We start from the raw sequence: 56,592 nt of genomic DNA, 5'->3' as shown, positions 1-56,592 counted from the left end.
GCGCTCCAGCGCGAGGTGGCGGCGGGCATAGCGGGCGCCCGCACGGCGGACCTCGCGACGGGCCACCTGCCCTTCGCCGAGGACCCCGCGGAGTGGCGGCGGCTGATATCAGCCTTCCTCGGCACCCTCCCCGCTCCCCAGGGCGCGGGAAAGTAGACCCAGCTCACACTTGGGCGCTCAGGGGTTGCCTCTTATTACCGACGGGTAGCATCATTTAAACCCACAAGCTACTTACTGGTACGCCTACGAGGTCCCCGCCTCCCAAGCCACTACGGAGCCGTCGCCATGGGGCACTACAAGTCGAATCTCCGCGACATCGAGTTCAACCTCTTCGAGGTCCTCGGCCGCGACAAGCTGTACGGCACCGGCCCGTTCGCGGAGATGGACGTCGAGACCGCCAAGAGCATCCTCAGCGAGCTCGCCCGCCTCGCGGAGAACGAGCTGGCCGCTTCCTTCGAGGACGCCGACCGCAACCCTCCGGTCTTCGACCCGGAGACCAACACCGCCCCCGTCCCGGCGTCCTTCAAGAAGAGCTACCAGGCCTTCATGGACTCCGAGTACTGGCGGCTCGGCCTGCCCGAGGAGATCGGCGGCACCACCTCGCCCCGCTCCCTGATCTGGGCGTACGCGGAGCTGCTGCTCGGCTCGAACCCGGCGATCTGGATGTACTCCTCGGGCCCGGCGTTCGCCGGGATCCTCTTCGAGGAGGGCAATGACGTCCAGAAGAAGATCGCCCAGGTCGCCGTCGAGAAGCAGTGGGGCTCGACGATGGTCCTCACCGAGCCGGACGCCGGTTCGGACGTGGGCGCGGGCCGCACCAAGGCCGTGCGGCAGGAGGACGGCTCCTGGCACATCGAGGGCGTGAAGCGCTTCATCACGTCCGGCGAGCACGACATGTCGGAGAACATCCTCCACTACGTCCTCGCCCGCCCCGAGGGCGCGGGACCCGGCACCAAGGGCCTGTCCCTCTTCCTCGTCCCGAAGTACGAGTTCGACTTCGAGACCGGCGAGCTGGGCGCCCGCAACGGCGTGTACGCGACGAACGTCGAGCACAAGATGGGCCTCAAGGCCTCCAACACCTGCGAGATGACGTTCGGCGACCAGCACCCCGCCAAGGGCTGGCTGATCGGCGACAAGCACGACGGCATCCGCCAGATGTTCCGCATCATCGAGTTCGCCCGCATGATGGTCGGCACGAAGGCGATCTCCACCCTCTCCACCGGCTATCTGAACGCCCTGGAGTACGCCAAGGAGCGCGTCCAGGGCCCCGACCTCGCCCAGTTCATGGACAAGGCCGCGCCCAAGGTGACGATCACCCACCACCCGGACGTGCGCCGCTCGCTCATGACGCAGAAGGCGTACGCGGAGGGCATGCGCGCCCTGGTCCTCCACACCGCCGCCGTCCAGGACGAGATCGCGGTCAAGGAGGCGGCGGACGAGGACGCCACCGCCCTGCACGCGCTCAACGACCTGCTGCTCCCCATCGTCAAGGGCTACGGCTCCGAGAAGGCCTACGAGCAGCTGGCCCAGTCGCTCCAGACCTTCGGCGGCTCGGGTTATCTGCAGGAGTACCCGATCGAGCAGTACATCCGCGACGCCAAGATCGACACCCTCTACGAGGGCACGACCGCGATCCAGGGCCAGGACTTCTTCTTCCGGAAGATCGTCCGCAACCAGGGCGCCGCGCTGAACAGCCTCGCCGAGGACATCAAGAAGTTCCTCGCCGTCGGCACCGGGGGCGAGGCGCTCGCCGGGGCCCGCGAGGAGCTGGCCAAGGCCGCCGTCGAGCTGGAGGCCATGGTCGGCGTCATGCTGACCGACCTCGCCGCCACCGAGCAGGACGTCAAGTCCATCTACAAGGTCGGGCTCAACACCACCCGCCTGCTGCTCGCCTCCGGTGACGTGGTCGTGGGCTATCTGCTCCTGCGCGGTGCCGCCGTGGCCGCCGAGAAGCTGGAGACCGCCACCGCGAAGGACGTGCCCTTCTACCAGGGCAAGATCGCCGCGGCCCGGTTCTTCGCGGCGAACGTCCTGCCGGGCGTCGCCGCCCAGCGCGCCCTCTCCGAGGGCGTGGACCTCGACCTGATGGAGCTGGACGAGGCGGCGTTCTAGGACCCGCCGAGGCTCCGGTGGCCCGCTCCCTTCCGGGGGCGGGCCACCGGCGTCGGGCAAGGACCCGCCGACAGCGGGGCGCGGTCGGGAAGGACCAAGAGCACAACGGCGGCTGCGGGCCCCGCACAAGGCCCGGGGGCGTGGTTAGGCTGAGCGGCATGCGCACACGCTTTGATCGCGGTCACACCGACGACCTGATGTCCTTCCTGGCGGCGAGCCCATCGCCGTACCACGCCGTGGCGAGCGCCGCGGAGCGGCTGGAGAAAGCGGGCTTCCGGCAGGTCGAGGAGACCGACGCCTGGGACTCCGCGAGCGGCGGCAAGTACGTGCTGCGCGGCGGCGCGATCATCGCCTGGTTCGTGCCGGAGGGCGCCACCGCCCACACCCCGTTCCGCATCGTCGGCGCACACACCGACTCGCCGAACCTGCGGGTGAAGCCGCTGCCGGACGCCGGCGCCCACGGCTGGCGCCAGGTCGCCGTCGAGATCTACGGCGGGCCGCTGCTCAACTCCTGGCTGGACCGCGACCTCGGCCTCGCGGGCCGCCTTACCCTGCGGGACGGCTCCACCCGCCTGGTCAATGTGGACCGCCCGCTCCTGCGCGTGCCCCAACTGGCCATCCACATGGACCGTTCGGTGCCCACCGAGGGCCTCAAGCTCGACAAGCAGAAGCACATGCAGCCCATCTGGGGCCTGGGCACCGACGTCCGCGAGGGCGATCTGATCCGCTTCGTCGAGGAGGAGTGCGACCTCGCTCCCGGCGAGGTGACCGGCTGGGACCTGATGACCCACTCCGTCGAGCCGCCCGCGTATCTGGGCCGCGACCGCGAACTGCTCGCGGGCCCGCGCATGGACAACCTCCTTTCCGTGCACGCCGGTACGGCCGCGCTCGCCGCCGTGGCCACCGCGGCCGGGGCCGACGCGCTTCCGTACATCCCGGTCCTCGCCGCGTTCGACCACGAGGAGAACGGCTCGCAGTCCGACACCGGCGCCGACGGCCCGCTGCTCGGCGGCATCCTGGAGCGCTCGGTGTTCGCGCGCGGCGGCCGTTACGAGGACAAGGCCCGCGCCTTCGCGGGCACGGTCTGTCTGTCGTCCGACACCGGGCACGCCGTGCACCCCAACTACGCGGAGCGGCACGACCCGACGCACCACCCGCGCGCCAACGGGGGCCCGATCCTGAAGGTGAACGTCAACAACCGCTACGCCACCGACGGCGGCGGCCGCGCCGTGTTCGCCGCCGCGTGCGAGCGGGCGGGCGTGCCGTTCCAGTCGTTCGTCTCCAACAACGCGATGCCCTGCGGCACGACCATCGGCCCCATCACGGCGGCGCGGCACGGCATCAAGACGGTCGACATCGGCGTCGCGATCCTGTCCATGCACAGCGTGCGCGAACTGTGCGGCGTCGACGACCCGCCCATGCTGGCGGACGCGCTGCGGGCGTTCCTCGAAGGCTGACCCCTTTCGGGCCGACTCCCTTACGGAGAGGCGGAAACGCCCCGTTTGCGGGTACTCATGTCCGCATGAGGCTTCTCGTGCGCGACCGTCTGTTCGGCATCGGCGACGACTACTGGATCGAGGACGACCGGGGAGGCAAGGTCTTCCTCGTCGACGGCAAGGCCATGCGGCTGCGGGACACCTTCGAGCTGAAGGACCCGCAGGGGCGGGTGCTCATCGACATCCACGCCAAGATGCTCGCCCTGCGCGACACGATGGTGATCGAGCGCGAGGGCGAGCCACTGGCCAGGGTGAAGCGCAAACGGCTCTCGCTGCTGCGCAACCACTACCGCGTGGAGCTGGCCGACGGCAGCACCACGCTCGACGTCAGCGGCAAGATCCTCGACCGCGAGTTCGCGATCGAGTACGAGGGGGAGCTGCTCGCGGACATCTCCCGCCGCTGGTTCAGCGTCCGGGACACCTACGGCCTCCACATCGCCCGCGACGACGCGGACCCGGCCCTGTTGGTCGCGATCGCGGTCTGCGTGATCCGCTTGGCAGAAAAGGAGCGTGGCGCGGACTGAGCGCTTCGCCTGCGGGTCGTCCGTGGCTGGTCGCGCAGTTCCCCGCGCCCCTTCGGGGCGCCGCCCAGCCGTCAAAGGCGGGGCGCGGCCACGCCCATCCGTCGGTCCTTCAGTGCGGGGAACTGCTCCCGGGTCTCGGCGACCTTCGCCAGGTCGAGATCCACGGTGAGCACCTCGGCCGAAGAGGGCCCCGCCTCGGCGAGCACCTCGCCCCAGGGGTCGACCACGACACTGGCCCCCGCCTGCTCCACCCCCGCGTGCGCCCCCGCGGTCCCGCACGCGAGCACGAACACCTGGTCCTCCACGGCCCGCGCCCGCGCGAACAACGACCAGTGCGCGCGCCGCCGCGCGGGCCACCCCGCGGGCACCACGAAGACCTCGGCGCCCGCGTCCACGAGCCCCCGGAAGAGCTCGGGGAAGCGCAGGTCGTAGCAGGTGGCGAGGCCGAGCACGGCCTCGGGCGTCCGGACGGTGACCAGCTCGTCGCCCGCGCCCATCAGGACGGCCTCGCCCTTGTCGAAGCCGAAGCGGTGGATCTTCCGATAGGCGCCGGCCAGCTCACCGGCAGGCGAGAAGACGAGGGAGGTGTTGTAGAGGGGGCCATCTGGGTCACGCTCGGGGATGGAGCCCGCGTGCAGCCACACGCCCGCGTCCCGCGCGGCCGCGGCCATCGCCTCGTACGTCGGTCCCTCCAGCGGCTCCGCCTCCGCGGCGAACGCCTCGTACCCGAAGGCCCCGGTCGTCCACAGCTCCGGCAGCACGATCAGGCCGGAACCCTCCCGCTCGGCGACCTCGCGCACCAGCGAAGAGACCCGCTGCCGCCGGGACTTGACTGATTCGTCATCCTCTACGGCGATCTGGAGGAGAGAGGCGCGCACAGTACCACCGTCCTGGCATTCGAACCGTCAAGTAGGCCTACGATCGTCACACGAAAGCACTGCCGGGGTGCCCACGGGCAGCGTAACTTAAAGCCCAAGACACCCACCGCCCGCGTACGACCGCCGAGGGGTCCCGTGAGTCTCCATCCCAGCCTGCAAACCTACGCCGATGCCTGGGCGCACGCCGTGGAAGCGATATCCGAGCTGGTGACCCCGCTCGCCGAGGGCGAGTGGAACCAGCCAACCCCGTGCCCGGGCTGGTCCGTCCGGGACATCGTCTCGCACGTCATCGGCCTGGACTGCGAGATGCTGGGCGACCCGCGCCCGATCCACACGCTGCCGCGGGACCTGTACCACGTGAAGACCGAGGGCCAGCGGTACATGGAGATGCAGGTGGACGTCCGCCGCCACCACACGGCACCGGAGATGACCTCCGAGCTGGAGTACACGATCATCCGCCGCAACCGCCAGATCCGGAACGAGTCGCGGTCCCCGGAGACCCTGGTGCGCGGCCCCCTCAGCACCGAGCAGACCCTCGAACTCGCCATGCGGCTGCGGGCCTTCGACGTATGGGTGCACGAGCAGGACCTGCGGGTGACCCTGGGCCGGCCGGGGAACCTCGACTCGCCGGGCGCGTACGTCGCCCGCGACCTGATGCTGTACGGCCTTCCGAAGGTCGTCGCCAAGAAGGCGGGCGCCCCCGCGAACTCCGCCGTCGTCTTCGACGTGAGCGGCCCGGTGGAGTTCCTGCGTACGGTCCGCGTGGACGCGGAGGGCAGGGGCACCGTCGACAACACGCCCTCGCTCGGCCCGCTCGTCACCATCGCCACGGACTGGGAGACGTACTCCCGCCTCGCCTGCGGGCGCGTGCCGTACACGGCGGTCGGCGACCGGGTGAAGGTCGAGGGCGACCACGACCTCGGCGAAGCGATACTGGCGGAGTTCGCCGTCACCCCCTGACCCACGGTCCCGACGCGGCGCGGGAGGGGGCGAGCCCCCTCCCACCGCTTCACGCGGCGGGCACGTGCACCGTCTCCACCCGGCTGGCGACGAGCCGCTCCCGCTCCCGCCGCGCCGCGCGCCCCCGCAGCCGCAGGATCTGGCTCACGCCGAGCGCCTGGAGGACGAAGACGGAGGCGAACGCGATCCGGTAGTCGTCGCCCGTGGCGTCGAGCAGGACGCCGACCGCGAGCAGCGTGGTCATGGAGGCGACGAAGCCGCCCATGTTGGTGATGCCCGACGCCGTGCCCTGCCGCTCCGGCGGGTTCGCGGGGCGCGCGAAGTCGAAGCCGATCATCGACGCGGGGCCGCACGCCCCGAGCACCGCGCACAACACCACGAGCAGCCACATCGGCGCGTGCTCGCCGGGGTACGCGAGGACGCCCGCCCAGACGAGCGCGGTCGCGGCCACCGTGCCGAGCGCCAGCGGGAGCCGCGCCGCGTGGTGCCGGGCCACGACCTGGCCGTAGACCAGGCCGACCACCATGTTCGACAGGACGACGAGGGTCAGCAGGTCGCCCGCCGCGGCCCGGCTCAGGCCCTGGGCCTCGACCAGGAACGGCAGGCCCCACAGGAGCAGGAACACCATCGCCGGGAACTGCGTGGTGAAGTGCACCCACAGGCCGAGCCGGGTGCCGGGTTCCCGCCAGGAGCGCGCGATCTGCTCGCGCACGAAGCCGGGGCCCGCCGTGTCCCGGGCGGGCGGCGCGGGCGGCTCGTGGCCCTCCGGGTGGTCCTTCAGGAACAGCGTCATGAGGACGAGGACGACGACTCCGGCGAGCGCGCTGCCCGCGAACGCCGTGGTCCAGCCGACGTCGTGCAGGAGCCGGGCCAGGACGAGCGTCGAGACCAGGTTGCCCGCCATGCCCACCAGGCCCGCGAGCTGCGCCACCAGGGGCCCGCGCCGGGCCGGGAACCAGCGGGTGCCGAGCCGCAGCACGCTGATGAACGTCATCGCGTCGCCGCAGCCGAGCAGCGCGCGGGCCGCGAGCGCCGTCCCGTACGAGGGCGCGAGCGCGAAGCCGAGCTGGCCCGCGGTGAACAGGACCGCGCCGAGCGTGAGGACCTTCTTCGTGCCGAGCCGGTCGACCATCAGGCCGACGGGTATCTGCATGCCCGCGTACACGAGGAGCTGGAGGATCGAGAACGTCGACAGGGCCGACGCGTTGACGTGGAAGCGGTCGGCGGCGTCCAGGCCCGCGACGCCCAGCGACGTGCGGAAGGTGACGGCGACGAAGTAGACGGCGACACCGACGGACCACACGAACACGGCCCGCCGCCCGCCCGGCGGGTCCCCGGGCAGCCGCCCGGCCCCGGCCCCGGTGGCGCTCATCGCGTGGCCCCCCTGGCCAGGTTCTGGAACCAGCCGACGTGCCGGGTGACGACCGCCACCGCGGCCTCCGCGTCGTTCGCCGTCAGGGCGGCCAGGATCTCCTCGTGCTCGGCCAGGGTCTTCGCGATGCGGTCGGGGTGGGAGTGCATCACCGCGACGCCCATCCGCAGCTGGCGGTCGCGCAGCTGGTCGTACAGGCGCGCCAGGATCTCGTTGCCCCCGCTGCGGACGATCGTGGCGTGGAAGCAGCGGTCCGTGGTGGCCGCCCCCGCGAGGTCGCCCGCGGCGGCCTGCGCCCGCTGCTTCTCCAGGAGCTCGGCGAGCCGGTCGAGCAGGCCCGGCGGCGCGGGCACCGCCTTGCGCACCGAGTGGGTCTCCACCAGGAGCCGGGTCTCGACGACGTCCGCGATCTCCTGCGCGGAGACGGGCAGGACGAGCGCGCCCTTCTTCGGGTAGAGCCGGAGCAACCCCTCCACCTCCAGCTTCAGGAGCGCCTCGCGCACCGGGGTGCGGGACACCCCCACGGCCTCGGCCAGTTCGCCCTCGGTCAGGAGCGTGCCGCCCTCGTAGCGCCGCTCCAGGACGGCCCGCTTCACATGCGCGTAGACGCGCTCGGCGGCGGGGGGCTGTTTCCCCGAGGAAGTGGTGGTCGTGGCGGGGTCGGACGTCGCGAGGGCGGGGGGAGCGGCGGGCGCGGTCGGCATGCGCACAGCATAGATACAACACGTATGCGAGGGATCTTGCGTCCACGATCCGGACGGCGCTCTCGCACGTACGTGACCATGCGACAACTTTCGGGTCACTTTTTCCGTCGTCCGTGCATCCTTCGTGCCCCCTCGCGAGTCTTGTCCGTGGCGGCTCCCCCATGTCGTCTGTAATTCGGGGGGATTTGAGGCGCGGGCCGCCCAACACACATATCAGGGACAATGGAGCGTTTACCTTGAGAATCCGGACAACAGGCATGCGCCGGGCATCGGCCGCCGCCGTCGTCACGGCCGGAGCCGTCCTGACGACGACGGTCATCACGGCCCCCGCCGCGCAGGCCGCCGCGCCGCCCAAGCCGTCGATCTCGGCCAAGGGCGGCTTCCTCATGAACAGCGCGACGGGCAAGACGCTGTTCACGAAGGGCGCCGACTCCCGCCTCAAGACGGGGTCCACCACCAAGATCGCGACCGCCCTCACGGTCCTCAACCAGCCGAACCTGAACCTGAACCGCAAGGTCAAGTACCAGAAGGCGTACAGCGACTACATCGTCCGCAACGGCGCCTCCTCGGCCAAGGGCCTCATCGTCGGCGACACGGCCACGGTCCGCGAGCTGCTGTACGGCCTGATGCTGCCGTCCGGCTGCGACGCCGCCTACGCCCTCGCCGACACCTACGGCAAGGGCTCCTCGCGCGGAGCCCGCGTGAAGTCCTTCATCGGCAAGATGAACAAGACCGCGCGCGACCTCGGCCTGCGCAACACGCACTTCGACTCGTTCGACGGCATAAGCAATGGTGCGAACTACTCCTCGCCGCGCGACCTCACCAAGCTGACGGTCAAGGCGATGAAGAACTCGCTCTTCCGCACCGTCGTGAAGACCAAGGGCTACAAGGCCAAGCCCAAGATGCCCAACGGCGGCACCCGCGGGATGCCGGTCTGGGGCAACACCAACCAGCTGCTCGGCACCTACCGCGGCGCCATCGGCGTGAAGACGGGCTCCGGCGCCCAGGCCAAGTTCAACCTGGTCTTCGCCGCGACCCGCAACGGCAAGACGGTCGTCGGCACCGTCCTGACCGCGCCGACGAAGGAAGCGCGCTACAAGGACGCCAAGAAGATCATGGACTACGGCTTCCGCGTCGCGTAACTCCCTTGAGGTCTACGGAGAAGGGGCCCGCCGCACCCGCGGCGGGCCCCTTCTCGCGTACGCGTGCGACTACGCCCAGGTCATAAGGCGCTTCGGCTGCTCCAGGATCGCCGCCACGTCACCGAGCACCTTCGAGCCCAGCTCCCCGTCCACCAGGCGGTGGTCGAAGGAGAGGCCGAGGGTGGTCACCTGGCGCGGCTTGACCTTGCCCTTGTGGACCCACGGCTGGAGCTTGATCGCGCCGACCGCGAGGATCGCGGACTCTCCGGGGTTCAGGATGGGCGTGCCCGTGTCGATGCCGAAGACGCCGATGTTCGTGATCGTCACCGTGCCGCCCTGCATGGCGCCGGGCGACGTCCTGCCCTCGCGCGCCGTGGACACCAGGTCGCCGAGCGCACCGGCGAGCTCGGGCAGGGTCTTGGCGTGCGCGTCCTTGATGTTCGGCACGATCAGACCGCGCGGGGTCGCCGCGGCGATGCCCAGGTTCACATAGTGCTTCTGCACGATCTCCTGGTTCGCCTCGTCCCAGGCGGCGTTCACGCCCGGGTTGCGGCGGATGGCCACCAGGAGCGCCTTGGAGATCAGCAGGAGCGGATTCACCCGCAGGCCCTCGAAGGCCCGGTCCTGCTTCAGCTCCTCGACGAGCTTCATCGTGCGCGTCACGTCCACCGTCACGAACTCCGTGACGTGCGGCGCCGTGAACGCCGAGGCGACCATCGCCTGCGCGGTCGCCTTGCGGACCCCCTTGACCGGAACGCGGGTCTCGCGCGCGTCACCGGCCACGGCCGCCACCGGCTCCTGGACCGGCGCCGGCGCCGGGGCCGCGGGCGCGGGGGCGGGAGCCACCGCCGCGTGCACGTCCTCACGGGTGATGATGCCGTCCGGGCCCGTCGGCGTGACCGCGGCCAGGTCCACGCCCAGGTCCTTGGCGAGCTTGCGCACCGGCGGCTTGGCCAGCGGCCGGGCGCCGGTGGTCGCGGGGGCCGGGGGGGCCGGGGGGGCCTCCGGGACCGGCGGCGCGCTGTGGCCGTTCAGCTCGGCCTGCACCGCGGCCGCGGCGAGCGACGCCTCGGCCTGGCCCGGGACGGGCTTGCGCGCGCGCCGCTTGGTGGAGGACTCCGCCACGCCGTACCCGACGAGGACCGGCTGGCGTCCGGACGGGGCCGCGGGCTCCGCCGACGGCTCGGGCTCCGGCGCGGCGGCGGGCGCGGGCGGCGCCGCCTCGGGCGCGGGCGCCGCGCCCCCGGACACGTCCACGGTGATGATCACCTGGCCGACGTCCACGGTCGTGCCCTCCGCGAACCGGAGCTCACGGACCGTGCCGTCGAAGGGGATCGGCAGCTCGACGGCCGCCTTGGCCGTCTCCACCTCGCACACGACCTGGCCGTCGGTGACGGTGTCGCCCGCGGCCACGTACCACTTGAGGATCTCCGCCTCGGTGAGTCCCTCGCCCACGTCGGGCATCTTGAACTCGCGGACGGCCGCCGTGGTGTCAGTCATTGTCGTCACGACCTCTTCCCTCAGTACGCAAGCGAGCGGTCGACGGCGTCGAGCACCCGGTCGAGGCCCGGCAGATAGTCCTCTTCCACCCGCGCGGGCGGATACGGGGAGTGGAAACCGCCGACCCGCAGGACGGGCGCCTCCAGGTGGTAGAAGCTGCGCTCGGTGATGCGCGCGGCGATCTCCGCGCCCGCGCCGAAGAACACCGGCGCCTCGTGCACGACGATCAGCCGGCCGGTCTTCTCGGCCGAGGCCTGCACCGTGTCGAAGTCGATCGGCGAGATGGAGCGCAGGTCGACGACCTCCAGGGACTTGCCCTCCTCCGCGGCGGCCGCGGCGGCCTCCAGACAGGTGCGCACCATCGGGCCGTACGCCACGAGCGTCGCGTCCGTGCCCTCGCGGGCCACGCTCGCCTTGTGCAGCGGGTCCGGGATGGCGTCGGTGTTGACCTCGCCCTTCTCCCAGTAGCGCCGCTTGGGCTCGAAGAAGATGACGGGGTCGTCGCTCTGGATGGCCTGCTGGAGCATCCAGTACGCGTCCGACGAATTCGAGGGCGAGACCACCTTCAGGCCCGCGACGTGCGCGAACAGCGCCTCCGGGGACTCGCTGTGGTGCTCGACGGCGCCGATGCCGCCGCCGTACGGAATGCGGATGACGACCGGCACCTTGATCTTGCCGAGCGAGCGCGCGTACATCTTCGCGAGCTGCGTGACGATCTGGTCGTACGCGGGGAAGACGAAGCCGTCGAACTGGATCTCCGCCACCGGGCGGTAGCCGCGCAGGGCCAGGCCGATGGCCGTGCCGATGATGCCGGACTCGGCGAGCGGCGTGTCGATGACGCGGTCGTCGCCGAAGTCCTTCTGGAGTCCGTCGGTGACCCGGAAGACACCGCCGAGCTTGCCGACGTCCTCGCCCATCACGACGACCTTGGGGTCGGCCTCGAGGGCCGTGCGCAGGGATTCGTTGATCGCCTTGGCGACCGGCAACTTCTTCACGGCCATAACTACTTGACCTCCCCGCCGGTGGCGGCGTCCGCAGGAGCGTCCGCGAACGACGCTTGGTAGGCGGCGAACTCGGCCCGCTCCTCGTCCACGAGGGCGTGCCCGTCCGCATAGATGTTCTCGAAGATGGACATCGGCTCCGGGTCGGGCATCGACCGCACCACTTCCCGCACCCGCTTGCCCAACGTCTCGCTCTCCGCGTCGAGTTCCGCGAAGAACGCCTCGTCGGCGTGGCCCTCGGCCTCCAGATACGCGCGCAGGCGCTTGATCGGGTCCTTGGCCTCCCACGCCTCGCGCTCCTCGTCGCGGCGGTAGCGCGACGGGTCGTCGGAGGTGGTGTGGGCGCCCATGCGGTACGTGAACGCCTCGACGAGGGAGGGGCCCTCGCCCGTGCGGGCCCGCTCCAGGGCCCACTTGGAGACCGCGAGGCACGCGAGCACGTCGTTGCCGTCGACGCGCACGCCTGGGAAGCCGTAGCCCTGCGCGCGCTGGTACAGCGGTACGCGGCTCTGCTTCTCGGTCGGCTCGGAGATCGCCCACTGGTTGTTCTGGCAGAAGAACACCACGGGGGAGTTGTAGACCGCCGCGAACGTGAAGGCCTCCGCCACGTCGCCCTGGCTGGTGGCGCCGTCGCCGAGGTACGCGACGACCGCGCTGTCCGCGCCGTCCTTGGCGATGCCCATCGCATAGCCCGTCGCGTGCAGCGTCTGGGAACCGATCACGATCGTGTACAGGTGGAAGTTGTTGCTGTTGGGGTCCCAGCCGCCGTTGTTCACGCCGCGGAACATGCCGAGCAGCAGCGTCGGGTCGACGCCCCGGCACCAGGCGACGCCGTGCTCGCGGTAGGTGGGGAAGACGTAGTCGTCCTCGCGGGTCGCGCGGCCCGAGCCGACCTGCGCCGCCTCCTGGCCGAGCAGCGAGGGCCACAGGCCCAGCTCGCCCTGGCGCTGCAGGGTCACGGCCTCGGCGTCGAAGCGGCGGGTCATCACCATGTCCCGGTACAGAACGCGCAGGTCCTCGGGGGTCACGTCCGCGACGTACTTGTCGTACTCGGGACTCTCGACCCGCTCGCCCTCGGGCGTCAGCAGTTGTACGAGCTCGGGCTGAGCGCCGGCGCCCGCGTCCTTCGCGGGCTTCTTCGCGCTCGCGCTCTTCTTCGCACTGGCGCCGGCGCTCTTCGCGCTCGCACTGGTGCGCTTGCCGCCGCTGCTCGCGCGGCGCGGCGTACGCGCGGCGGTGCTTTCCACGGTCACGTGTGCTCCTCCGTCGGTCCGGCCCCCGGGGTCCACCGGCAGGCCAGTACGGCTCGCCCGATTCCAGCCCGTCGCACGGGGTGGGTGCGGCTCAGCGGGATTAGGCGTGACAGTCGTCCCGGCGAGCGCCCTTCTCCAAGCACGTTACCCAGTACGTACCAAAACTGTGAAACCCCGTCTGACCTGCAATTTTGCTTGGATTTCCAAGTAAAGGCCCACTAGGAAATCCAACTAAATCGAGAAGCCGGGAAACACACGCTGGTCACGCCACTGATCACAGCCTGGCAGGGGGCCGGAACACCGGCACGTTATCTCGGCCACCCCGGGCACGGGAAGACTTGATGTGTGACACTGACACCGTGCGCGAACAAGGAAAAATCACGGTATTCCTGCTCGATGATCACGAGGTCGTGCGACGCGGAGTCCATGAGCTGCTCTCGGTGGAGTCCGACATCGAGGTGGTCGGAGAGGCGGGCACGGCCGCCGACGCCTTGGTGCGCATTCCCGCCACGCGCCCGGATGTCGCGGTGCTCGACGTCCGCCTTCCCGACGGCAGCGGCGTCGAGGTCTGCCGTGAGATCCGCTCGCAGGACGACTCCATCAAATGCCTGATGCTCACCTCGTTCGCGGACGACGAAGCCCTCTTCGACGCCATCATGGCCGGTGCCTCCGGCTATGTCCTGAAGGCCATTCGCGGAAATGAACTCCTGACCGCCGTGCGGGACGTGGCCGCGGGAAAGTCCCTGCTCGACCCGGTCGCCACGGCCCGCGTCCTGGAGCGCCTGCGCGACGGCAACGGCGCCAAGGGCGACGACCGCCTGGCCAACCTCACCGAGCAGGAGCGCAAGATCCTCGACCTGATCGGCGAGGGCCTCACCAACCGCGCCATCGGCGAGCGCCTTCACCTCGCCGAGAAGACGATCAAGAACTACGTCTCCAGCCTGCTGTCCAAGCTCGGCATGGAGCGCCGCTCGCAGGCGGCGGCGTACGTGGCGCGGATGCAGGCGGAGCGCCTTCGCTGAGCGCTCGGCAGCCTGGCCCCTGTCGATACCGCCCCGCGCCCCTTCGGGTGCTCCCGTACCCCGGGCCCCCGGGACTTACGTCCCTTGTTTACGGGGCGGGCGGCTCTTCTCCCGCCCCGCGCGCGTGCCGCACCGTAGGGACATGCCCTCCGACTCCGACCAGCAGCTCGCCTTCGCCCTGCTCCGGCGCACCGCGTACGGCCGGGTCGCGACCAGCATGCGTGCCCTGCCCTTCCTCGCGGCGGCCCGCCACATCGTGAGCGACGGGCACGTCCTGCTGCGCATGCACCGGGGCTTCGGGTACCACGACGCGTGCGTCGGGAGCGTCGTCGCGTACGGAGCGGACAACCTGGGCACGGCGGGCACCGCCGAGGGCCAGTGGACGGTCCAGCTCGTCGGCCTCTGCGAGGCCGTGCGCCCCAGCACCGCGGAACTGGCCCGCTTCGGGCCGCCCCCCGGCTATGTGGACGGCGAGCCGTACGACGCGGTGTACCTCCGCATCGAGCCCCAGAAGGCCGTGGTCCACACGCTCAGCCCCGCGGTGGACAGCGCCGTCGCCGGCGCCTTCCCCGCGGTGGGCTGAGCCGAGGTCACTCCGAGTCGGAGCCCTCGCCACCCTCCGTGTCGCCGCCGTTCCCGCCGTCGTCCGGCGGCGAGACCGGGTCGGACGGCTCGGTCGGCGGATCCGAGGGATCGGTCGGCGGGTCCGTGGGGTCCGTGGGCGGATCCGTCGGCTCGGTCGGCGGATTCGTCGGCTCCGTCGGCTTCGTCGGCTGCTGGGTCGGCTGCTGCGTGGGCCGGGTCGGCTGCTGCGGATAGCCGCTCTGCCCGCCGGTGCCGTCGCCACCGGGCTGCGTAGCGCTGTCCGGCGTCTCGTCGTCGTCCGCGCTCTTGCTCGGCTTCTTCTCCTGCGACTGCTTCGTCGAGGGCGTCTTGGAGGGACCGCCGTCCTTCTTGCCGTCGCCGTCGCCACCGGACAGCGCGAACGCGACGCCCACCGCGATCGCGATCACCGCGAGCACGGCCAGGATCCACACCTTGCCCGCACGGCCACGGCCGCCGCCGTCCCGGTGGCCGCCGTCAAAGCCGCCGTCGTCGCCGCCCGGCGGCCGCAGCATCGGGCTCGGGATCTGCTGGGTGCCGCTGTCGCCGGGGTGCGGCATCGCGGTGGTGCCCGCCATGCCCATGGCCGGAGTGTGCGCGCCCTCGTGCCCGTGGACGGCCTCCACGGGCCCGGTGTTCCAGGTCCCCGTGTGGCTGCCCTGCTCGGCGAGCATCTGGAGCCCGTACTGGATCAGGCCGCGCATCTCTTCCGCGGTCTGGAAGCGGTCGTCGGGGTCCTTGGCGAGCGAGCGCATGACGAGCCCGTCGAGCTCCGGCGGCGCCGCGTCGGACACCTCGGACGGCGGCACGGGCGTGTCCTGGACGTGCTGGTAGACCACGGACAGCGGCGTCTCACCGGTGAACGGCGGCCGCAGCGCGAGCAGTTCGTACAGCAGACAGCCCGTCGCGTACAGGTCGGACCGGTGGTCGACGGCCTTGCCGAGCGCCTGCTCGGGCGACAGGTACTGGGGCGTGCCCATGACCATGCCGGTCTGCGTCATCGTCGTGGACGCGCCGTGCAGGGCGCGCGCGATGCCGAAGTCCATCACCTTCACCGCGCCGGTGTTGGTGATGGAGACGTTCGCGGGCTTGATGTCGCGGTGCACGATGCCGTGCTGGTGCGAGTAGGCGAGCGCCTCCAGGACGCCCGACACGATGATCAGCGCCTGCTCGGGCCCGGGGGCCTCCGCGTTGATCAGCAGATCGCGGATGGTGCGGCCCTCGACCAGCTCCATCACGATGTAGGGGACGGAGGCACCGCCGACGAAGTCCTCGCCGGAGTCGTAGACCCCGACGACCGCGTGGTGGTTCAGACCGGCGACCGACTGCGCCTCGCGCGTGAAGCGGGCCTTGGACACCGGGTCCTCTGCGAGGTCGGCGCGCAGCAGCTTGACCGCGACCGTGCGCCCGAGCCGGACGTCCTCGGCGGCGAACACCTCGGCCATGCCGCCCCGGCCGAGCCGGTGGGTCAGGCGGTACCTACCGTCTCCGACAAGGCCACCGTTCCCCCACATCTCGGGCACGTCTGACATACCGCCGCCAGTCGCCTCGGGGTCGGACGGGCCCTGAGCGCGCTGCGTCTGTGCCATCAGTCCTCGCCGTCGTTCTGATCGTGGTCCGCCCGTGGAGGGCGTGTACCGGATACGTGATGGGAGCGGTACGGGGTACTCCGCCGTGCCACGCTACAGCCTTCACGCGACATGCCGGTCCGAGGCGGACCGGCCATCAAACCCGCCGGGGGCCCCTCGGGGCAAACTTGTAACGCTTACGAGACTCTTCTTGCGCGTACGGTCACGGAACGGGCACCGAGCTTGACGTGGCATCGCCCTCGGGCAGACTTGGCCAGGAATAGTGGATCGATCACCGTCTCCGGGACGTCTTCGGTCGCAACCCACAGCCACAGTCACAGCCGCGGCGCCGTCTCGCGTCCGCGCCGATGGGGGACGCACGACATGAGCCAGGACGGCGCTCAGGGCCGGTACGCGGGCAGTTCACTGGCCGGCGGCCGCTATCAGCTGCGCGATCTGCTCGGCGAGGGCGGCATGGCCTCGGTGCACCTCGCGTACGACACGGTGCTCGACCGACAGGTCGCGATCAAGACACTTCACACCGAGCTCGGCCGCGAGCAGTCCTTCCGCGAGCGCTTCCGGCGCGAGGCCCAGTCCGTGGCCAAGCTCACGCACACGAACATCGTGTCGGTCTTCGACACCGGCGAGGACGACCTCGGCGGGTCGACCATGCCGTACATCGTCATGGAGTACGTGGAGGGCAAGCCCCTCGGCTCCGTCCTGGACGCGGCGGTCCGCCAGCAGGGCGCGATGCCCACCGACCAGGCCCTGAAGATCACCGCCGATGTGCTCGCGGCCCTGGAGATCAGCCACGAGATGGGCCTGGTCCACCGCGACATCAAGCCCGGCAACGTGATGATGACGAAGCGGAACGTCGTCAAGGTCATGGACTTCGGCATCGCCCGCGCCATGCAGTCCGGCGTCACGTCGATGACGCAGACCGGCATGGTCGTCGGCACCCCGCAGTACCTGTCGCCCGAGCAGGCACTCGGCCGCGGCGTCGACGCCCGCTCCGACCTGTACTCGGTCGGCATCATGCTGTTCCAGCTCGTGACGGGCCGGCTGCCCTTCGAGGCGGACTCGCCGCTCGCCATCGCGTACGCGCACGTCCAGGAGGAGCCGGTCGCCCCGTCCTCCGTCAACCGCTCGCTGCCCCCGGCCGTCGACGCCCTCGTCGCCCGCGCGCTCAAGAAGAACCCGAACGAGCGCTTCCCGACCGCCGAGGCGATGCGCGACGAGTGCCTGCGCGTCGCGCAGTCCTTCCAGACGGCGGCCCCCAGCATCGTCCCGGGCGCCCGGACCGCCAGCGGCGCGGGCGTCGGCTCCGCCGTCTTCCCGCCGGTCGACTCGACGAACCCGCAGGCCCACGGCAGCGTCCAGACGCCGTACCACCCGGGCCCCTACGGCACCGCGACCCCGGCGCCCACCCCGCAGCCGGGGTACGGCTACCCGCAGCAGGGGTACCCGACCCCCGCGCCCACCAACGCCTACGCCCCGGCCCCGCAGGCGGCCCAGACCCCGCCCCCGTACACCCTGTCCCCCCAGGCGGCCACGGCGGCGTCGCCGAGCGGCGGCTCCGGCGGCGGCAAGCGGACCATGCCGGTCGTCATCGGCTCGATCGTCGTCGCCCTGCTCGCCATCGGCGGCGTGATCACCGCGATCTCCCTGAACGGCGACGGCGACGACGGCGGCGGCTCCAAGGAGTCGAAGAAGCCGGTCGCCGGGCACCTCGGCCCGGACCGCTCGAAGACGGTCGAGAAGACGGAGTGCACCGAGCCGGACACGGCGTACAACGACCCGGACAAGGTGAAGATGCCGAACTTCGGCTTCAAGGACTGGAGGTCGGTTCTTTCCTGCCTGCAGGCGGCAGGGTGGCAGTACGAGAAGAACTACGTCGACGAGAACACCTTCGGCGAGGACACCGTCATGCGGACCATCCCCAAGGCCGGTGACGACATCGATCCGAAGGACGTCGAGATCCAGTTCGACATCTCGACCGGCAACCCAGCCTGAGGCCTCTGGACCTGGTGGCGCCGCGAAGCCACAGAAGACTTCGCGGCGCCACCGGTCACATTCTTCTCCCCCGCTTCGTCAGTGAAGTAACAGACCTAGCGGCGCGAGAGCGGCACAGAGGAGACCAGCCATGCAGGCTCGTATGAAGAACCCGGCCTTCGTCCTTTCCGACGGGCTCAAGGGCATCGGCAGCATCATGAAGGCCATCTCCGAGAGCGGCCTCCCGCAGGAGCTCCAGGAGATCGTCGGGCTGCGGGTCAGCCAGATCAACGGGTGCAGCGCCTGCATCCACAGTCACACGGCGAACCTGGTCAAGGCCGGGACGAGCGCCGAGCGGATCGCCACGGTGGTGGCCTGGCGCGAGGCGCCGTTCTTCACGGACGCGGAGCGCGCCGCCCTGGCCCTCGCGGAGGTCTCCACGCGGCTCGCCGACCGCTCCGCCCAGGCCGTCTCCGACGAGCTGTGGGACGAGGTCGCCGACCACTTCGACGAGCGGGAGCTGTCCGCCCTGATCCTGGTCATCGGCGTGACGAACATGTTCAACCGGATCAACACCACGATTCAGGAGCCCGCGGGCCAGACGTGGGGCTGAGCCCACGGGCACGGACACGGACGAAGGGGCCGGGTACGCGGTGCGTACCCGGCCCCTTCACGTACGGGCTGGAGGTCTAGAGGTAGGGGCCTCCGCTGCGGCCCGCCACACCGCCCTCCTCGTCGTCCTCGTGACCGCCCACACCGGGCGGCAGCGCGCGGCGCATCTGCTCCAGCTGGGCCCGCGCGGCCATCTGCTGCGCGAACAGGGTCGTCTGGATCCCGTGGAAGAGGCCTTCGAGCCAGCCCACCAGCTGGGCCTGCGCGATGCGCAGCTCCGCGTCGCTCGGCGTCGTCTCGTCGGTGAACGGCAGCGACAGGCGCTCCAGTTCCTCCACGAGCTCGGGCGCGAGGCCGTCCTCCAACTCCTTCACGGAGCTGGCATGGATCTCCTTGAGGCGCACCCGGCTCGCCTCGTCCAGAGGTGCCGCGCGCACTTCTTCCAAAAGCTGCTTGATCATGCTGCCGATCCGCATGACCTTCGCCGGCTGTTCGACCATGTCCGTCACCGGGACCTCGCGGACGTCGTCGTCGCCACCGCCGCCGAGCGCCATGCCGTCCTGGCCGACAACCAGGACCTGGGGGTTCTCCGGCGACCTTTCGTTCCTCGGCATCTCCATGCCGCCATTCTCTCGCACCCGTTGCTCACACATCCGTGGTGCCCCCATTCGCCGATGATCCACCCAGGACGACATGGGAAGTTCATGGCCGAAACGCCGTGGTCTTCCCACTGTTGACAGCTGGGTACAGGCGTTCGATACTCCCGTGTCTCATACATCAGAAACAGGGGGATCAGTGTTCAAGCGCTCACAGGCCGCTGCCGGGATTGCTTGCGTAGCGAGCGCGATGGTCGTCATCGCTGCTGGCACGGCTAACGCGGCCGACAAGAGTGTGACGGTGAAGCATGGCGGCACTGCCGTGGGCTTCATGCGGCACAACGACGGTGGTGACGTCTTCCAGGTGTTCGACATTCACACCGATGGCCATGGTGTCCGTGGGAGCCTGCTCGACGTCAACCAGCGTGTACTCGCGACCCAGTACGTCGGCGGTGGCTCAGGCGACATCAAGCAGTTCACGTATGACGTCAAGGCGGGCAAGACCTACTTCATGAAGGTCTGCACTTTTGACGGTGCTGGCGACACGACGCCGATTGACTGCGAGCGAGCCGAGCTCCACGAGTAGTCACTAGGCACTCCTTACCCGTGCCGCCTCGGCATTGAAGAGACTCGACCCGCTTCTTGACAGCCCCCACCCCACGGGGGCTGTCAGGTTGCTGTCACAGAATGTAGTTTCAAGCTCACGGTCGGCGCAGGCGCAGCCCCAGGAAGCCGAGGCCGAGGCCGATCAGGACCAGGCCCGCGCCGAGCGGCAGGACGCGCAGGCCGGGGATGGGCGGCCCCGTCGCCGTACGCCGGGCGAACGGCTCGGCGGCGTCCGCGGCGGGCGGCGGCTTCGGCTCGGCGCGCCGCTCCCGGGCCGCCGGGGGCGGCAGCGGACGCCAGGCCCGCGGATCGGGCACCACGAGCGGCTCCGCCCGGCCCGGCCGGGTCCTGCCCTCGCCCGCACGGCTCCCGGCGAGCTCCACCTCGTCGTAGTACGCGGCCGAAGGGGCGGGGGACGGGTCGGCGGCGTACCCGGGGCCCGGGGCGAGCAGCACGGCCGCGAGGGCCACCGGTACGGCCGCGCGCGGGGCGCGGCACCGCCATGAAGTCACCGCACGGCTCCCTCCCGCTGCCGGGTCGCCAAGATCGCGGGCGTGCAGCAAGCGTCACACGGCACGCCCCGTCCGGCATCTCGGAGCGGCGGGGCGCCCGGCCCTTCCGGGGCCCTGCGGGGCGCCCCGCGAGGGCTACCGCACCAGCAGCACCTTCCCGATGTGCCCACTCGACTCAAGGACCTGGTGCGCGGCCCCCGCGTCCCGCATCGGCAGCGTCCGGTCCACCACCGGCCGCACCTGCCCCGCCCCGATCAGCGGCCACACGTGCTCCCGCACCGCCGCGACGATCGAGGTCTTCTCCGTGACCGGCCGGGCCCGCAGCGAGGTCGCGGTGACGGCGGCGCGCTTGCGCAGCAGCGTGGCGATGTTCAGCTCGCCCTTGACTCCCCCCTGCATGCCGATGATCGCGAGGCGGCCGCTGACCGCGAGGGAGTTCACGTTCCGCTCCAGGTACTTGGCGCCCATGATGTCCAGGATCACGTCCGCGCCCGCCCCGTCCGTGGCCCGCTGGATCTCCTCGGCGAAGTCCTGCTCGCGGTAGTCGATGAGGACGTCCGCGCCGAGGTCGCCGCAGAACGCCAGCTTCTCCTTGCTGCCCGCCGTCACCGCGACGCGCGCGCCGACGGCCTTCGCGAGCTGGATCGCCATCGTGCCGATGCCGCTGGCACCGCCGTGCACGAGGAGCGTCTCGCCGGGGCGCAGATGGGCCACCATGAAGACGTTCGACCAGACCGTGGCCGTGACCTCCGGCAGCGCGGCCGCCGTGACGAGGTCGACGCCGTCGGGCACCGGCAGGACCTGCCCCGCCGGGACGGCGACCTTCTCCGCGTAGCCGCCGCCCGCGAGCAGCGCGCACACCTCGTCGCCGACCGCCCAGCCCGCGACGCCGGGGCCGAGCGCGGCGATCCGCCCGGAGCACTCCAGACCCGGGTACGGGGACGCGCCGGGCGGCGGGTCGTAGAAGCCCTGCCGCTGGAGCAGGTCGGCACGGTTCACGGCGCTGGCGGCCACCTCGATGAGGACCTCGCCCTCAGCGGGTACGGGATCGGGGACCTCGGCCCACTGGAGCACCTCGGGCCCACCGGATTCGGGGATCGTGATCGCATGCATGCGGGCGAGGCTACTCCCGCACCCTTTGGCCGGAAGGGCTGTGGCGGCGGGAGACCCCTCTCGGGGCGCGGAGCCGTGGCGGCAGAGCGCTCCCGGGGCAGGGCTCTCCCGAGGCAGCGCGTCTCAGTCCAGCGGTCGCGCCGCCCGCCGCACGTCCGCCGCGGGCGGCTCCGGCGCCGGGGAGGCCCGGACGATCGTGATCAGCCGGTCCGTCAACTGGAGCTCGCCGATGGCGGGATCGTCGTACGCGAGCAGCCGGTGCCCCCGTACGACGCTGACGACCAGGTCCTTCATCTCGCGCACTCCGCGCCCGACCTCGGCCTTTATGACCGGCCTCTCGACCAGGTCGAGACCGCTGCCCTGCTGGATGAGGTCCTCCATGACCACGCCCGCGCTCGGGCTGAGCACCGACAGGCCAAGGAGCCGTCCCGCCGCGCTGGCGCTGGTGATGACGGCGTCGGCGCCGGACTGCCGCAGCAGCGGCGCGTTCTCCTCCTCGCGGACCGCGGCCACGATCTTCGCCTGCCGGTTGAGCTGCCGCGCCGTGAGCGTGACCAGGACCGCCGTGTCGTCGCGCTGGGTCGCCACGATGATCCGGCGGGCCTTCTGCACCTCGGCCCGCAGCAGTACGTCACTGCGCGTCGCGTCGCCGACGACTCCCGCGTAGCCCTCCGCCGTGGCCGCGTCGACGACCTTCGAGCTGGGGTCGACGATCACGACCTGCTCGGGCTTGAGTCCCGTCGCCTGCACGGTCTGGATCGCGGAACGGCCCTTGGTGCCGAAGCCGACGACGACGGTGTGGTCACGCAAGTTGGACCTCCAGCGGGAAAGCCGCCATTCCTCACGGGTGCGTTCCGTCAGCACTTCGAGCGTGGTGCCGACGAGGATGATCAGGAAGAGCACGCGCAGGGGCGTGATCAGGAAGATGTTGGCCATCCGCGCGCTGTCGCTGTGCGGGACGATGTCGCCGTACCCGGTGGTGGAGAGCGTCACGGTGGCGTAGTACGAGGCGTCGAGGAAGTCGATCGTCCCGTTCGCGTTGTCGTGGTAGCCGTCGCGGTCCACGTACACGATGAGGATGGTGAGCCCCAGCACGAACATCGCCATGAGCAGGCGTTTGCCGACCTGGCGCAGCGGGCGTTCGACGACGCGCCTGGGGAGTTTGACGCGGTGCGTGACGAGGTGTTCGTCGGCTTGGCGCGCGATCGCGTCATGGCCGGGCAGTTTCACGTGAAACACACCTCGCTGAAGGGGTCCGCCGAGCCGTTGGGCCCCAACTCACCGTGCGATCCGCCTGGTTCGGTCCAGGGCAGATCGAGGATCTCCACTTCCTGGCGACGGCGCGCACCGCCCGGAGGCACCACCGCGAGCCCGTCGGCCACGGCGATGCCCCGCAGCATCGCGGGTCCGTTGTAGTGCAGCGGCACCGCGTACTCGGCGCGCAGGACGACCGGCACGAGACGGGTGTCGTGCGGATGCCCGTGTACGTCGTCCCGCAGGGGCGCGGTGTACGGCTCGGCGGCGGGACGGCCAGCGAGGCCGCGCAGCAGCGGATCGGCCAGGGTGAGCAGGCCGGAGACGGCGGCCAGGGGGTTTCCGGGGAGGCCCACGAGGTGGCGTGGACGGCCCTTCGCGTCGGTCCGGTCCGGCGAATCCGGCGCGCCTTCGGCCCCGCTGGGGGCCGCGGAGGGCGCATCGGGGAGGCGTGCGAGCAGCATCGGGTGGCCGGGGCGCACCGCGACCCCGTCGACGAGCAGTTCGGCACCGAGGCGGCGCAGCGCGGGGTGGACGTGGTCGACGGGTCCGGACGCGGTGCCGCCGGTCGTCACGACCACGTCGGCCGTGGACCGGGCCAGGGCCTCGTGGAGGGCTTCCGCGTCGTCGCCGAGGCGGCGTACGGCGGTCACCTCCACGCCGAGCGCGCGGAGCCAGGGCGGCAGCATCGGGCCGAGCGCGTCCCGGATGCGGCCTTCCTGGGGCAGCCCCTCGGTGAGCAACTCGTCGCCGAGGACCAGGACTTCCGCGCGGGGCCGCCGCGCCACGGGCAGCGCGTCGTACCCGGCCGCGGCGGCCAGGCCGAGCACTGCGGGCGTCACCAGGGCGCCGGGCGGCAGGAGTTGGTCGCCCGAGCGGCACTCCTGGGCGCGCGGGCGGATGTCCTGGCCGGGGACGACCTCGCGCTGGGCGTGCAGCTTGTTCTTGTCGTCCACGCGCGCGTGCTCGCTGCGGATGACGGCGGTGGTGTCCTGCGGGATGCGGGCACCGGTCGCGATCCGCACCGCCTCGCCGTCGCCGAGCGGCTCGGGCCGCTCCTGTCCGGCCAGGATGCCGTCCGCGAGGACCGTCCAGGGGCCGGGGCCGGCCACGGCCCAGCCGTCCATCGCCGAGGTGTCGAAGGAGGGCAGGTCGGTGAGGGCGGTCAGCGGTGAGGTGAGGACGCGGCCCAGGGTTTCGGGCAACGGGGTCGGCACGGGAGCCGCCGCTGCCGGCGGGGCGCCGGCCCCGCGGGACACGGCGCGGGCCTCGGGCCAGGCGGTGGCTCGGGGTCGGGGCTGTGTGCCGTCGGGGGGCGGGGCGCTCGCGTCGGTGGGCGGCGCGGGGGCGGGGCCGGGCTGGGGCTGGGGCTGCGGGCGGGGTTCGCGGCTGGGGTCGGCGGGGGGTGCGGAGGCGTGGGGCACGCTCGCGGGCCCGGGTGCGGGCGCGGTGCCCGCTCCGGAGGCGGAGCCGGATGCGGACGCGGACCCGGCCCCGGGCCCAGCCGCGGTCGCGGTCGCGGTCGCGAACCCTGAGCCGGTCGCGGTCGCGGACTCTGAGCCGGGCGCGGGAGGCGCGCTCGCGGCTCGGGTGGCGGCGCGGTCCTCGTTCACCAGGGCCAGTGCCTCGTCCAGCTCGGCGTCGGCCGAATGGCCCCCGCTCATCGGGCGCCCGGATTCTCGTCGGCCGGGGCGGCGTGCGGGCTGCCGGAAGCGTCGTCCGGCGCCGCACCGGCGGGGGCGCCGGACGCCGCGCCGGTGGACGCCGCACCAGTGGGGGCGCCGGACGCCGGCGCCCCGCCCGTGTCCCCTTCCTCCGCCCAGCGGGCGGCGAGCGCGGCCGCCTTGCGCGCCGCCTCCGCGACGGCCTGCGGCCCGCCGCTCGCCCCGGCGAGCCCCGCCGCGTACCCGACCAGGAAGGTGGTCAGCGGCGCGGCGGGCCGGGCCACTCCGTGCGCGGCGTCGCGGGCGAGGTCGAGGAGGGTGCCGGTGTCGACGTCGAGGTCGATGCCCAGTTCGTCCTTGACTGCGGAAATCCATTCATCCAAAACCACGTGCCCATGCTCCCTGATCCGCGCGCGGGCGGCGGCGATGTCGTCCCAGGTGTCGCAGTCGAACGCGGCCAGCGGCTCGGCGATCCGGGCCAGGTCGAGGCGTTCGGTGAGCAGCCGCAGCGGCAGCCCGGCGAGCCCGGAGCCCGCGCGGGCGGGGTCCCCGGCAGCGATCCGGGCCAGTTCCCGCCGCAGCGCGGCGCTCCGGTAGGCGGCGACGAGCGGCTGGTCGCGGCCGTCGGGGTCGGTGAGCAGCGCGCCGTCCCCCGAACCCACCGCGGCGACGAGGGCGCGTACCGTCCGCTCGCGCAGGAACGGCAGGTCGGCGGAGAACACCACGACCAGGTCCGCGGCGGTGCGGCGCAGGCCCGCGTCGAGCGCGGCCAGGGGCCCGCCGCCCGCGGGCTCCTCGCGGGCCCACACCACGGGGCGCGCGGTGGGCCGGGGCGCCGCGACGACGACGGTCGTCGCCGCGCCGGAGCAGGCGGCCAGGACGCGGTCGAGCAGCGCCCTGCCGCCCACGCGTACACCGGGCTTGTCCGCGCCGCCGAGCCGCGCCGCGCGGCCTCCCGCGAGCACGACGGCGTCGAACGCCACCGCCGGGCCCGTGTTCGAGGTCATCTTCCGAGTATGGGCGCACGAGATGTCAACGCCACCCCTTATGGGTGCCCCTCAGGTCTCGTGTTCCTCACAGGTGTGGGGGCCCGACGCGTGAGGACGCCTCCCGGCAGGGGCCTCGGCCCTTGTCCGGGAGGCGCGGCCGGGGCCCGGTCACACCTTGCGCAGCAGCACCGCCGGCTGTTCGACGCAGTCCGCCACGAACCGCAGGAAGCCGCCCGCCGTGCCGCCGTCGCACACCCGGTGGTCGAAGGTGAGCGACAGCTGGACGACCTGCCGGACCGCCAACTCCCCCTGGTGGACCCATGGCTTGGGCACGATCCGGCCGACGCCGAGCATCGCCGCCTCGGGGTGGTTGATGATCGGCGTGGATCCGTCGACGCCGAACACGCCGTAGTTGTTCAACGTGAACGTGGACCCCGTCAGTTCCCCGGGCGTGAGCGTCCCGGCCCTGGCCGACTCCGAGAGCCGTGCGAACTCGGCACTCAGGGACTCCGTGTCGCGCGCGTGCGCGTCCCGTACGACGGGCACGACGAGCCCGCGCTCGGTCTGCGCGGCGAACCCGAGGTGGACCTCGTCGAGCTGGACGATCTCGCGCGCCTCCATGTCGACCCTGGAGTTGAGCTCCGGGTGCCGGGCGAGGGCCGCCGTGCAGATCCGGGCGAACAGCGCGAGCAGGGACACCTTCGGTCCGCCCGCCGCGTTCATCGCCACGCGCGCGTGCATCAGCTCCGTCGCGTCCGCGTCGACCCAGGTGGTGGCGTCCGGTATCTCCCGGCGGCTGCGGGACAGCTTGTCGGCCACGGCACCGCGCACACCGCGCAGCGGAACGCGCGTCCCGGAGCCCGCGGCACGGCGCGCTGCGGGCGCGCCCTCCCGGGTGCTGCCGAAGGTGGCGCCGAGGCCCGTCGCCGTGGTGCGCGCGGTGGCGGTCGCCGGGGCGGGGGCCGCGAGCGGCGCGGCGGCGGCCGCCCTCATGACGTCCTCCACGTCGGCCCGCAGGATGAGCCCGTCCGGGCCCGAGCCCGCAAGGTCCCGCAGGTCCACGCCGTTCTCCCGCGCCAGCTTGCGGACGAGCGGCGAGATCACCGGCACGGGGCCTTCCTCGAACTCGGTGCCGTGCCCGGCGGACTCGGTGCTGTGCCCGACGGACCCGGTGCCGTGCCCGGCGTCGAGGCTCCGGCCGGGGCCGCTCGCGGGCGCCTCCGCGCGGGCCTCCGCGCGGGCCACAGGCGCCTCCCTACGGGCGGCCGGGGAGCCCGCCGCCACGTCCCGCGCGGGGCGTATCCGCCGCCTCCTGGCGGGCGCCGCTCCCGTGCCGTAGCCGACGAGTACGTTCCCGGACGACTCGTCCGCCGCGGCCGGGGCGTCGGCGGCTTCGGAGAGGGCGTCGTCCGCCGCCCCGCCGCTCGCCGGGGCGCCCACCGCCGGAGTGCCCACCGCGACCGTCAGCAGGGGTGCCCCCACCGGCAGTTCGGTGCCCTCCTCGCCGAAACGGGCGGTGATCACGCCCGCGTACGGGCACGGGACCTCGACCATCGCCTTGGCCGTCTCGACCTCCACGACCGGCTGGTCCACTTCCACCACGTCGCCGACCTGCACCAGCCAGCGGGTGATCTCCGCCTCCGTGAGCCCCTCACCGAGGTCGGGCAGTTTGAACTCCAGGACCTGGGCCATCAGTTCTCCGCCTCCCACTGCAAGCGGGCCACGGCGTCCAGGATGCGGTCGACGCCCGGCAGGTGGTGCCGCTCCAGCATCGGCGGCGGGTAGGGGATGTCGAACCCGGCGACCCGCAGCACCGGCGCCTCCAGGTGGTGGAAGCAGCGCTCGGTGATCCGTGCGGCGATCTCCGCGCCGGGCCCGCCGAAGCCGGTCGCCTCGTGCACCACGACCGCGCGCCCGGTGCGCCGCACGGACGCGGCCACCGTCTCGTCGTCGAACGGCACCAGGGAGCGCAGGTCGACCACTTCGAGGTCCCAGCCCTCCGCGCGCGCCGCCTCCGCGGCCTCCAGACAGACCGGCACGGAGGGGCCGTACGTGATCAGCGAGGCGCTGCGCCCGGTGCGCCGCACCACGGCCTTGCCGAGCGGCTCCACGGTCTCCGGAGTGTCCGGATTCCACTCGGCCTTCGACCAGTACAGGCGCTTGGGCTCCAGGAAGACCACGGGGTCGTCGGACGCGATGGAGGCACGCAGCAGGCCGTAGGCGTCGGCGACCGTGGCGGGCGTGACGACATGGAGCCCCGGCGTCGCCATGTAGTACGCCTCGGAGGAGTCGCTGTGGTGCTCGACGCCGCCGATCCCGCCGCCGTACGGCACCCGGATGGTGATCGGCATCGGCATCGCGCCCCGGGTGCGGTTACGCATCCGCGCCACGTGCGAGATCAGCTGCTCGAACGCGGGGTACGCGAACGCGTCGAACTGCATCTCCACGACGGGCCGCAGGCCGTACATCGCCATGCCGACCGCTGTCCCCAGGATGCCCGCCTCGGCCAGCGGCGTGTCCGTGCAGCGGTCGTCGCCGAACTCCTCGGCGAGCCCGTCGGTGACGCGGAAGACCCCGCCGAGCGTGCCGACGTCCTCGCCCATGACGTGCACGGTCGGGTCGTCGGCCAGCGCGTCGCGCAGGGCCCGGCCGAGCGCCTGCCCCATGGTGGCCGGTTTCACGGCGACAGTGGTCATCGGGCTGCTCCGTCCGACTCGTTCTCGGCCTCCAGCTCGGCCCGCAGCTGCGCTGCCTGCTCGCGCAGTTGGGAGGTCTGCTCGGCGTACACGTGGGTGAACAGGTCCATCGGGTCGAGCTCGGGGTCCTGGTTCATCCGTTCCCTCAGGTCCGCCGCCATCGCCTCGGCGTTCTCGCGCACCGTGGCGGCGCGGTCCTCGTCGAGCAGCCCGCGCGCGGTCAGCTCCCGCTCCACGAGCAGGACCGGGTCGTGGTCGCGCCAGGCCGCGACCTCGTCGTCCTCGCGGTAGCGCGTGGCGTCGTCCGCGTTGGTGTGCGCCTCCATGCGGTACGTCACCGCTTCCACGAGCGTGGGGCCGCCGCCTTCGCGCGCGTGCCGCACGGCCTCGCTGAGCACCTGGTGCACCGCGACCGCGTCGTTGCCGTCCACCAGGCGGCCCGGCATGCCGTAGCCCACGGCCTTGTGCGCCAGGGAGGGGGCGGCCGTCTGCTTGTCCAGCGGCACGGAGATCGCGAAGCCGTTGTTCTGCACGAGGAAGACCACCGGCGCCCGCCACACGGCCGCGAAGTTCAGCGCCTCGTGGAAGTCGCCCTCGCTGGTGCCGCCGTCGCCGACCATGGCGAGCGCGACCACGTCGTCGCCCTTCAGGCGCGCGGCGTGCGCGAGGCCCACCGCGTGCGGAAGCTGGGTCGCGAGCGGCGTGCACAGGGGCGCTATCCGGTGCTCACGCGGGTCGTACCCGGTGTGCCAGTCGCCGCGCAGGAGCGTCAGGGCGCGCACCGGGTCGAGGCCGCGCGCGACGGCCGCGAGGGTGTCCCGATAGCTGGGGAAGAGCCAGTCGCGCTCCTCCAGGGCGAGCGCGGCGGCGATCTCGCACGCCTCCTGGCCGGTGCTGGACGGGTACACCGCGAGCCTGCCCTGCTTGGTCAGGGCCGTCGCCTGCGTGTTGTACCGACGCCCGCGGACCAGTTCGGCGTGGAGGCGCAGCAGCAGCTGCGCGTCCGCCTCGGCCGCGGCCTCGGTGCCGAGCACCCGGAACGGCGCCGCGTCGGGCAGCAGCGGCTCAGGGTCGGTCCTGAGCTGCCATGCGGGGGGCGGGGCGGGTCGATAGGCGCCCCGCTGCTCCATGACCGTCATGACGGCACCTCCTGGGGGGATGCTGAGGGAAGCGGTCTCCTCGTGGGAGCTGCAAAAGAGGCGCGGCGATGTGATGCGCCTCACCTACCGATTGTTCGGTCGTTGGCACATTTTGGCTACAGGCACCTCCAGGCTGTGGACAAACGGTTCTGCACAGCCTGGGATGGACGCATTACGTCCATGGTAAGGAGGCGGGGGGACATGGCAGCTGAACGAATGGCCGACAGGCAGGACGGGGGCCGACCGGAACCACCGCCCCGTCCGCTGGACGCCATCGACCGCGACATCCTGCAGATCCTGCACACGGACGGTCGCGCCTCGATACGTTCCGTGGCGGAGCGCGTCCATGTGTCGCGGGCGAACGCCTACGCGCGCATCAACCGGCTCATCGAGGACGGTGTCATCCGCGGCTTCGGCGCCCGGATCAACCACGAAAGGGCAGGCCAGGGCGCTTCCGCATATATCACCCTGAAGATCGTCCAGAACACCTGGCGCACGGTCCGCGACCAGCTGCGCACCCTGCCGGGGGCGTCCCACATCGCCCTGGTCAGCGGCGACTTCGACGTACTGCTCCTGGTGCACACGCCCGACACGCGCGCACTGCGCGAGCTGGTCCTTACCCGCCTCCAGTCCATCCCCGAAGTCCTGAGCACGCGCACGCTGCTGGTCTTCGAGGAGGACGACCTGGAGACGGAGGGCTGAGGCGCGGACGGTGCGCGCCGACCGGTACGCCGACGGTTTCAGCCGTCGGCGTACCGGCCGTCCTCAGCCGTCCGTACGCAGCCCCGCGAACGCCAACCGCACGACCGCGTCGGCGATTTCCGCCCCGTCGGCGGCACCACGGCTGTCCGGCCGGTACCACTCCACGACGGAATTGATCATTCCGAAGAGCAGCCTGGTGGCGAGGCGCAGCTCGACGTCCGAGCGCAGGTCGCCGTCCGCCGCGGCCTCCTTGAGGAGGGCCGCGACCTGGTGGTCGAAGTCCCTGCGCCGCTCCATCGCCCAACGCTCGGTGTCGGTGTTGCCCCGTACGCGCAGCAGCAGCGTCACATAGGGCAGCTCGTCCACCAGCACCTCGACGGTGCGACGCGTGACGTACTCCAGGCGGTCCACCGCCCTGCCCACGCGCGCGTGCTCTTCGGAGAGGACCGCGAAGAGGCCGTCGAGCGCCCGGTTCACCGCGCGCCGCAGCAGCTCCTCCTTGCCCGCGACGTGGTGGTAGATCGACGACTTGGAGATGCCGGCAGCCTTGGAGAGGTGCTCCATGGACGTGCCGTCGTAGCCGCGCTCGTTGAAGACCCGCACGGCGACTTCGAGCAGGGTCTGCGGGGTGTAGGTGTCACGTCTCGCCGTGGTCATCCGTTCTCCTCCTGAGCGGCCGCGAGGCGCAGCCCCGGAGAGGGGGCGTAGCGCCCCGAGGGGTACTCGCTGTGCACGTCGTCGAGGAACTGGGCCACCCAGTAGAGGCCGAGTGAGGCTCCCCAGGAGAGCGGTCCGCGCGGGTAGTTGACGCCCAGGCGCATGGCGGTGTCGACGTCGTCCGCGTCGGCCACCTCGCGCGCGACGGCGTCGTGCGCGAAGTCGACGAGCATCGCGACGGTACGGGCCACGATCATGCCCGGGGTCGCGCGGATGACGCTGACCTTCTTGCCGAGCGCCTGGAAGAGTCCCACGGCCTCGCTGAGGTCCTGGTCGCTCACGCGCACGTCACGGGCGAGCGCGACCCTGGTGGCGCTCGCGTAGTCGAGGGCCAGGTCGAACTCGATCGTGGGCTCCGCCATGGCGTGCACGGACGAGCCGGAGACGAGGGCGAGACGCGCCCCGCCGGGCAGCTCGATCCAGCCCGGGTACGGCGCCCGCGCGGACTCCTCGCGGTCCACGCGGATGCCCGCGGCCTCGATGAGCCCGACCAGCGCCGCGGCCTGGAACAGCTCGCCGCGCAGGGTGACGGACGCCGGCGCGTCGGCGGGCTCGGCGGTGTGCGGCTCGGCGCGCGGCGCGTCGTCGCCGTACGCGTACCAGCCCTGCCCCGACTTGCGCCCCAGGCGGCGCGACTCGACGAGACGGCGCTGGGCGAGGGACGGCGTGAACTTGGGGTCCTGGAAGAAGGACTCCCACACCGAGCGCGTGACGGCCTCGTTCACGTCCTGGCCGATGAGGTCCGTGAGCTCGAAGGGGCCCATCTTGAAGCCGCCGCACTCGCGCAGCACGGCGTCGATCGTCGCCGGGTCCGCGGCCCGCTCCTCATGCGCGCGCAGCGCCTCGGCGTAGTAGGGGCGCGCGACGCGGTTGACGATGAACCCGGGGGTGTCGGCGCAGCGCACCGGCGTCTTGCCCCAGGCCCTCGCCGTGTCGTACGCGCGCGTGGCGGCCGTCTCGTCGGTCGCGGAGCCGCTGACGACCTCGACGAGGGGCAGTAGCGGCGCCGGGTTGAAGAAGTGCAGTCCCACGAAGCGGCCGGGCCTGGTCAGCGCGCCCGCGATGGCGGTCACGGACAGGGAGGAGGTGTTCGTCGCGAGCAGACAGTCCTCGGAGACGACGCTCTCCAGGTCCTGGAACAGCTTCTGTTTGACGTCCAGTCGCTCCAGGACCGCCTCGACCACGAGTCCGCATCCGGCCAGCTCGGCCAGGCCGTCGACGGCCTGGAGGCGCCCGGCAGCGGCGGCACGGGCGTCCGCGTCGAGGCGGCCCTTGGCCACGAGCCGGTCCAGGCGGGCGGTGATCGCCTCGGCCGCCGTCTTCGCGAAGCCGGGCACGGCGTCGTACAGCCGCACCGGGTGTCCCGCCACCAGCGCGACCTGGGCTATGCCCTGGCCCATGGTGCCGGTGCCGACCACGGCGACCGGGCTGCTGAGATCGAGTGCTGTCATGCTCGCGATCCTCCCGCACAAGGGTCTTGGCCAGGGGTTCGGGGTGGGAGGGGGCGGTTTTCCACAGCTTTGGCAGACCCTCTTGTCCCGACCGATCGTTCGGTTACTCTAGCTCTGTCCAGCTGTTCCTGCCCACTGCCCCTGCCCAGCTCGCCAGCTCGAAGGAGAGCTGACTCGACGAGGAGTTGGTCCCTCATGGCCGCCGAACTCACCGCGCACCAGCTGATCGCCAAGCACCGGCCCACGCTCGACCAGGCCCTTGAGGCCATCAGCACGCGCGCGTACTGGTCGCCGCACCCCGAGCACCCCAAGGCCTATGGGGAGAACGGCAGCTTGAGCCTGCCGGAAGGCAAGACCGCCTTCGAGTCCCTCCTGAACGGCCGATTCGACCTCGACCAGCCCGGCACCGACGACTGGACGGGCGCGGAAGTCTCCCCCTTCGGCCCCGAGTTGGGCATCACGTATCCGCACCCGGACGTGGACACCCTGCTCCCCGCAATGCGCGCGGGCCTGCGCGCCTGGCGCGACGCGGGCGCCGAGGCGCGCGCGGCGGTCTGTCTGGAGATCCTCTCCCGCATCAGCGCCCGCACGCACGAGTTCGCGCACGCGGTCATGCACACCAGCGGCCAGGCCTTCATGATGGCGTTCCAGGCGGGCGGCCCGCACGCCCAGGACCGGGGCCTGGAGGCGGTGGCGTATGCCTATGCCGAGCAGTCCCGCACCCCGGGCACCGCCGAGTGGAACAAGCCCCAGGGCAAGCGCGACCCCCTGGTCCTCACCAAGCGCTTCACCCCGGTCGGCCGCGGCATCGCCCTGCTGATCGGCTGCAACACCTTCCCGACGTGGAACGGCTACCCCGGACTCTTCGCCTCCCTCGCCACGGGCAACGCGGTCCTGGTGAAGCCCCACCCGCGCGCGGTGCTCCCGCTCGCCCTGACCGTGCGGGTCGCCCGCGAGGTGCTCACCGAGGCGGGCTTCGATCCGAACCTGGTCGCGATCGCCGCCGAGCGCCCCGGCGAAGGCATCGCCAAGACCCTCGCCGTCCGCCCCGAAATCAAGATCATCGACTACACGGGCTCCACGTCCTTCGGCGACTGGCTGGAGACCCACGCCCGCCAGGCCCAGGTCTACACGGAGAAAGCCGGTGTGAACACGGTCGTCATCGAGTCGACCGACAACTACAAGGGCATGCTGGCGAACCTCGCCTTCTCCCTGTCGCTGTACAGCGGTCAGATGTGCACGACCCCGCAGAACCTCCTCATCCCGCGCGAGGGCATCGCGACGGACGCGGGCGCCAAGTCGTACGACGAGGTGGTCACGGACCTCGCCGGCGCGGTGAGCGGCCTCCTGGGCGACGACGCCCGGGCCAACGGCATCCTGGGCGCCCTGGTCAACCCGGACGTGAAGGCCCGCCTGGAGGCCGCGCCCGGCATCGGCGAAGTCGCCCTGCCCTCACGGGAGATCGCCAACCCGGAGTTCCCGGACGCCGTGGTGCGCACCCCGGTGATCGTGAAGCTGGACGGTGCGAAGCCGGACGCCGAGGCCGCGTATCTGAGCGAGTGCTTCGGCCCGGTGTCGTTCGCCGTCGCCGTGGACTCCGCGGCGGACGCGGTGGACCTGCTGCGGCGCACGGTGCGCGACAAGGGCGCCATGACGGTCGGCGCGTACACCACGTCCGACGACGTCTCCTCCGCCGTCGAGGAGGCCTGCCTGGACGAGAGCGCCCAGCTGTCACTGAACCTGACCGGCGGGGTCTATGTGAACCAGACCGCGGCGTTCTCGGACTTCCACGGCTCCGGCGGCAACCCGGCGGCGAACGCCGCGCTGTGCGACAGCGCCTTCGTGGCCAACCGCTTCCGGGTGGTGGAGATCCGCAAGGAGGCGTGAGCGAGCGGCCCCGGGCCCGGAAGCGGCCCGGCCCCCGGGGCGGAGGCTCAGTCCTGCGCCCCCGGCAGCCCGCCCGCCGGGCCGTGGAGCGACGACCAGTGGAACAGCGCCATGCCGACGCTCGTCGCCAGGTTGTAGCTGGACACCTGCGGCCGCATCGGCAGGGACACCAGGTGCTCGGCGCGCGCACGCAGCTCCGGGGACAGGCCGCTGCGCTCGGACCCGAAGGCGAGGACGGCGTCGTCGGGGAGCTTAAGACCCCGGATGTCCTCGCCCTCGGCGTCGAGCGCGAACGCCGGGCCCGGGGGCAGCTCAGCGATGTCCAGGCGCTCCACGGCCGTGGCGAAGTGCAGCCCCGCACCGCCGCGGACCACCGTGGGATGCCAGGGGTCGAGCGTGCCGGTCGTCACCACGCCCGTCGCGCCGAAGCCGGCGGCGAGCCGGATCACCGCCCCGGCGTTGCCGAGGTTGCGCGGATCGTCGAGGACGATCACGGGCGCGGTCCGCGGCCTGCTCGCCAGCACCTCCAGGTTGGCCGCACGGGACGGGCGGACCGCCAGGGCGGCCACCGCTGTGGGGTGCAGCCGGGGCACCAGGGCGCGCAGCGTCGCGTCGTCGGTCTCGGCGAGCAGCGCGTCGAGCGCGTCCGCGACATCCGGCGCGAGGTCCGCCGCGAGGGCGAGCGCGGCCGCCTTGTCGCTCGTCAGCGCCACCGGGACGCGCGCGCCGAAGCGCAGCGCGTGCTTCAGCGCGTGAAAGCCGTCCAGCAGCACCGACGTCCCGGCGAGCTCCCGCCACCCGCGCACCGCGTCCGCCGTGCCCGGCCCGCCGCCCTCATCCGTACCGCTCATGCACCGAAGCCTACGCGCGCGTGCTCGGCGCTCTCCTGGGCGCTCTGACCGCCCTGCGGGGCCGTCTCCGGCGCCGCAGGACCCCGGGAGAGGCGGGAGCCCCGGGAGAGGCGCGACAGCGGCAGACGGGCGGACAGCGCCCCACGCGCGCGTGCCACCCACGACCCGACCCGCCGCAGGAACGACGTCGGCAGGAACACCGCGTCGGCCGCGATCATCGCGAGCGAGAAGAACGGGAGGCCGAGGACCACCGCGATGACGGCGTGCTCACAGATCATCAGCGTCAACAGCACGTTCTTCACGCGCCGGTTGAGCAGGGTGAACGGGAAGGCGACCTGCACGATCACCGTCCCGTAGGTGATGATCAGGATCATCACGCCGTGCGAGGACAGCAGCTCGGACAGTGTGGGCCAGGGCGAGAAGTAGTCCAGGTTCAGCGGGTAGTAGACCGCCGTCCCGTCCTGCCAGCGGCTCCCCTGGATCTTGTACCAGCCCGCCGTCGCGTAGATCAGACACGCCTCGACCATGATCACGAGCAGGGCCGCGTTGTGCGCGAGGTTGGCGACGACGTCGAGCAGCAGCCGCTGCGCTCCGCGCGGCGCGTACCGTCCGGCGGCCCACCACAGCCCCTGGGAGGCCCACAGACCCCAGAAGAGCACCAGCCAGAACCAGCCGAGCTCATCCATGCCCGTCACGAGGGCCAGCGCGGTCCCGAGCACCGCCCACAGCACGGGGCCCACCCGGTCCACGCGCCACGCCCCGTCCGCCTGCTCGGTGCCGTCCGCACGCGCGCGTGCCCGCCGTCGCGCGTCCAGGGACCACACCTGGCCGCAGCGCGTGAACACCAGGTAGATCGCCATCAGATGGATGACGTTGTCACCGCCGTCGCCCATGAAGATGCTGCGGTTCTGCAGCGAGAGGACGCCGATCATGAACAGCACGGACATGGTCCGCGTACGCCACCCCACGAGGAGCAGCGCGCTGGTGAGCACGGCGAAGCCGTAGACGAACTCGAACCAGAGCTGCGCGTCGGACCACATGAGCACCGTGAACGCGTCGTTCTCGGAGATCAGCTGCCGTGCCATGTCCCAGCCCCACGGGCTGTCGGGCCCGTACAGCTCGTCGCGGTGCGGCAGTTCGCGCAGCAGGAACAGCAGCCACGTCGCCGCGAAGCCGATGCGGACCACCGCGGACTGGTACGGACCGAGGGCCTGCGCGGTGACGCGCTGGAGCCCCCGCCCGAGGGGGTCGAGACGCGGCACTGTGCGCTCCTTCGGACTGCTCACCGGGCACCGCTCCCCTCGGCGGCGACGTCCCGCCGCGCCCGCGTGTCGTCGGCGAGCGGCAGGTCGTCCGGGGTCACCGACCACCACGGCAGCAACCGGAGGACCGGTTTCACATTGGCCTTCTCATCACTCCACTTCGGCGGCCGCACACCCGTCGTCCGCGACCGGACCTGCACCTGGTCGATCGACTCACCGCGCGCGAGCGGCTCCTGCCGGTCGATGCGCAGCAGCACGATACGGCGGACGTAGCGCTCGGAGATCTCACCGCGCAGACCGGTGGCACGATTCTGCGCGTCGTGCGTCGAGACGAAGAAGTCCCAGGCCCGGCGCAGTTCGTTCTGCTGGGTGTGGCTCGGCAGGAGGTTGTGGTCGATGGCCGCGCCGTCCTGCGCCGACAGGTCGTACCAGTCCGTGATCCGATGGCCGCCGTCCGCGGTGCGCAGCTGCGCACGGGCCTGCACCGCGACGTTCTGCTGAAGCGGATTGGGCGCGAACAGCTTCCAGTTCTGCTCGAACTCCGGGTACACCCAGTCGTAGATCTTCTTGCCGTGCTCCTTGCTCAGGGTGTTCGCCGGGGCGACGTGCAGGAACATCATCCCGAGGTGTACGCAGACGGTGACGGCGACCAGCGCGAGCGCGAGGGCGGCGGCGAGCTGGTAGCCGCGGGGGAGACCGGCGATGCCGGTGGGCGGGCCGAGCGGGGGGCCGTCGTCGGTCGAGGAGCCACCACCGCCGGGCACGTGCGCCTCATGTCCCTCAGGGGCCTCATGTCCCTCAGGTGCCTCACCCTTCACAAGGGCCTTACCTTTCGCAGGGGCCTCCTCAGCCCCACACGACGCTGAAGGCACCACGGCTCCGTCCGACGCAGATGGCCTGTCGGCCCCGTCCGGCGCAGAGGACCCGTCAGGCCCGACAGGCCCGTCCCGCGGGCCCTCGTCGTAGGCGTCCATTCCGTCCCGTTTCCCGTTCCCGCACCGAACCCTGCCGCCGGAACCGTACTCAGGCCTGCCCGCCAGGCACAGCGCCGCGGAGGTTATCCACAGGGTTGACACCTTATGGCGAGGCGCCGCACCATTGAATTGCGGCGGACCGAACGATCGGTCGGGAGGCCGTCGAAGGACGCAGAGACTGCCCGAGGTCGAGGGGGACCGAGATGGCGACAGCGCACAAGGCGCCCGACGTGGCGAGGGACGGGGCTGCGGCCGCCGCCGTGGTCACGGACATCACCGAGCTCGAGGCCGTCTTCGACGCGGCCGTGGCGGCCGACGAGCGCATCGAGCCCCGCGACTGGATGCCCGACGCCTATCGCGCGACGCTCGTGCGCCAGATCGCGCAGCACGCCCACTCCGAGATCATCGGCATGCAGCCGGAGGCGAACTGGATCACGCGCGCCCCGTCGCTGCGCCGCAAGGCGATCCTGATGGCCAAGGTCCAGGACGAGGCGGGCCACGGCCTGTATCTGTACAGCGCGGCGGAGACGCTCGGTGTCAGCCGCGACGAGCTGCTCGACAAGCTGCACTCGGGCCGCCAGAAGTACTCATCGATCTTCAACTACCCGACGTTGACGTGGGCGGACGTGGGCGCCATCGGCTGGCTCGTCGACGGCGCAGCGATCACCAACCAAGTCCCCCTGTGCCGCTGCTCGTACGGCCCGTACGCACGCGCGATGGTCCGCGTCTGCAAGGAGGAGTCCTTCCACCAGCGCCAGGGGTATGAGCTGCTGCTCGCCCTGAGCCGCGGCACCCCCGAGCAGCACGCCATGGCCCAGGACGCCGTGGACCGCTGGTGGTGGCCCTCCCTGATGATGTTCGGCCCCCCGGACGCCGAGTCGTCGCACTCCGAGCAGTCCATGACCTGGAAGATCAAGCGCCACTCGAACGACGAGCTGCGCCAGCGCTTCGTGGACATCTGCGTCCCCCAGGCCGAGTCCCTCGGCCTCACCCTGCCCGACCCCGACCTGCGGTGGAACGAGGAGCGGGGAGAGCACGACTTCGGCCCCATCGACTGGAGCGAGTTCTGGTCGGTCCTCAAGGGCAACGGCCCGTGCAATGAGCAGCGCCTCACCCAGCGCAAGCAGGCCCACGACGAAGGCGCCTGGGTGCGCGACGCGGCGGCCGCGTACGCCGCCAAGCACAGCGACCACGACAAGGACCGCCGCCCCGCGGCGCCCGGCACCCCGGCGGAGGCGACCGCATGAGCAACTCGACCGAATGGCCCCTGTGGGAAGTGTTCGTGCGCTCGCGCCGCGGCCTCTCCCACACCCACGCGGGCAGCCTGCACGCCCCGGACGCCGAAATGGCCCTGCGCAACGCCCGCGATCTGTACACCCGCAGAAGCGAAGGCGTCTCCATCTGGGTCGTGCCGTCGGCCGAGATCACGGCCTCGTCCCCGGACGAGAAGGACTCCTTCTTCGAACCGGCCGCGGACAAGCCGTACCGCCACCCGACGTTCTACGACATCCCGGAAGGAGTGAAGCACCTGTGACCACCACACCCCGCACCGCCGACATCGCGGCCCTGGCCCTCGGCGACGACGCGCTGGTGCTCTCGCACCGCCTGGGAGAGTGGGCGGGCCACGCCCCCGTCCTCGAAGAAGAAGTCGCCCTGGCGAACATCGCCCTGGACCTCCTCGGCCAGGCCCGCGTCCTGCTGTCCCTCGCCGGCGACGAGGACGAGCTGGCGTTCCTGCGCGAGGAGCGCGCCTTCCGCAACGTCCAGCTGGTCGAGCAGCCGAACGGCGACTTCGCCCACACCATCGCCCGCCAGCTCTACTTCTCCACCTATCAGCACCTGCTCTACGCCCGACTGGCCACCACGGACAGCGAGTTGGCCCCCTTGGCAGCGAAGGCCGCCAAGGAAGTCGCCTACCACCAGGACCACGCCGAGCAGTGGACGCTCCGCCTCGGCGACGGCACGGCGGAGAGCCACGAGCGGATGCGGCACGGCCTGGACGCCCTGTGGCGGTACACAGGAGAGCTGTTCCAGCCGGTGCCCGGCCTGGACATCGACTGGCAGACGCTGCGCGAGCAGTGGACCACCACTGTCACCACAGTCATCGAGAAGGCCACGCTCACCGTCCCGGAAGGCCCGCAGAGCGGCGCCTGGACGGCGGGCGCCGGACGCGAGGGCCTGCACACGGAGTCGTTCGGCCGGATGCTCGCCGAAATGCAGCACCTGCACCGCAGCCACCCGGGGGCATCATGGTGACCACCGCCCCCACCGCGCTCGAAGAGCGGCTGCTCGCCCTGGCGGGCTCGGTGCCCGACCCCGAGCTGCCCGTTCTGACCCTCGCCGAGCTGGGCGTGGTCCGCGCCGTCCACGTCAGCGCCCCCGGCCGGGTCGAGGTCGAACTGACGCCGACGTACACCGGCTGCCCCGCGATCGAGGCCATGTCCGCCGACATAGAGCAGGTCCTCCACGACCACGGCGTGGCCGACGTCAAGGTCCGCACGGTGCTCTCCCCGGCCTGGTCCACGGACGACATCAGCGCCGAAGGCCGCCGCAAGCTCGCCGAGTTCGGCATCGCCCCGCCCCGCCCGCACGCCGCCGACGGGCCCGTACCGCTCACCCTCGCCGTCCGCTGCCCCCACTGCGGCTCCACCGACACCGAGCTGCTCAGCCGCTTCTCGTCCACGGCCTGCAAGGCCCTGCGCCGCTGCGTCGCCTGCCGCGAACCCTTCGACCACTTCAAGGAGCTGTGATGGCGCGCTTCCACCAGCTGCGCGTAGCGGCCGTCGAGCAGCTCACCGACGACTCCGTGGCCCTGACCTTCGACGTCCCCCCGGCTCTGCGCGAGGACTACCGCTACACCCCGGGCCAGCACCTGGCCCTGCGCCGCGTCGTCGACGGCGTCGAGATCCGGCGCACCTACTCGATCTGTTCCTCGGCCCCGGCCCCCCAAGCCGCCGGGGAACCGAGCACGTTGCGGGTCGGCGTGCGCGTGGTGGACGGCGGCGCCTTCTCGACGTACGCGCACAAGGAAATAGCCGTGGGCGACGAGCTGGAGGTGATGACCCCGGCGGGCCGCTTCACCCTGGACCCCGCCCCCGGCCGGTATGCGGCGGTGGTCGGCGGCAGCGGCATCACCCCGGTGCTCTCCATCGTCACCACGCTCCTGGAGCGGGAACCGCGCGCCCGGTTCTGCCTGATCCGCAGCGACCGCACCACGGCGTCCACGATGTTCCTGGAGGAGGTCGCCGACCTCAAGGACCGCTGGCCGGACCGGTTCCAGCTGGTGACGGTGCTCTCCCGCGAGGAGCAGCAGGCCGGGCTCACCTCCGGGCGGCTTGACGGGGAGCGGCTCGCGGCCCTGCTGCCCGCCCTTCTCACGGTGCCCGAGGTCGACGGCTGGTTCCTGTGCGGCCCGTACGGCCTGGTGCAGAGCGCGGAGCGGACCCTGCGGTCCCTCGGCGTGGACCGGCGCCGCATCCACGAGGAGATATTCCACGTCGACGACGCCCCCCAGGCGACCGCGACCGTCCCAGTGCCTGAGCACAGCACGGTCACCGTGACTCTCGACGGCCGCTCCGGCACCTGGCCGGTGCAGTCGGGCGAGACGCTCCTCGACACGGTGCTGCGCAACCGCGCGGACGCGCCGTTCGCCTGCAAGGGCGGCGTCTGCGGCACCTGCCGGGCCTTCAAGGTCTCCGGCGACGTCCGGATGGACCGGAACTTCGCGCTGGAGCCGGAGGAGACCGAAGCCGGATACGTCCTGGCCTGCCAGTCCCACCCGACCACGGACAAGGTGGAGCTGGACTTCGACCGCTGAGCCCGGCCGCGTCGGCGCCCACCGCCAAAGCGGCAGCTGTTCCCATCCGCTAGAACCTGTTCTATCTTGACGACCCGTCAGAACTGACGGACGGGGCGAACGGACACGACCGGGCCGGCGCGCGTGGGAGGACGAACAGTGGACTTCACCTTCACCGAGGAACAGCAGGCGGCGCTCGAAGCGGCCCAAGCGCTCTTCGCCGATGTCGTACCGGACGGCGTGCCCAGCCCTTCGCTCACCCCCGGTGCCGTCGCCGATGACTTCGACCGCGCCCTGTGGGCCAGGCTCGCCGAGGCCGACCTGCTCAGCCTGCTCCTCGCCCCCGAGCACGGCGGCTCGGGCCTCGACGCCATCGCGCTCTGCCTGGTCCTGCGCGAAGCGGCGAAGGTGCTCGCCCGCGTCCCGCTCCTGGAGTCCAGCGCGGCCGCGTACACCGTGCAGACCCACGGCGGCGACGAGTTGAAACAGCGGATCCTCACGCGGGCCGCCCGCGGCGAGGTCGTCCTGACCGTCGCCGCGCACGGCCGCACCGGTCACGACGGCGCCGAACTCGCCGTCTCCGCACGGCCCGACGGCACCGACTGGCTGCTCGACGGCGCCCAGACCGCCGTGGCCTGGGCGTACAACGCCGACTTCATCCTCGTACCGGCCACCGCCCCCGAAGGCCGTACCGTCCTCGCCCTCGTCCCCCGCGCCGCCCAGGGCCTCAGCCTCGCCGAGCAGACCTCCACCACCGGCGAACGCCTCGGCGAACTACGCCTTGACTCCGTGCGCGTCCCCCACGCAGACCTCATCACCACCGAAGGCGCCTGGGAGTTCCTGCGCGACCTGCTCACCACCGGCACCTGTGCGCTCGCCCTTGGCCTCGGCACCAGGGTGCTTCGCATGACCAGCGAATACACCGGCAAGCGCGAGCAGTTCGGCCACCCCATCGCCACCTTCCAGGCCGTCGCGGTCCAGGCCGCCGACCGCTACATCGATCTGCGCGCGATGGAAGCGACCCTCTGGCAGGCCGCCTGGCGCCTGAGCACACCGGACCGCACGGCACCGGGCGACGGGCTGCTGCCGGTCGCCGCCGACATAGCCGTGGCCAAGACCTGGGCCGCGGACGGCGTACGCCGCGTCGTACAGACGGCACAACACCTGCACGGCGGCTTCGGCGCCGACACCGACTACCCCCTGCACCGCTACCACGCCTGGGCCAAGCACCTGGAGCTCTCCCTCGGCCCGGCGGCAGCCCACGAGGAAGCACTGGGCGACGTACTCGCCGCGCACGCACTGGGCTGAGACGGCACGCGAAACAGCGCCCGGAGCCCGCCGACCAGGGCACGGCTCCACACGGGACGCCACCGGGGCGCCACCACGTGACAGTGCGCGGCGCGGTCGCCGTGGAGGCGACGGCCCTAGATCACCGTGCCCGGCTGGCCCTTGTCATCGACGACCGGCTTGCCGGAGGCCTCCCAGACCTGCATGCCACCGTCCACGTTGACCGCGTCGATGCCCTGCTGGGCGAGGTACATCGTCACCTGCGCCGAACGGCCCCCGGACCGGCAGATCACATGCACCTTGCCGTCCTGCGGCGCCGCCTCGGTCAACTCCCCGAAGCGGGCCACGAAATCACTCATCGGAATGTGCAGCGCGTCGGCCGCGTGACCGGCCTGCCACTCATCGTCCTCGCGGACGTCGAGCAGAAAGTCGCCGTCCGAGAGATCAGCGACCGTGACCGTGGGCACACCAGAACCGAATTCCATGCGTCCGACGCTACCCGACCCCCGCGCCACGACTCCGCCCGTCCGCCCACAGCGGACGGACCGCCGCGGAGCGCCCGGCCACCGCCGCTCACGTCGCGGTCAGCCGCTCCAGCTCCGCCTCGCGCTCCGCGACCTGCGCGAGCAGCTGCTCGGCGATCTCCTCCAGCAGCCGGTCGGGGTCGTCCGGCGCCAGCTTCAGCATGGAGCCGATCGCGCTCTCCTCCAGCTCGCGCGCGACCACGGCAAGCAGTTCCTTGCGCTGCGCGAGCCACTCGAGCCGGACGTACAGCTCCTCGCTGGGGCTGGGCCGCCGCTCCTCGGGCACCGGCCCGGCGTCCCACTCCGCGAGGAGCTCCCGCAGCGACGCCTCGTCACCGCGGCCGTACGCCGCGTTCACCCGGGCGATGAACTCGTCACGCCGCTGCCGCTCGTCCTCGTCCTGCGCGAGATCGGGGTGTGCCTTGCGCACCAGTTCCCGGTAGAGCTTGCGGGCCTCGTCGCTCGGCCGCACCCGCTGCGGCGGCCGCACCGACTGCTCGGTCAGCATCGCGGCGGCCTCGGGCGGCAGCCCGTCGCCGTCCATCCAGCCGTGGAACAGCTCGTCGACCCCCGGCATCGGCAGCACCCGCGCCCGCGCCTCGTCGGCCTTGCGCCGGTCCTCCGGATCACCGGACCGCTCCGCCACCGCCTCGGCGATCTGCGCGTCCAGCTCGTCGAGGCGCGCGTACACGGGGCCGAGCTTCTGGTGGTGCAGCCGGGAGAAGTTCTCCACCTCGACCCGGAACGTCTCCACCGCGATCTCGTACTCGATCAACGCCTGCTCGGCCGCCAGCACAGCCCTCTCGAGCCGCTCCTCAGGCCGCGCACCACCCTCAGGGGGCGCTCCCTCGGGCGACTCGTCCTGTGCTTGCTCGGCTTCCGGGGTCGTCACCAGGCCAGCGTAGGCCACGGGCCGGGCGGCCCCGCGCCCAGAACCCACATCCGCCGCGGTCCCGCTCAGACCCCCGTCTCGGCGGGCACCCGCCCTCCCGCACGGCGGCGGCGAGCAGCGCGTGGTCCGCCTCCGTGCGGTCGGCGTAGGCGGTCGCGAAGTCGGCCATCGCCTCGTCCAGCTCGTCGCTCTTGCCGCAGTACCCGGCTATGAGCCGGGGGTCCGCGCTGTGGGCATGGGCGCGGGCCAGCAGAGCTCCGGTCATGCGGCCGTAGTCGTCCAGCTGGTCGGGGGCGAGCGCGGCCGGGTCGACGCTGCCCTTGCGGTTCCTGAACTGCCGTACCTGGTAAGGGCGTCCGTCGATCGTGGTCCAGCCGAGCAGGAAGTCGCTGACGACCTGCATCCGCTTCTGGCCGAGCACGACGCGCTGGCCCTCGTGGGCGGCCTCCTGCTCCTTGAAGCCCGCCGTCGGCAGGTGGGGCAGCAGCGCCGAGGAGCACGCCTCCTTGACCTGGAGGACCAGCGGCTCGCCCCGGTGGTCGAGGAGCAGCACCACGTAGGAGCGCAGCCCGACGCTCCCGGTGCCGACGACGCGGAACGCCACGTCCTGGATCGCGTACCGCGCGAGCAGGGGCAGCCGGTCCACCGCCAGCGTGTCGCGGTACTCACCCAGCGCCAGGGCCACCGCCGCGGCCTCGGCGTCCGGTACGCGGCGCAGGACCGGGGGCGCGTCGACGAAGCGCCGGGGTGTGACCCCGCCGTGGTCGTCCCCTGCGGCGGTGACGGGCTCGGTCGACTTGGCCGCGAAGCGGGCGCTCGTGTTCTGCCGCGCCTTCTGCGAGACCCGGTCGAGGGTGCCGAGCAGGTCGCGTGCGTCGGTGTGGGAGACCAGCTCCTCGTCGGCTATCGCGTTCCACGCGTCGAGGACCGGGAGTTTGGCGAGCAGTCGCATCGTGCGGCGGTACGCGCCGACGGCGTCGTGGGCGGCTTCCTTGCAGGTGTGCTCGGAGGCGCCCGCCTCGCGGCCCGCGAGGACCAGGGAGGCGGCCAGACGTTTGACGTCCCACTCCCAGGGGCCGTGCACGGTCTCGTCGAAGTCGTTCAGGTCGATGATGAGGCCGCCGCGCGCGTCCCCGTACAGACCGAAGTTGGCCGCGTGGGCGTCGCCGCAGATCTGCGCGCCGATGCCGGTGGTGGGGGTGCGCGCGAGGTCGTACGCCATGAGTCCGGCCGAACCGCGCAGGAAGGCGAAGGGGGTCGCGGCCATCCGGCCGGTGCGGATGGGGGTGAGCTCCGGGAGCCGGCCCTTGTTGGTCTCGGCCAGGACGGCGAGCGGGTCGGGGCGGTGGGCGTCCTCGGCGTACTCCGCGTGCGCGGAGCGCGGGACGCGGGCGCGCAGGGCCTTGCCCTCCTGCTTGGGCTTCGGGTGCCGTCCCGCCCCGTGCGTGGGCAGGTGCGCGAACCCGTCCACGTGCGGCACCCGCCGGGCGGCCTCCGACCCCCGCGGCCCCGGCACCACGGCCCCGGCCCCGGCGTCCGCGACTGCCCCGGCGCGCTCGCCTCCGCCCGGCTGTCCGTCCGGCTGTCCGTCCGTGCCACCGCCGAGCGGCCCGCCCATGCCGGATGTGTCGGTTGTCTCAGTCACGGCCATCGCCCCCCCGAATTCCGGAGTCCGCGGAGCCTCGTCGGCGCGTGCGCCCCGTCCGGGGCGGCGCCGTGGAGCGGCGTCGCGAACATCAACTGGCTTCGACCGTACCGCCGCGAGCGAATCCCCGTCACAGCCTGTGGATAACTCCGGCTCGACGCTCATGGCCGTCACCGCGTGACATACGTCACCGCCCGGCGAAGAGGGGCCGGCCACCCCGACACAGACGATCCGACCAGCGGACCCGGCGGACCCAGCGGACCCAACGCCTCAGCCCCGGACGCCTCCGGCACAAGGCCGGGAAAAACAGAAAGACCCCAGATGAACTGGGGTCTTACCTGTGGTGCGCGAGGGGGGAGTTGAACCCCCACGCCCTTTCGGGCACTGGAACCTGAATCCAGCGCGTCTGCCTATTCCGCCACCCGCGCATGGGTGTTGTCTTTGGGTCTCTCACTGTGTGGTGCGAGCGCCTGCCGACATCCAGAAGATTAGCACGCTGCGAGGGGTGGATTCACATCCGTATGTGCGGGCACCTGCGCGGAGACCTTCCGACCGGCCCCGCGGCCCGACAGGCCCGCCGACCTGCGAGCCCACCGACGGGCGGCACCCCGGCCCCATCAGCGCGCGCCACCCCGGACCCCGCGTCCCCCGCGCTCCCGCACCACCCCGGGCACGCGGAACCACGACCGGGCGGCTGAGCGGCCAGGAACCCCCCGACCACCCGACGGCCCCACAGCCCGGCCCCACGGCCCGGCCTCCCCACCCCGGCCCCACGCGTCCAACATCACGCCGAACCCCCGCCCCCCGACGCAACCGAGCCGCCCGTCAAGTCCTCCTCCAGAGTCGACAGCCGCGTACGGGACACTGTCTTGAGAGCCCCTCTACGATCCCTGGTAAAGAGGAACCCCGGCCCGGTCCATAAGGGCACCAGATGTCCGGCACGGACATGGGCGGGTACCTGGAAGGGAACTCGGCGGGAACGGACCCGAAGGCCTCCCTGACCGGGCGGCCGCGCGGGCCGGTGAGGACTGCGGAGGACAACAGAGGAAGGAAGGGCGGGAGGCGAGGACGGAGCGAGCAGCGAGGGCGGCAGCAGCGGCGGCACCTGAGCCGAAGGACCAGCGCCACACACCGGACAGATGGATCCGCACCGAAGAACCCCCGGGGAACCCCCGAGGAACGCCCCGGACGAGGGCGCCCCGCGATGGTTCCCGAAGGAGCCCCTGAGGTGTCCCTGAAGATCGACGGCGGGTCGTGGACGGGACCCCGGCAGGGCTCCGGTGGAACCCTGAAGGAACCCGGAGGATCCCGGAAGAGCGGTGCGGGCATGCCTTGTGAGAGGCGACACTCGTGGTCTGGGCAGACAGGGGGAACCAGCTGATTTCCCGGCGCGTGGATACGATCAGTAAGCAGTACGAGGATGACAACGACGGAGGAGGTGCCCCATGGGAGTTCTGAAGAAGTTCGAGCAGCGACTCGAAGGTCTGGTCAACGGCACCTTCGCCAAGGTGTTCAAGTCCGAGGTCCAGCCGGTCGAGATCGCGGGCGCGCTCCAGCGCGAGTGCGACAACAACGCGACGATCTGGAACCGCGAGCGGACGGTCGTCCCGAACGACTTCATCGTGGAGCTCAGCGCCCCCGACTTCGAGCGCCTGAGCCCGTACTCCGGACAGCTCGGCGACGAGCTGTCCGGCATGGTGCGTGAGTACGCGAAGCAGCAGCGCTACAGCTTCATGGGCCCCATCAAGGTCCACCTGGAGAAGGCCGAGGACCTCGACACCGGCCTGTATCGGGTACGCAGCCGCACGCTCGCGTCCAGCACCTCGCAGACCCCCGAGCCCCCCGGCGGCGGACCCACGAGCGCGGGCCAGGGCGCCCGCGGCGTCGGCCAGCCGCAGGGCCCCTCGGGTGCCCCTCCCATGCCCGCCGCGCCGCCGCCCGGCGCGGGTGCGGGCCGCGGCGCCCAGGCGCCGGGCCGCCCGCAGGGCCCCGGCGCCCTACCGGGCGCGCAACAAGTACGGCGCTGGATTGAGATCAACGGCAATCGCCACCAGATCTCCCGCCCGACGCTGGTGCTGGGCCGCAGCACCGACGCCGATGTGCGGATCGACGACCCCGGCGTATCGCGCCGGCACTGTGAGATCCGGACCGGAACGCCCTCGACGATCCAGGATCTCGGGTCTACCAACGGCATCGTGGTAGACGGGCAGCACACCACCCGCGCTACGCTCCGCGACGGCTCGCGGATCGTCGTGGGCAGCACCACCATCATTTACCGGCAAGCCGAAGGGTGAAGCGGGGGCAATGTCAGAGCTGACCCTGACGGTCATGCGGCTGGGTTTCCTGGCCGTTCTGTGGCTGTTCGTGATCGTGGCCGTCCAGGTCATCCGCAGCGACCTGTTCGGTACGCGCGTCACTCAGCGCGGCGCGCGCCGTGAGGGCGGCCGCCAGGCGGCCCGGCAGGCCGCCGCGCCACCGCCGCAGCGCCAGCAGGACGGCGGCGGCCGAGGACGGCAGGGCGGCGGGGGCGGCCGCCAGCGCCGTGGGGCCCCCACGAAGCTGGTCGTCTCGGAGGGCACGCTCACGGGTACGACCGTCGCCCTTCAGGGCCAGACGATCTCGCTCGGCCGGGCACACGACTCGACGATCGTGCTGGACGACGACTACGCCTCCAGCAGGCATGCCAGGATCTATCCGGACCGTGACGGTCAGTGGATCGTCGAGGACCTGGGGTCCACCAACGGCACGTATCTCGACCGGACCCGCCTGACCACCCCGACGCCCGTTCCGCTGGGCGCGCCGATCCGCATCGGCAAGACCGTCATCGAGCTGCGGAAGTAGTACGACAATGAGCGAGCGGAGCGAGCGAGCCGACGCGGTCCAGACACAGGACGCCAGCGCGCTCCCGACCGGAGGGTGGGCACCGTGCGGATGTACCCGGAGCCGACGGGCGAGGTGCGCATGAGTCTGTCACTGCGCTTCGCCGCCGGATCGCACAAAGGCATGATCCGGGAGGGGAACGAGGACTCCGGTTACGCCGGTCCGCGGCTCCTCGCCATCGCCGACGGCATGGGGGGCCAGGCGGCGGGCGAGGTGGCGAGCTCCGAGGTGATCTCGACGCTCGTCACGCTCGACGACGACGTGCCGGGTTCGGACATCCTCACCTCGCTCGGCACCGCCGTGCAGCGGGCCAACGACCAGCTGCGGCTGATGGTCGAGGAGGACCCGCAGCTGGAGGGCATGGGCACGACGCTCACCGCCCTGCTGTGGACCGGCCAGCGGCTCGGTCTGGTGCACGTCGGCGACTCGCGCGCGTATCTGCTGCGCGACGGCGTGCTCACGCAGATCACGCAGGACCACACCTGGGTGCAGCGGCTCGTCGACGAGGGCCGCATCACCGAGGAGGAGGCGACGACGCATCCGCAGCGCTCGCTGCTCATGCGCGCCCTCGGCAGCGGCGACCACGTGGAGCCGGATCTGTCGATCCGTGAAGTCCGCGCGGGCGACCGGTACTTGATCTGCTCCGACGGCCTGTCGGGCGTCGTGTCCCACCAGACGATGGAGGACACGCTCGCCAGCTACCAGGGCCCCCAGGAGACCGTGCAGGAGCTGATCCAGCTCGCCCTGCGCGGCGGCGGCCCGGACAACATCACGGTGATCGTGGCCGACGTCCTGGACATCGACACCGGCGACACCCTCGCGGGCCAGCTGTCCGACACCCCCGTGGTGGTCGGCGCGGTCGCCGAGAACCAGCTCCAGACGAACGACGGCGGGGCCATGCAGACCCCGGCGGGCCGCGCCTCCGGCCTCGGTCGTCCCACCCCGCCGTCCGCGGGCGGCTTCGGCCCGCCCGGCAGCGGCGACACCGCGGGGTACGTACCGGAGGACGGCTCCTTCGGTACGTACGGCGACGACGACTTCGTGAAGCCCGGCGGCGGCCGCAAGTGGCTGAAGAGATCGATGTACACGGCGCTCGTGCTCGCCGTCGTCGCCGGCGGCCTCTACGGGGGCTACCGCTGGACGCAGACGCAGTACTTCGTGGGTACGAAGGACGAGCACGTAGCGCTCTACCGCGGCATCGACCAGGACCTCGCCTGGGTGAGCCTGTCCAAGGTCGAGAAGGACCACCCCGAGATCGAACTCAAGTACCTGCCGCCGTACCAGCGCAAGCAGGTCGAGGCGACCATCGCCGAGGGCAGCCTCGACGACGCCCAGAGCAAGATCGAGGAGCTGGGCCTGCAGGCGTCGGCATGCGAGAAGGACGCCGAGCGGCGCAGGATCGACCGGGAGAACAAGGAGCGTACGGAGCGCGAGGCCAAGCCCGGCGCCAAGCCCGGTGAGGGCGAGGCGGGCGGCATGAGCGGCCAGACCGGCGCACCCGCTTCCGACGACGACAAGAACGCCAAGGACGACAAGTCCAAGTCCACCACCGCACCGACTCCCACACCCGGCCCCAGCCTCTCCGAGGAGGAGCAGAAGCTGGTCCCGCAGTGCGGTAAGCAGTAAGCAGCCGTTGGGGGCCTTCGCACGCCATGAGCAGTAGCACTACACACACGTCGACGATCGGCGCCATCGGAGCGCCGAGCCGGCGCAACACCGAGCTCGCGCTCCTGGTGTTCGCCGTGGTCATCCCGCTGTTCGCCTATATGAACGTGGGGCTCGCCATCTCCGGCGAACTCCCCCCGGGCATGCTCGGCTACGGCCTCGGACTCGGCCTGCTCGCGGGCGTCGCGCACCTGGTGGTGCGCAAGTTCGCGCCGTACGCCGACCCGCTCCTGCTGCCGCTCGGCACGCTGCTCAACGGCCTGGGCCTGGTGGTGATCTGGCGCCTGGACCAGTCGGAGAGACTCCAGCAGCTGGCCAAGGCGTCGTTCGGGGCGTTCAGCCCGTCCGCGCCGAAGCAGTTGCTGTACTCCGCGGTCGGCATCGCCCTGTTCGTGATCGTCATGCTGTTCCTGAAGGACCACCGCGTCCTGCAGCGGTACACGTACATCTCGATGGTCGCCGCGATCGGACTGCTGCTGCTTCCGCTGGTCCCGGGCCTCGGCAAGAACATCTACGGCGCCAAGATCTGGATCCAGGTCGGTGCCTTCTCCATCCAGCCCGCGGAGTTCGCGAAGATCGTCATCGCGGTGTTCTTCGCGGGCTATCTGATGGTCAAGCGGGACGCGCTCGCGCTCGCCAGCCGCCGCTTCATGGGCCTTTACCTGCCGCGCGGGCGTGACCTCGGTCCGATCCTGGCCGTGTGGGCGATGTCCATCCTGATCCTGGTCTTCGAGACCGACCTCGGTACGTCGCTGCTGTTCTTCGGCATGTTCGTCGTGATGCTGTACGTCGCCACGGAGCGCACCAGCTGGATCGTGTTCGGTCTGCTGATGTCGGCGGTGGGCGCGGTCACCGTGGCCTCCTTCGAGCCGCACGTGAAGGTGCGTGTGGACGCCTGGCTGGACCCGTTCAACCCCGACGTCATCTCGGCGACGGGGACCGACCAGATCGCCCAGTCACTGATGGCGTTCGGCTCCGGCGGCACCCTCGGCAGCGGCCTCGGCCAGGGCCACTCCGACCTGATCGGCTTCGCCGCCAACTCCGACTTCATCCTCGCCACGTACGGCGAGGAGCTGGGTCTCGCCGGTGTCATGGCGATCCTGATGCTCTACGGCCTGATCGTGGAGCGGGGCGTGCGCACGGCCCTCGCGGCCCGCGACCCGTTCGGCAAGCTGCTCGCGGTCGGCCTGTCCGGCGCGTTCGCCATCCAGGTGTTCGTCGTCGCGGGCGGTGTCATGGGCCTGATCCCGCTGACCGGTATGACCATGCCGTTCATCGCGTACGGCGGTTCGTCCGTCATCGCCAACTGGGCGCTGATCGGGGTCCTGCTGCGCATCAGCGACACCGCGCGCCGCCCGGCGCCGTCGCCCGCTCCGAACCCCGACGCCGAGATGACCCAGGTGGTACGGCCGTGAACAAGCCCCTGCGCCGCATCGCGATCTTCTGCGGGCTGCTCGTCCTCGCGCTGCTCGTCCGGGACAACTGGCTCCAGTACGTGCAGGCCGACAAGCTCGCCGAGCACACCATGAACCGCCGCGTGCCGATCGAGCGGTACGCGCAGCCGCGCGGCGACATCATCGTGGACGGCAACCCGATCACGGGCTCCAAGAAGGTCGACGGCGACGACTTCAAGTACAAGCGGACGTACAAGAACGGGCCCATGTGGTCGCCCGTCACCGGCTTCGCCTCGCAGCGCATAGGAGCCACCCAGATCGAGTCGATCGAGGACCGCATCCTCACCGGCAACGACGACCGGCTCTTCTTCCGCCGCAGCCTCGACATGCTGACCGGCAAGAAGAAGGAGGGCGGCAACGTCGTCACGACGCTGAACGCCGCCGCGCAGAAGGCCGCGTACAACGGCCTGAAGGGCCGCGGCAAGGGCGCCGTCGCCGCGATCGACCCGGAGACCGGCGCGATCCTGGCGCTCGCCTCCACCCCGTCGTACGACCCCTCCCGGTTCGCGGGCAACACCAACAAGGAAGCCGAGACCTTCCAGAAGCTCGACAAGGACCGCGACAAGCCCATGCTGAACCGGGCGCTGCGCGAGACCTACCCGCCCGGCTCCACCTTCAAGGTGGTGACGGCCGCGGCGGCCCTGGAGCACGGCCTGTACTCGGACATCGACTCCAAGACGCGCTCGCCGCTGCCGTGGGTGATGCCCGACACCCGCACCGAGCTGAAGAACGAGGGCCCCATCCCCTGCAAGAACGCCACGCTGCGCGAGGCGCTGCGGGTGTCCTGCAACACCGTCTTCGGCAAGATCGGCTCGGATCTCGGCAAGGACAAGATGCGGGAGACCGCGGAGGAGTTCGGCTTCAACGAGGAGCAGTTCGTCCCGGTCCGCTCCAACGCGTCGAACTTCCCGAAGGAGATGGACAAGCCGCAGACCGCGCTGTCGTCCATCGGCCAGTTCGAGACCGCGGCCACGCCGCTGCAGATGGCCATGGTGACGTCCGCGATCGCCAACGACGGCACGCTCATGGAGCCGTACATGGTCCGTGAACTCCAGGCGCCGAACCTCGACGTGGTCGAGAAGCACTCGCCGAAGGAGATGGGCAACCCGCTGTCCAAGGAGAACGCGCAGAAGCTCCAGGACATGATGCAGACGGTCGTGAACGAGGGCACGGGCACCAAGGCCAAGATCCCCGGCGTCACCGTCGGCGGCAAGACCGGTACGGCCCAGCACGGCCTGAACAACAGCAAGAACCCGTACGCGTGGTTCATCAGCTACGCCAAGACCGACTCGGGCTCGCCGGTGGCGGTCGCCGTGGTCGTCGAGGACAGCAACGCCGCCCGTGACGACATCTCCGGCGGCGGTCTCGCGGCACCGATCGCGAGGGACGTGATGAAGGCGGTTCTCGACAGCAAGAAGTGACCCGTGTCACGGCCACTCCCCATCGGTGCACGTTGCGATACCGGTCCTGTATCGGGTGACGGTTGCGGCCGGGTCACGTTAGGCGATCCGGGTACGGTATGCCCGGACAGCACACCGCCGGACCGCGCAACACGGTGCGGTCGGGACCGACGGAGAGGGCTGGATTAGCTATGGAAGAGCCGCGTCGCCTCGGCGGCCGGTACGAGCTGGGCCAGGTGCTCGGCCGCGGCGGAATGGCCGAGGTCTACCTCGCGCACGACACCCGCCTCGGCCGCACCGTGGCGGTGAAGACGCTGCGGGTGGATCTCGCCCGCGACCCGTCGTTCCAGGCCCGGTTCCGCCGTGAGGCCCAGTCGGCCGCCTCGCTCAACCATCCGGCGATCGTCGCGGTGTACGACACCGGCGAGGACTACGTCGACGGGGTCTCCATCCCGTACATCGTCATGGAGTACGTCGACGGCTCCACGCTGCGCGAGCTGCTGCACTCCGGGCGCAAGCTGCTGCCCGAGCGCGCCATGGAGATGACGATCGGCATCCTCCAGGCCCTGGAGTACTCGCACCGCAACCAGATCGTCCACCGCGACATCAAGCCCGCGAACGTCATGCTGACGCGCAACGGCCAGGTCAAGGTCATGGACTTCGGCATCGCCCGCGCCATGGGCGAGTCCGGCATGACGATGACCCAGACCGCGGCCGTCATCGGCACCGCGCAGTACCTCTCGCCGGAGCAGGCCAAGGGCGAGCAGGTCGACGCCCGCTCCGACCTCTACTCCACGGGCTGTCTGCTGTACGAGCTGCTGACCGTGCGGCCGCCCTTCGTGGGCGACTCCCCGGTCGCGGTGGCCTACCAGCACGTGCGGGAAGAGCCGCAGGCCCCGAGCGTCTTCGACAACGAGATCACGCCCGAGATGGACGCGATCGTCCTCAAGGCGCTCACCAAGGACCCGGACTACCGCTACCAGTCGGCGGACGAGATGCGCGCCGACATCGAGGCCTGCCTCGACGGCCAGCCCGTCGCCGCCACCGCCGCGATGGGCGCCGTCGGCTACGGCGGCCACCCGGACGACCAGGCCACGGCCATGCTGCGCCCGCAGAACGGCGCGCCGGGCCAGGGCCAGACGTCGATGATGCCCCCGGTCAACCCGGACGACGGCGGCTACGACGAGAACGGCCGCCGCGGCCGCCAGAAGAAGAGCAACACGTCGACGATCCTCCTCGTCGCCGCGGGCATCCTCGTCCTGGTGGGCGCGATCCTGATCGGCAAGTGGGCGTTCAGCGGCACCAGCGGCGCGAGCGACGACAAGAAGGCCCCCAGTTTCATCGGCGAGACGCTGAAGGAGGCGCAGAGGTCCGCGAAGAACGTGGACCTGGAGATCAGCGTCTCCCAGCGCAAGCCCTGCGAGAAGTACCCCAAGGGCGAGATCTGCTCGCAGACCCCGACCGAGGGCACCAAGGTCGAGAAGGGCGACACGATCGACGTGGTCGTCTCGACCGGAGCCCCGAAGGTGGCGGTTCCCAGCGTCCTCGGCCTGGACGAGGACGCGGCCACCGAGAAGCTGGAGGACGACAAGTACCAGCTCAAGGTCGAGACCAAGCAGCGGATCTCCACCGAGACCGAGGGCAAGGTCCTGGAGCAGGACCCGGTCACCGGCACCGAGGTCCAAAAGGGCAGCACCGTCACGCTGTACATCGCCAAGGAGCAGCAGAAGCCCACCGTCCCGGACGTGTCCGGTCAGACGTGGGAGGCGGCGAAGAAGCAGATCGAGGCGAGCGGTCTCGTCGCGACCCGTACGGACGTGGAGAGCGAGAGCGTCGAGGAGGGCAAGGTCATCCAGACCACGCCCACCGCGGGCACGAAGGTCGACCCCAACTCCACGGTCACCGTCCAGGTCGCCAAGAAGAAGGCCGAGGAGGAAGAGGACGTACAGGTCCCCACCGTCACCGGCCAGAAGCTCTCCGACGCGCGTGACGCCATCGAGGACGCGGACCTGACGGTCGGCAACATCCAGGGTCCGCAGGACGACGACGCCCTGGTGGTCCACAGCAACCCGGCCGCGGGTACGAAGGTCAAGTCCGGCACCTCCATCACCTTGACCACCATCGGCGGCGGTGGCGGCAACGACCAGGGCGGCGGCGACAACGGAGGCGGTGACATCGGCGGCGGCTTCATCGAAGGCGCCACCGGCTTCGGCCGCCACGAGCGGGACTGAGCCCCGAGCGATCCACGCACAGAGCCCCGGCACCAGACAGGTGCCGGGGCTCTCGCGTACAGCACGTACAGCTCGTGCGGCGCGTACAGCACGTACAGCACACAGAGCGCGTACAGCGCGTGCGGCGGGCTACTTCAGTTCAGGCGGCGGTGTCCGCTTGTTGTCGACCTTCTCGACCCGCTCCAGCTCGCCCCACACCACGTAGCGGTACTTCGACGTGTACACCGGCGTGCAGGTCGTGAGCGTGATGTAGCGGCCGGGCTTCTTCGCGCCCGACTCCTTCGGGATGGGGTCCAGGACGCGGACGTTGAACTTCGAGGTCTCCGGGAGGGTCTTGTAGACCTTGTACACGTACCACTTGTCGCGGGTCTCGAAGACGATCGGGTCGCCCTCGTCGACCTTGTCGATCTTGTGGAACTTCGCGCCGTGGCCGTCGCGGTGGGCGGCCAGCGAGAAGTTGCCCTTCGCGTCCTGCGGCAGGGCCGACTTGATCGGGTCCGTGTAGTAGCCGGCGACGCCGTTGTTGAGGGTTCCGGTGGCGGTGCCCTTCTTCACGAGGATCTCGCCCGCGCCCATCGACGGCACGTGGAGGAAGCCGATGCCGTCCTTGGTGTTCAGGGCGCCGGGGCCACCCGCCCAGTGGTCGCGGACGCGGTCGCCCTGCTTCCTCGCCTCTCGGTCCGCTATGACGTTCGTCCACCACAGCGAGTAGACGACGAACAGGCCCAGGACCAGGCCCGCGGTGATGAGGAGTTCGCCGAAGACGCTGACGGCCGTCGCGATGGGGCCGCGGCCGCGCGGCGGCGTCCCGTCCGCGGGCCCGGACGCGTCGGTCCGCTCGTCCTCTTCGGTGGTGGCTGCCACTGCATCCGCCCTGTCTGTCTTGGCTTTCCGGCGCCCTTAGTCGACCAGCGCGGCCGGTTTCCCCTTGGCCCGTGGCCGGTCTTCGACCATCTTGCCCCACACGATCATTCGGTACTTACTCGTGAACTCGGGGGTACAGGTGGTCAGTGTGATGTAGCGGCCCGGTTTCGTGAAGCCGGAGCCCGGCGGGACGGGGCCGAGAACCGCCGTGTTGCCGGGGCTCGTCTGCGGGAGGATGCTCGCCATCTTGTAGACGTAGTACGTGTCCTGCGTCTCGACCACGATGGGATCGCCCGGTTTGAGCCGGTTGATGTAACGGAACGGCTCGCCGTGGGTGTTGCGGTGTCCGGCGACGCCGAAGTTGCCGGGGTCCGCTTCCGGCATCGAGGTCTTGGTGCCGCCCTCGCTGTAGTGGCCGACCATGCCCCGGTCGAGGACCTTGTGCTTGTCGATGCCCTCGGCGACCGGCACCACGACGTCCAGCTCGGGGATGTGCAGCAGCGCGAAACCCTGCCCCGGTTCGAAGGCGCCCGGCTTGCCCTTGCCCTCCGCCCAGTCCTCCTGGAGGTCGCGGGCGGCGGCGTTCGCCTGCTGGTGGGCCCTTATGTTCGTCCACCACAGCTGATACGTGACGAACAGGAGCATCAGGACGCCCGCGGTGATGAACAGCTCGCCGATGACGCGGCTGGCCACGGTCGCCGGGCTCGGTCTGCGGGCGCGCTCGGCGCGCCGGGCTTCCAGCCGGGTCAGCGGGCGGTCCTGCGCGCCCTCGGCGACAGGAGCCGCCGTCTGTGCCCGGGGC

Annotated in this window: 50 protein-coding genes, 1 tRNA gene and 1 pseudogene (2 of these 52 running past the window's edge); 25 read left to right on the top strand and 27 right to left on the bottom strand. The window is 71.4% G+C overall.

Going from position 1 to position 56,592, the window contains the following annotated elements; genetic code table 11:
* From CP982_RS22165 to CP982_RS22150, 4 genes are all read left to right on the top strand, one after another.
* Positions 1 to 156, top strand: the final stretch of a protein-coding gene (locus CP982_RS22165) for an alpha/beta fold hydrolase (RefSeq protein WP_150512123.1). The gene continues 702 nt to the left of window position 1, outside the view; 156 of the gene's 858 nt are visible here — the last part of the coding sequence; its start codon lies beyond the left edge, outside the window; it ends in the stop codon at positions 154 to 156.
* A gap of 129 nt (positions 157 to 285) precedes the next feature.
* A complete protein-coding gene (locus CP982_RS22160; RefSeq protein ID WP_150512122.1) occupies positions 286 to 2,112 on the top strand; it encodes an acyl-CoA dehydrogenase in 1,827 nt (608 codons plus the stop codon).
* A 158-nt stretch (positions 2,113 to 2,270) separates the two neighbouring features.
* On the top strand, positions 2,271 to 3,569 hold the full coding sequence (locus CP982_RS22155; protein WP_150512121.1) for a M18 family aminopeptidase: 1,299 nt from the start codon (positions 2,271 to 2,273) through the stop codon (positions 3,567 to 3,569).
* Between the two features lie 65 nt (positions 3,570 to 3,634).
* On the top strand, positions 3,635 to 4,132 hold the full coding sequence (locus CP982_RS22150) for an LURP-one-related/scramblase family protein (protein WP_150512120.1): 498 nt from the start codon (positions 3,635 to 3,637) through the stop codon (positions 4,130 to 4,132).
* Between the two features lie 71 nt (positions 4,133 to 4,203).
* Here CP982_RS22150 and CP982_RS22145 read toward each other — a convergent pair whose 3' ends face one another.
* The gene (locus CP982_RS22145) at positions 4,204 to 5,010 is read right to left on the bottom strand and encodes a carbon-nitrogen family hydrolase (protein WP_150512119.1); all 807 of its coding nucleotides are present in this window, start codon (positions 5,008 to 5,010) and stop codon (positions 4,204 to 4,206) included.
* Between the two features lie 135 nt (positions 5,011 to 5,145).
* Between CP982_RS22145 and CP982_RS22140 the strand changes: the two genes are divergently transcribed.
* Positions 5,146 to 5,970 carry a maleylpyruvate isomerase family mycothiol-dependent enzyme gene (locus CP982_RS22140; RefSeq protein ID WP_150512118.1) on the top strand — a complete coding sequence of 275 codons (825 nt, stop codon included), beginning with the start codon at positions 5,146 to 5,148 and terminating at the stop codon, positions 5,968 to 5,970.
* A gap of 49 nt (positions 5,971 to 6,019) precedes the next feature.
* On the opposite strand, the gene CP982_RS22135 is transcribed toward CP982_RS22140, so the two are convergent.
* Both CP982_RS22135 and CP982_RS22130 read right to left on the bottom strand, forming a co-directional pair.
* Positions 6,020 to 7,342: an MFS transporter gene (locus tag CP982_RS22135; protein ID WP_150512117.1), complete on the bottom strand. Its 1,323-nt coding sequence runs from the start codon at positions 7,340 to 7,342 to the stop codon at positions 6,020 to 6,022.
* The gene (locus CP982_RS22130; protein ID WP_150512116.1) at positions 7,339 to 8,046 is read right to left on the bottom strand and encodes a GntR family transcriptional regulator; all 708 of its coding nucleotides are present in this window, start codon (positions 8,044 to 8,046) and stop codon (positions 7,339 to 7,341) included. Before CP982_RS22130 ends, CP982_RS22135 begins: the two co-directional genes overlap by 4 nt.
* A gap of 257 nt (positions 8,047 to 8,303) precedes the next feature.
* Between CP982_RS22130 and CP982_RS22125 the strand changes: the two genes are divergently transcribed.
* Positions 8,304 to 9,188 (top strand): D-alanyl-D-alanine carboxypeptidase family protein, encoded by an 885-nt coding sequence (locus CP982_RS22125; RefSeq protein ID WP_150512115.1) that lies wholly within the window; start codon positions 8,304 to 8,306, stop codon positions 9,186 to 9,188.
* 69 nt (positions 9,189 to 9,257) lie between these two features.
* On the opposite strand, the gene CP982_RS22120 is transcribed toward CP982_RS22125, so the two are convergent.
* Genes CP982_RS22120 through pdhA (CP982_RS22110) form a run of 3 tightly spaced genes read right to left on the bottom strand, consistent with a single transcriptional unit; the run spans position 9,258 to position 12,942 of the window.
* Positions 9,258 to 10,697, bottom strand: coding sequence for a dihydrolipoamide acetyltransferase family protein (locus CP982_RS22120; protein ID WP_150512114.1), 1,440 nt, complete (start codon positions 10,695 to 10,697; stop codon positions 9,258 to 9,260).
* An 11-nt stretch (positions 10,698 to 10,708) separates the two neighbouring features.
* Complete coding sequence (locus CP982_RS22115) at positions 10,709 to 11,689, bottom strand: alpha-ketoacid dehydrogenase subunit beta (RefSeq protein WP_150512113.1); 981 nt, start codon at positions 11,687 to 11,689, stop codon at positions 10,709 to 10,711.
* 2 nt (positions 11,690 to 11,691) lie between these two features.
* A complete protein-coding gene (pdhA, locus tag CP982_RS22110) occupies positions 11,692 to 12,942 on the bottom strand; it encodes a pyruvate dehydrogenase (acetyl-transferring) E1 component subunit alpha (protein WP_150512112.1) in 1,251 nt (416 codons plus the stop codon).
* Positions 12,943 to 13,301: 359 nt separating this feature from the next.
* On the opposite strand from pdhA (CP982_RS22110), the gene CP982_RS22105 reads away from it, so the two are divergent.
* Complete coding sequence (locus tag CP982_RS22105) at positions 13,302 to 13,964, top strand: response regulator (protein ID WP_150512111.1); 663 nt, start codon at positions 13,302 to 13,304, stop codon at positions 13,962 to 13,964.
* A gap of 142 nt (positions 13,965 to 14,106) precedes the next feature.
* Entirely contained in the window at positions 14,107 to 14,547 is a 441-nt protein-coding gene (locus tag CP982_RS22100; RefSeq protein ID WP_150512110.1) for a pyridoxamine 5'-phosphate oxidase family protein, read from the top strand.
* Positions 14,548 to 14,554: 7 nt separating this feature from the next.
* Here the strand turns inward: CP982_RS22100 and CP982_RS22095 are convergent, their stop codons facing one another.
* Entirely contained in the window at positions 14,555 to 16,156 is a 1,602-nt protein-coding gene (locus CP982_RS22095) for a protein kinase domain-containing protein (RefSeq protein WP_150512109.1), read from the bottom strand.
* A gap of 363 nt (positions 16,157 to 16,519) precedes the next feature.
* Here CP982_RS22095 and CP982_RS22090 point away from each other — a divergent pair, with 363 nt between their 5' ends.
* Positions 16,520 to 18,148: a protein kinase domain-containing protein gene (locus tag CP982_RS22090; protein WP_150512108.1), complete on the top strand. Its 1,629-nt coding sequence runs from the start codon at positions 16,520 to 16,522 to the stop codon at positions 18,146 to 18,148.
* 130 nt (positions 18,149 to 18,278) lie between these two features.
* Complete coding sequence (locus CP982_RS22085; RefSeq protein WP_150512107.1) at positions 18,279 to 18,740, top strand: carboxymuconolactone decarboxylase family protein; 462 nt, start codon at positions 18,279 to 18,281, stop codon at positions 18,738 to 18,740.
* A 76-nt stretch (positions 18,741 to 18,816) separates the two neighbouring features.
* Here CP982_RS22085 and CP982_RS22080 read toward each other — a convergent pair whose 3' ends face one another.
* On the bottom strand, positions 18,817 to 19,359 hold the full coding sequence (locus CP982_RS22080) for a bacterial proteasome activator family protein (protein WP_030686323.1): 543 nt from the start codon (positions 19,357 to 19,359) through the stop codon (positions 18,817 to 18,819).
* Positions 19,360 to 19,534: 175 nt separating this feature from the next.
* Between CP982_RS22080 and CP982_RS22075 the strand changes: the two genes are divergently transcribed.
* Positions 19,535 to 19,921 (top strand): hypothetical protein, encoded by a 387-nt coding sequence (locus tag CP982_RS22075; protein WP_150512106.1) that lies wholly within the window; start codon positions 19,535 to 19,537, stop codon positions 19,919 to 19,921.
* 115 nt (positions 19,922 to 20,036) lie between these two features.
* Here CP982_RS22075 and CP982_RS22070 read toward each other — a convergent pair whose 3' ends face one another.
* The 8 genes from CP982_RS22070 to pdhA (CP982_RS22035) all read right to left on the bottom strand — a co-directional run bounded on the left by CP982_RS22070 (position 20,037) and on the right by pdhA (CP982_RS22035) (position 29,308).
* On the bottom strand, positions 20,037 to 20,453 hold the full coding sequence (locus tag CP982_RS22070) for a hypothetical protein (RefSeq protein WP_150512105.1): 417 nt from the start codon (positions 20,451 to 20,453) through the stop codon (positions 20,037 to 20,039).
* Between the two features lie 135 nt (positions 20,454 to 20,588).
* On the bottom strand, positions 20,589 to 21,566 hold the full coding sequence (locus CP982_RS22065; RefSeq protein ID WP_150512104.1) for an NAD(P)H-quinone oxidoreductase: 978 nt from the start codon (positions 21,564 to 21,566) through the stop codon (positions 20,589 to 20,591).
* Between the two features lie 123 nt (positions 21,567 to 21,689).
* Entirely contained in the window at positions 21,690 to 22,805 is a 1,116-nt protein-coding gene (locus CP982_RS22060; protein WP_184925125.1) for a potassium channel family protein, read from the bottom strand.
* Positions 22,793 to 24,484: a molybdopterin molybdotransferase MoeA gene (locus CP982_RS22055; RefSeq protein WP_221515017.1), complete on the bottom strand. Its 1,692-nt coding sequence runs from the start codon at positions 24,482 to 24,484 to the stop codon at positions 22,793 to 22,795. The genes CP982_RS22060 and CP982_RS22055 overlap by 13 nt, the downstream gene beginning before the upstream one ends.
* Complete coding sequence (locus CP982_RS22050) at positions 24,481 to 25,491, bottom strand: DUF6457 domain-containing protein (protein ID WP_150512102.1); 1,011 nt, start codon at positions 25,489 to 25,491, stop codon at positions 24,481 to 24,483. Before CP982_RS22050 ends, CP982_RS22055 begins: the two co-directional genes overlap by 4 nt.
* A gap of 150 nt (positions 25,492 to 25,641) precedes the next feature.
* Positions 25,642 to 27,165 (bottom strand): dihydrolipoamide acetyltransferase family protein, encoded by a 1,524-nt coding sequence (locus CP982_RS22045; protein ID WP_150512101.1) that lies wholly within the window; start codon positions 27,163 to 27,165, stop codon positions 25,642 to 25,644.
* Positions 27,165 to 28,169: an alpha-ketoacid dehydrogenase subunit beta gene (locus tag CP982_RS22040; RefSeq protein WP_150512100.1), complete on the bottom strand. Its 1,005-nt coding sequence runs from the start codon at positions 28,167 to 28,169 to the stop codon at positions 27,165 to 27,167. The genes CP982_RS22045 and CP982_RS22040 overlap by 1 nt, the downstream gene beginning before the upstream one ends.
* Complete coding sequence (pdhA, locus tag CP982_RS22035; protein ID WP_150512099.1) at positions 28,166 to 29,308, bottom strand: pyruvate dehydrogenase (acetyl-transferring) E1 component subunit alpha; 1,143 nt, start codon at positions 29,306 to 29,308, stop codon at positions 28,166 to 28,168. Before pdhA (CP982_RS22035) ends, CP982_RS22040 begins: the two co-directional genes overlap by 4 nt.
* A 201-nt stretch (positions 29,309 to 29,509) precedes the next feature.
* Here pdhA (CP982_RS22035) and CP982_RS22030 point away from each other — a divergent pair, with 201 nt between their 5' ends.
* Entirely contained in the window at positions 29,510 to 30,010 is a 501-nt protein-coding gene (locus tag CP982_RS22030) for an Lrp/AsnC family transcriptional regulator (RefSeq protein WP_372503394.1), read from the top strand.
* Positions 30,011 to 30,073: 63 nt separating this feature from the next.
* Here CP982_RS22030 and CP982_RS22025 read toward each other — a convergent pair whose 3' ends face one another.
* Positions 30,074 to 30,667, bottom strand: coding sequence for a TetR/AcrR family transcriptional regulator (locus CP982_RS22025; RefSeq protein ID WP_150512098.1), 594 nt, complete (start codon positions 30,665 to 30,667; stop codon positions 30,074 to 30,076).
* Positions 30,664 to 32,178, bottom strand: a complete 1,515-nt coding sequence (locus CP982_RS22020) for a 3-hydroxyacyl-CoA dehydrogenase (RefSeq protein ID WP_150512097.1) — start codon at positions 32,176 to 32,178, stop codon at positions 30,664 to 30,666. The genes CP982_RS22025 and CP982_RS22020 overlap by 4 nt, the downstream gene beginning before the upstream one ends.
* A gap of 195 nt (positions 32,179 to 32,373) precedes the next feature.
* On the opposite strand from CP982_RS22020, the gene paaN reads away from it, so the two are divergent.
* Positions 32,374 to 34,065 carry a phenylacetic acid degradation protein PaaN gene (gene paaN / locus CP982_RS22015; RefSeq protein WP_150512096.1) on the top strand — a complete coding sequence of 564 codons (1,692 nt, stop codon included), beginning with the start codon at positions 32,374 to 32,376 and terminating at the stop codon, positions 34,063 to 34,065.
* A 47-nt stretch (positions 34,066 to 34,112) separates the two neighbouring features.
* Here paaN and CP982_RS22010 read toward each other — a convergent pair whose 3' ends face one another.
* From CP982_RS22010 to CP982_RS22000, 3 genes are read right to left on the bottom strand one after another with little or no spacing between them, the layout of a single operon-like run.
* Entirely contained in the window at positions 34,113 to 34,916 is an 804-nt protein-coding gene (locus tag CP982_RS22010) for a TrmH family RNA methyltransferase (RefSeq protein ID WP_150512095.1), read from the bottom strand.
* Complete coding sequence (locus CP982_RS22005; protein WP_229878946.1) at positions 34,913 to 36,202, bottom strand: HTTM domain-containing protein; 1,290 nt, start codon at positions 36,200 to 36,202, stop codon at positions 34,913 to 34,915. The genes CP982_RS22010 and CP982_RS22005 overlap by 4 nt, the downstream gene beginning before the upstream one ends.
* Positions 36,199 to 37,152, bottom strand: a complete 954-nt coding sequence (locus CP982_RS22000) for a DUF5819 family protein (protein ID WP_150512093.1) — start codon at positions 37,150 to 37,152, stop codon at positions 36,199 to 36,201. The genes CP982_RS22005 and CP982_RS22000 overlap by 4 nt, the downstream gene beginning before the upstream one ends.
* Positions 37,153 to 37,355: 203 nt before the next feature.
* Between CP982_RS22000 and paaA the strand changes: the two genes are divergently transcribed.
* The 6 genes from paaA to CP982_RS21970 all read left to right on the top strand — a co-directional run bounded on the left by paaA (position 37,356) and on the right by CP982_RS21970 (position 42,256).
* Positions 37,356 to 38,399: a 1,2-phenylacetyl-CoA epoxidase subunit PaaA gene (gene paaA / locus CP982_RS21995; RefSeq protein ID WP_150512092.1), complete on the top strand. Its 1,044-nt coding sequence runs from the start codon at positions 37,356 to 37,358 to the stop codon at positions 38,397 to 38,399.
* The gene (gene paaB, locus CP982_RS21990) at positions 38,396 to 38,686 is read left to right on the top strand and encodes a 1,2-phenylacetyl-CoA epoxidase subunit PaaB (RefSeq protein ID WP_144319962.1); all 291 of its coding nucleotides are present in this window, start codon (positions 38,396 to 38,398) and stop codon (positions 38,684 to 38,686) included. The genes paaA and paaB overlap by 4 nt, the downstream gene beginning before the upstream one ends.
* Positions 38,683 to 39,408, top strand: coding sequence for a 1,2-phenylacetyl-CoA epoxidase subunit PaaC (gene paaC, locus CP982_RS21985; RefSeq protein WP_229878945.1), 726 nt, complete (start codon positions 38,683 to 38,685; stop codon positions 39,406 to 39,408). The genes paaB and paaC overlap by 4 nt, the downstream gene beginning before the upstream one ends.
* Entirely contained in the window at positions 39,402 to 39,902 is a 501-nt protein-coding gene (paaD, locus tag CP982_RS21980; protein ID WP_150512091.1) for a 1,2-phenylacetyl-CoA epoxidase subunit PaaD, read from the top strand. Before paaC ends, paaD begins: the two co-directional genes overlap by 7 nt.
* Positions 39,902 to 40,969 (top strand): 1,2-phenylacetyl-CoA epoxidase subunit PaaE, encoded by a 1,068-nt coding sequence (gene paaE / locus CP982_RS21975; protein WP_150512090.1) that lies wholly within the window; start codon positions 39,902 to 39,904, stop codon positions 40,967 to 40,969. The genes paaD and paaE overlap by 1 nt, the downstream gene beginning before the upstream one ends.
* Before the next feature lie 138 nt (positions 40,970 to 41,107).
* A complete protein-coding gene (locus CP982_RS21970; RefSeq protein ID WP_150512089.1) occupies positions 41,108 to 42,256 on the top strand; it encodes an acyl-CoA dehydrogenase family protein in 1,149 nt (382 codons plus the stop codon).
* 116 nt (positions 42,257 to 42,372) lie between these two features.
* Here the strand turns inward: CP982_RS21970 and CP982_RS21965 are convergent, their stop codons facing one another.
* The 4 genes and pseudogenes from CP982_RS21965 to CP982_RS21950 all read right to left on the bottom strand — a co-directional run bounded on the left by CP982_RS21965 (position 42,373) and on the right by CP982_RS21950 (position 45,724).
* Positions 42,373 to 42,702: a rhodanese-like domain-containing protein gene (locus CP982_RS21965; RefSeq protein ID WP_150512088.1), complete on the bottom strand. Its 330-nt coding sequence runs from the start codon at positions 42,700 to 42,702 to the stop codon at positions 42,373 to 42,375.
* Between the two features lie 106 nt (positions 42,703 to 42,808).
* Entirely contained in the window at positions 42,809 to 43,651 is an 843-nt protein-coding gene (locus CP982_RS21960) for a J domain-containing protein (RefSeq protein ID WP_150512087.1), read from the bottom strand.
* Positions 43,652 to 43,716: 65 nt separating this feature from the next.
* A pseudogene (locus CP982_RS21955) lies at positions 43,717 to 45,269 on the bottom strand (DUF2252 domain-containing protein).
* A 368-nt stretch (positions 45,270 to 45,637) separates the two neighbouring features.
* Positions 45,638 to 45,724, bottom strand: a tRNA-Leu gene (locus CP982_RS21950).
* Positions 45,725 to 46,741: 1,017 nt separating this feature from the next.
* Between CP982_RS21950 and CP982_RS21945 the strand changes: the two genes are divergently transcribed.
* The 6 genes from CP982_RS21945 to pknB all read left to right on the top strand — a co-directional run bounded on the left by CP982_RS21945 (position 46,742) and on the right by pknB (position 54,926).
* Positions 46,742 to 47,590, top strand: a complete 849-nt coding sequence (locus CP982_RS21945; protein WP_150512086.1) for an FHA domain-containing protein — start codon at positions 46,742 to 46,744, stop codon at positions 47,588 to 47,590.
* Positions 47,591 to 47,600: 10 nt separating this feature from the next.
* Positions 47,601 to 48,137 carry an FHA domain-containing protein FhaB/FipA gene (locus CP982_RS21940; protein ID WP_150512085.1) on the top strand — a complete coding sequence of 179 codons (537 nt, stop codon included), beginning with the start codon at positions 47,601 to 47,603 and terminating at the stop codon, positions 48,135 to 48,137.
* A 120-nt stretch (positions 48,138 to 48,257) separates the two neighbouring features.
* On the top strand, positions 48,258 to 49,802 hold the full coding sequence (locus CP982_RS21935; protein WP_184925169.1) for a Stp1/IreP family PP2C-type Ser/Thr phosphatase: 1,545 nt from the start codon (positions 48,258 to 48,260) through the stop codon (positions 49,800 to 49,802).
* Positions 49,803 to 49,828: 26 nt separating this feature from the next.
* Positions 49,829 to 51,256 carry an FtsW/RodA/SpoVE family cell cycle protein gene (locus CP982_RS21930; RefSeq protein WP_150512083.1) on the top strand — a complete coding sequence of 476 codons (1,428 nt, stop codon included), beginning with the start codon at positions 49,829 to 49,831 and terminating at the stop codon, positions 51,254 to 51,256.
* Positions 51,253 to 52,716: a peptidoglycan D,D-transpeptidase FtsI family protein gene (locus tag CP982_RS21925; protein WP_150512082.1), complete on the top strand. Its 1,464-nt coding sequence runs from the start codon at positions 51,253 to 51,255 to the stop codon at positions 52,714 to 52,716. Before CP982_RS21930 ends, CP982_RS21925 begins: the two co-directional genes overlap by 4 nt.
* 170 nt (positions 52,717 to 52,886) lie before the next feature.
* Positions 52,887 to 54,926 carry a Stk1 family PASTA domain-containing Ser/Thr kinase gene (pknB, locus tag CP982_RS21920; protein WP_150512081.1) on the top strand — a complete coding sequence of 680 codons (2,040 nt, stop codon included), beginning with the start codon at positions 52,887 to 52,889 and terminating at the stop codon, positions 54,924 to 54,926.
* A 129-nt stretch (positions 54,927 to 55,055) separates the two neighbouring features.
* On the opposite strand, the gene CP982_RS21915 is transcribed toward pknB, so the two are convergent.
* Positions 55,056 to 55,790: a class E sortase gene (locus CP982_RS21915; RefSeq protein ID WP_150512080.1), complete on the bottom strand. Its 735-nt coding sequence runs from the start codon at positions 55,788 to 55,790 to the stop codon at positions 55,056 to 55,058.
* Positions 55,791 to 55,826: 36 nt separating this feature from the next.
* Positions 55,827 to 56,592: the 3' portion of a class E sortase gene (locus CP982_RS21910; protein WP_150512079.1), read on the bottom strand. 371 nt of this gene lie beyond the right edge of the window; 766 of the gene's 1,137 nt are visible here — the last part of the coding sequence; the start codon falls outside the window, past its right edge; the stop codon is at positions 55,827 to 55,829.

This window comes from Streptomyces spectabilis (genome assembly GCF_008704795.1).
GTDB classification, from domain to species: Bacteria; Actinomycetota; Actinomycetes; order Streptomycetales; family Streptomycetaceae; genus Streptomyces; species Streptomyces spectabilis.
Note: the sequence above shows the minus strand (reverse complement) of the source record. Positions and strands in the feature narration are given on the sequence as shown.

Excerpts from the sequence above, each read along its gene's own strand:
- CP982_RS22160 (WP_150512122.1), top strand. The coding sequence starts at position 286 with ATGGGGCACTACAAGTCGAATCTCCGCGACATCGAGTTCAACCTCTTC.
- CP982_RS22155 (WP_150512121.1), top strand. The coding sequence starts at position 2,271 with ATGCGCACACGCTTTGATCGCGGTCACACCGACGACCTGATGTCCTTC.
- CP982_RS22150 (WP_150512120.1), top strand. The coding sequence starts at position 3,635 with ATGAGGCTTCTCGTGCGCGACCGTCTGTTCGGCATCGGCGACGACTAC.
- CP982_RS22135 (WP_150512117.1), bottom strand. The coding sequence starts at position 7,342 with ATGAGCGCCACCGGGGCCGGGGCCGGGCGGCTGCCCGGGGACCCGCCG.
- CP982_RS22130 (WP_150512116.1), bottom strand. The coding sequence starts at position 8,046 with ATGCCGACCGCGCCCGCCGCTCCCCCCGCCCTCGCGACGTCCGACCCC.
- CP982_RS22125 (WP_150512115.1), top strand. The coding sequence starts at position 8,304 with ATGCGCCGGGCATCGGCCGCCGCCGTCGTCACGGCCGGAGCCGTCCTG.
- CP982_RS22115 (WP_150512113.1), bottom strand. The coding sequence starts at position 11,689 with ATGGCCGTGAAGAAGTTGCCGGTCGCCAAGGCGATCAACGAATCCCTG.
- CP982_RS22100 (WP_150512110.1), top strand. The coding sequence starts at position 14,107 with ATGCCCTCCGACTCCGACCAGCAGCTCGCCTTCGCCCTGCTCCGGCGC.
- CP982_RS22095 (WP_150512109.1), bottom strand. The coding sequence starts at position 16,156 with ATGGCACAGACGCAGCGCGCTCAGGGCCCGTCCGACCCCGAGGCGACT.
- CP982_RS22090 (WP_150512108.1), top strand. The coding sequence starts at position 16,520 with ATGAGCCAGGACGGCGCTCAGGGCCGGTACGCGGGCAGTTCACTGGCC.
- CP982_RS22085 (WP_150512107.1), top strand. The coding sequence starts at position 18,279 with ATGCAGGCTCGTATGAAGAACCCGGCCTTCGTCCTTTCCGACGGGCTC.
- CP982_RS22080 (WP_030686323.1), bottom strand. The coding sequence starts at position 19,359 with ATGGAGATGCCGAGGAACGAAAGGTCGCCGGAGAACCCCCAGGTCCTG.
- CP982_RS22065 (WP_150512104.1), bottom strand. The coding sequence starts at position 21,566 with ATGCATGCGATCACGATCCCCGAATCCGGTGGGCCCGAGGTGCTCCAG.
- CP982_RS22055 (WP_221515017.1), bottom strand. The coding sequence starts at position 24,484 with ATGAGCGGGGGCCATTCGGCCGACGCCGAGCTGGACGAGGCACTGGCC.
- CP982_RS22050 (WP_150512102.1), bottom strand. The coding sequence starts at position 25,491 with ATGACCTCGAACACGGGCCCGGCGGTGGCGTTCGACGCCGTCGTGCTC.
- CP982_RS22045 (WP_150512101.1), bottom strand. The coding sequence starts at position 27,165 with ATGGCCCAGGTCCTGGAGTTCAAACTGCCCGACCTCGGTGAGGGGCTC.
- CP982_RS22040 (WP_150512100.1), bottom strand. The coding sequence starts at position 28,169 with ATGACCACTGTCGCCGTGAAACCGGCCACCATGGGGCAGGCGCTCGGC.
- pdhA (WP_150512099.1), bottom strand. The coding sequence starts at position 29,308 with ATGACGGTCATGGAGCAGCGGGGCGCCTATCGACCCGCCCCGCCCCCC.
- CP982_RS22030 (WP_372503394.1), top strand. The coding sequence starts at position 29,510 with ATGGCAGCTGAACGAATGGCCGACAGGCAGGACGGGGGCCGACCGGAA.
- CP982_RS22025 (WP_150512098.1), bottom strand. The coding sequence starts at position 30,667 with ATGACCACGGCGAGACGTGACACCTACACCCCGCAGACCCTGCTCGAA.
- CP982_RS22020 (WP_150512097.1), bottom strand. The coding sequence starts at position 32,178 with ATGACAGCACTCGATCTCAGCAGCCCGGTCGCCGTGGTCGGCACCGGC.
- paaN (WP_150512096.1), top strand. The coding sequence starts at position 32,374 with ATGGCCGCCGAACTCACCGCGCACCAGCTGATCGCCAAGCACCGGCCC.
- CP982_RS22010 (WP_150512095.1), bottom strand. The coding sequence starts at position 34,916 with ATGAGCGGTACGGATGAGGGCGGCGGGCCGGGCACGGCGGACGCGGTG.
- CP982_RS22000 (WP_150512093.1), bottom strand. The coding sequence starts at position 37,152 with ATGGACGCCTACGACGAGGGCCCGCGGGACGGGCCTGTCGGGCCTGAC.
- paaA (WP_150512092.1), top strand. The coding sequence starts at position 37,356 with ATGGCGACAGCGCACAAGGCGCCCGACGTGGCGAGGGACGGGGCTGCG.
- paaB (WP_144319962.1), top strand. The coding sequence starts at position 38,396 with ATGAGCAACTCGACCGAATGGCCCCTGTGGGAAGTGTTCGTGCGCTCG.
- paaD (WP_150512091.1), top strand. The coding sequence starts at position 39,402 with ATGGTGACCACCGCCCCCACCGCGCTCGAAGAGCGGCTGCTCGCCCTG.
- paaE (WP_150512090.1), top strand. The coding sequence starts at position 39,902 with ATGGCGCGCTTCCACCAGCTGCGCGTAGCGGCCGTCGAGCAGCTCACC.
- CP982_RS21945 (WP_150512086.1), top strand. The coding sequence starts at position 46,742 with ATGGGAGTTCTGAAGAAGTTCGAGCAGCGACTCGAAGGTCTGGTCAAC.
- CP982_RS21940 (WP_150512085.1), top strand. The coding sequence starts at position 47,601 with ATGTCAGAGCTGACCCTGACGGTCATGCGGCTGGGTTTCCTGGCCGTT.
- CP982_RS21935 (WP_184925169.1), top strand. The coding sequence starts at position 48,258 with ATGAGTCTGTCACTGCGCTTCGCCGCCGGATCGCACAAAGGCATGATC.
- CP982_RS21930 (WP_150512083.1), top strand. The coding sequence starts at position 49,829 with ATGAGCAGTAGCACTACACACACGTCGACGATCGGCGCCATCGGAGCG.
- pknB (WP_150512081.1), top strand. The coding sequence starts at position 52,887 with ATGGAAGAGCCGCGTCGCCTCGGCGGCCGGTACGAGCTGGGCCAGGTG.